This window comes from Candidatus Poriferisodalis sp. (assembly GCF_965203655.1).
Classification (GTDB): Bacteria; Actinomycetota; Acidimicrobiia; order Acidimicrobiales; family Poriferisodalaceae; genus Poriferisodalis.
This window is the reverse complement of the sequence record NZ_CBDBDD010000005.1, coordinates 287,182-344,852: the sequence shown is the minus strand read 5'-3', so window position 1 is coordinate 344,852 and position 57,671 is coordinate 287,182. Positions and strand designations below refer to the sequence as shown.

The following is a 57,671-nucleotide window of genomic DNA, read 5'->3' as shown; positions in this document are numbered from 1 at the left end:
CCTCGGCCACCTGCACGTAGCGGGCTACCGAGAAGATCAGCGTCACGTTGATGCTGTGACCCTCGGAGATCATCTGGCGGATGGCGGGCAGACCCTCGACCGTGCCGGGGATCTTCACCATCAGGTTCGGTCGTGCAATGCCTTGGTGCAACCCCCGGGCCTCGGTGATGGTGGCCTCGGTGTCATGCGCCAGCGACGGGTCGACTTCGACCGACACGAATCCGTCGGTGCCGCCGGAGGCCGCGTGCACCGGTTCGAGCGCGGCCAGCGCTCCGCAGATGTCGCTGGTGACGAGCTGCCAGTACGCGTCATCGACTGGGGAGCCGCCGCGCACCAGGTCGCCGAACTGCTCGTCGTAGTCGGCCGACGCCTCGATGGCCTTCTGGAAGATCGACGGGTTCGAGGTGAGGCCGCGGATGCCGCGCTCCACCCAGGTCTCCAGTTCTCCGCCGGTGATCCAGCCGCGGCGCAGGTTGTCGAGCCACGGACTCTGGCCGTACTCCGAGAACAGCGAGGTGAGCCTTCCGTTCGTCGTACTGCCAGCAACGCCGTCGCTCATGGCCGTCCTTTCAAGGTGACGATTCGCAATCTCTTTCTAGAGCAGCTTGCGAGCTGCATCGGCGATGCTGTGTGCCGTAAAGCCGAAGTGGGTCATCAGGTCGCTGCCGGGTGCGCTGGCGCCGAAGCGGCTCATCGAGACCGTGGCATCGGCGTAGCGGTCCCAGCCGAACGCAGCGGCGGCCTCGACGCCAAGCACCGGCACGTCCGCGGGAAAGACCGTCGTCCGGTACTGCTCGTCTTGGTGCTCGAAGAGGTCCCAGCTCGGCATGGAGACGACCGTGCTGGCGATGCCTTCGGCTGCGAGCAGGGCCGCCGCTTCGGTGCAGCACTGCACCTCGCTGCCCGTGCCGGCCAGGATCACCGCAGGCGCAGGAGTGTCGATGAGCACATAGGCGCCGCGTTCAACTTGTCCGGCGCGCTCGGTGCCGTCGAGCACCGGGACGTTCTGTCGGGTCAGCACGAGCGCCGTGGGACCTTCACGTTCGACCGCGATCTGCCATGCCTGTGCGGTCTCGTTGGCATCGGCAGGGCGGATCACGCCCAAACCCGGGATCGCACGCAGCGACGCGAGATGCTCGATCGGCTGGTGCGTGGGCCCGTCCTCGCCCACGCCGATGGAGTCGTGCGTCCACACGAACACGGTCTTGGCCCCGCTCAGCGCGGCCAGGCGCACCGCGGGCCGCATGTAGTCGCTGAACACCAAGAACGTGCCGACCACCGGAAGCGCCCCGCCGTGCAGGGCCATGCCGTTGGCCACCGCGCCCATCGCGTGCTCCCGCACGCCGTAGAAGAGCTTGCGGCCGCCCGGGTTGTCGGCAGACAGCACCTCGGCGGTGATGTTGGTGCCGGTGTTGCCGGTCAGGTCGGCACCGCCGCAGATGAGGGCAGGCACGTTGTCCAACGACGCGTCCAGGACGCGGTTCGCGGCAACCCTGGTCGCCATCTGGGTGCCGGCTTCGAAGATCGGACCGGCAGCCGGGTCGCCGTTGGTCGAGCGCGCTGACCACAGCGCATCCAGCCAGCCGGGATCGTGACCGCTCGCGGCGATGCGGGCTTCCCATTCGAGACGCTCGGCGCTGCCCCGGGCACCGGCGGCGGCATAGGCCTGCGCCACGTCATCGTCGACAACGAACTCGGCGCTGGGATCCATGTCCATGGCTCGCTTGGCCGCGGCGATCTCGTCGGCATCCGTGATGGCACCATGTGCCGCCGAGGTGTCGATGGCGGTGGGCATCGGATAGCCGATGTGGGTGCGGATGATGACCATCGACGGCCGGTCGTCGGTGAGCATCGCGGAACGCAGCGCCCGCTCGATCGCGTCGAGATCCTCCGCCGCTTCCCCGAGGTCGGCGACGTGCCAGCCGTACGCTTCGAAACGCCGGGCGGCGTCGTCGCTGAGCGCTAAGTCGGTGCTGCCGTCGATCGTGATGCGGTTGTCGTCGTAGACCGCAATGAGGCGTCCGAGCTGCTGATGGCCTGCCAGCGATGCCGCCTCGTGGCTGATGCCCTCCATCAGGTCGCCGTCGCTGACGATGACGAACGTGCGGTGGTCCACGAGGTCCGCGCCCAGCCGGGCACGCAGTCCGCGTTCGGCCAGCGCCATGCCGACAGCGTTGGCGAACCCCTGACCGAGCGGTCCGGTGGTGACTTCGACGCCGGGGGTGAGGCCTCGCTCGGGATGGCCGGGAGTGATCGAGCCGAGCTGGCGGAAGTCGCGGATGTCGTCGAGCGTGACGCCATAGCCCAGCAAGTGGGTCATGGCGTAGACGAGCATCGAGGCGTGGCCCGCGGACAGGATGAAGCGGTCGCGGTCGGGCCAATCGGGCGCACCTGCGTCGTAGCGCATGATGCGGCTGAACAGCACGTGTGCTGCTGGCGCCAGCGCCATCGCCGTGCCGGTGTGGCCGCTGTTGGCCCGCATCACGGCGTCCATCGCCAGCGCCCGGATGGTGTTGATCTGCCGTGCTTCGAGAGTGGTGTTCATGTCGCTTGGCTCATCATTGCCCATCGGCGTCAGAGAACAGCGCCATCGAGGCCGTGAAACCGTGCACGTACGAGCGCGCTCCAACCGGGCCGATTTCGCCGGCGCAGAACATGCCGCCCACTTGTGCCCCGAGGTGCTCGGCGAGGACCGAGGCGTCGTGATGGGGAGCGTCGAACAGGTGGGTGCCCCGGCCGTTGCACGTGAACAGCAGGGCGCCCTCGGTCTGTGGCGAGTGCGCGAGCGCGGCGCGCAGGTCTTCGTCGGCAGTTTCGGCGTCGCGCACGTGGAATTGCACGGTCGCGCCGATCGGTGCCTCGTCGCCGATGGCGATGGCGCCGCTCTCGCGGTCGGCGCCGAGCACGCCGCGGATCAGGAAGTCGCCTCGATCGAAGGAGACCTTGGCCTCATCGGTGACTCGGCCGACGTGCAGTCCCCGCTGAATCAGCCGCTGATCGGCCGGGTCAAGCTTGGCGAACATCTGCTGCAGGCGCTCGAACGGCGGGAGCCCGCCGAGCGAGCGCACGACGTTCCCTTCGGCCTCGGTGATGATGTAGGGCTGACCGATCGGTCGGCAGCCTTGGGACACCAGGTGCGTCACGGTCACGCTGCCGCCGACGATCAGCGCCGCGGCGCCTGAGCGATGCACGCCGCCGTCCACGACAATGCGATTGCCGCCCGGCATCGATGCCCCCGACGCCAGGCCGCCCAACACGCTGACCTGCGGCCACCGCTCAGCCCAATGCGACAGCGCCGCATCAACGGGATAGGAGTACGGGTCGGCCAGCAGGATCATCGAGGGATCACCAGAGGCGCCAACCTCGTCGATCGCTGCCGCAAGCACCCCGTCGTCGGCTGCCGGATCCGGCACGCCGGGGAGCTGGACTGCGCGCGCCCGCCTCGCGGTGCCCGAACCGAGGCTCCCTGCCCACAGCACCGCGGCGGTCTGTTCCTCGATCTCGCGTTCGCCGGCGGCCACCGAGACGGCCGTCGTGCCGACGAACGCGGCGGGAGCGAGCAGCTCGACGACCGTTGCTGCGATCTCCTCGGTGTGATTCATATGCTCACCCGACGTGAACAGCAGGGCCACGTCAGGCTGGGCGCCGAGTGACTCGAGCACGTGGCCCACGATCTCGCCGGTGGCCGCGCCGGGATCGGTGTGCTGGGACAGCCCGACGGTGAACGGCATCGCTGGTCGACTCGCCTAGCCGGATTGCTCGGCTGGTGTGCCGGTCCAGCCGCCCGTGGCTGGCTCTGCGGCCGGCGGCGGGCTGTCGTCCGCCGGCGGGGTCATCGTCAAGGGAATGACGATCGCCTCGCCTTGGTCGACGCGGCAATGGGCCTCGATCGTGGAAGGCTCCTCGAACGTCAGCTCAGCCTGGACCAGGTTGTAGCCGAACTTGCCGGGCTCCACGCTGAGGGGCTGCACGTTGCGCGCAATCTGCTCGTCGACTCGCATGAATCGCACTTCGAGCGCTGCCAGGCCAGTGTGGGATGCGGGGCAGCGCACGAGCACGATCATGTGCGGCGTGATGGTCACCGGGAACGGCCCGGGGGCTGCCATCGAGAAGTGCACACCGCCGAGATCGATGCGAGCTGCGCCGCCGGCAGCCTGGCGCATGTCGAAGTGCTCGATGAACAAGGCGGACATGATCTGCACGCTGTGGATCGTAGGCGTGCGAGATGACTGTCAGGCGAACGCTGCAGCCAGCAGAGCTTGCCATGCAATCTGAGTCGCATCGGTGTTGCCGGGTCTGCATCGAGCGCGCTGCCGTAGATTGCCTCCCATGACACAGAGCGAGAGATTCGACGGCGAATACGGACCCAGCACATGGGACTGGGTGCGGGAACAGGCCGACGCGTACGAGGCGTCGAACGGCAGCGAAGCCAACACGTTGCGCGACACCGGCTTGCCGATCATCGTGATGACGACGGTCGGGCACCGCACCGGCCTGGTGCGCAAGGTCCCGCTGATGCGTGTCGAGCACGACGGCGAGTACGCGATCGTCGGCTCCAAGGGCGGCGCCCCGGCGCACCCGGGCTGGTACCACAACCTGATGGCCGATCCGACCGTGCTCATCCAGGACGGGCCCGAGCCGTTCGAGACGACGGTTCGGCTCATCTCCGGTGCTGAGCGTGACGAATGGTGGGAGCGGTGCGTCGCCGCCTTCGCGCCCTACGCCGAGTACCAGGCAAAGACTGATCGCGAGATCCCCGTCTTCATCTCTGCCCGCCCAGGTTGATCCGGCGGTGCAAGCAGACGCTTAGCGGGCGAGCAGCTGGCGGTAGACATCGGCTGCTCGTTCGAGCTCTGCGATCTCGACCCATTCGATCGCTTGGTGCGCCTGATCGATGGAACCCGGGCCGAACACCACGATCTGGTCGGCCACCTCGCCGTAACGCAGCGCATTCGTACCGAAGTCGGCCACGGCGGGGCTGTGGCCTGACATCTCCGCCATGGCGGTGACCAAGTCGCTGCCGGGCGCCTGGAAGAACGCATTCTCGCCCAAGCCGTTCGCCAGTTGCACCTTGACTCGCGCGGGCAGCGCCGCGGCGCGCACCAAGTCGGTGAGGCGAGCGAACTCCTCTTGGTAGTCCTCGCCGTCGGCGATGCGCCTGCCGATGTACATCTCGCAATGGTCGGGAATGATGTTGCGGGCCCGCCCGCCGCCCATCTCGTTGACCGACACCGTGCCGGCCCCGAGCACGCCGACGTCGCGCTGGCTAGCCAAGCGCTCTTGCTCGGCGTCGATGGCCGCGATGATGCGGGCGCCTGCAGACAGCGCATTGATGCCCAGGTGGGGTTTGGAGGAGTGTGCTGCACGCCCCTCCACCTCGACTTCGAGCCCGAGCCCGCCCTTGTGGCCGTACACCGGGACGCACATCGTGGGCTCGGCCACCACGATCTGCTCGCGACTCTCGCCGCGTTCGAGCAGCCGGTCCCGGTAGCCGCCCGCACCGGCCAGGCCACCGCCTTCCTCGGAGATCGTGCCGACCAGCTCGACGGTGCACATCGGCTGCTGGCCGGCGGCAGTCATCTCGGCCAGCACGGCCAGCACGACGGCCATGGTCGCCTTGGTGTCGACCGAGCCGCGCCCCCAGACCCGTCCTTCGCTGATGCGGCCCTCGAAGGGATCGCCCTCCATGTGCTCGACGCCGACGGTGTCGAGGTGCACGTCGATGGCCAGCATGCGCTCGGTGCGGCCGGTGAAGCGGGCATACACGTTGGGACGCCCGGGCTCGATCTCGTCGAGCTCGACCTCGGCGCCCAGCGCTGCTGCCCGTTCGGCCACCCAGTTGGCCATGTCGGCCTCGGCGACAGTGCCTGAGCGCGGCCCGTGGTGCAGCGGGTTGACGCTGGGGATGCGCACCATCTCGCTCAGCAGCTCGGCAATGGAATGGCCGGTGGCGGTGCCGTTGATCGTGCCTATCGCCTCGCCGTCGCTCATGAGTCACCCCTTCGTGGCGGAGCGTACGCGCAGCGCGATCGCCACGCAGTGAACGACGGCGTGCCGATCGCCGAAAATCACAGCCGGTCCGGGAGCCCGAAGCCGTACCGTTGTGGCTTATGTCGACTGGTCCTGCGTCTGCTGGCGGTTCGCGCGTGCTGGCCGAGCTTCCGGTGGGGGAGCGAGTGGGCATCGCGTTCTCCGGCGGGCTCGACACTTCTGCGGCTGTGGCGTGGATGAACGAGCGCGGCGCGCTCGTGTGTGCCTACACGGCCGACCTGGGCCAGTACGACGAGCCGGACCTGTCGGGGGTGCCGCAGCGGGCGCTCGACTACGGCGCTGCTGCCGCACGCCTGGTGGACTGTCGAGCCGAGCTCGTGCGAGAGGGCTTGATGGCGCTGCAATGCGGAGCGTTCCACATCTCGACGGCCGGCCGCACGTACTTCAACACCACGCCGCTGGGCCGAGCGGTGACCGGCACGATGCTGGTGGCGGCCATGGCCGAGGACGGCGTGGACATCTGGGGCGACGGCTCGACGTACAAGGGCAACGACATTGAGCGCTTCTACCGCTACGGCCTGCTGGTCAACGCCGGGCTGCGCATCTACAAGCCTTGGCTGGACTCGGCGTTCGTGGACGAGCTGGGCGGGCGGGCCGGCATGAGCGAGTTCTTGGTCTCGCGCGGGTTGCCGTACCGGGACTCCACCGAGAAGGCCTATTCCACCGACGCCAACATCTGGGGCGCCACCCACGAGGCGAAGCGTCTGGAGGACTTGGGCACGTCGATGGAGATCGTGGAGCCGATCATGGGCGTCGCCCACTGGGACCCGGCGGTCGGAATCGACACTGAGGACGTCACGATCCGCTTCGAGGCCGGTTGGCCGGTCGCCATCGGCGGGCGGGAGTTCTCGGCATCAGTCGCAGAGGGCAGCGATCACGTTGCGCTGGTGCTGGAAGCGAATGCCGTCGGCGGGCGCCATGGCCTCGGTATGAGCGACCAGATCGAGAACCGCGTCATCGAGGCCAAATCACGTGGCATCTACGAAGCGCCAGGGATGGCGCTGCTGCACATCGCGTACGAGCGGCTGCTGTCGGCGATCCACAACGAGGCGACGCTCGACAACTACCGCACGATGGGCCGCCGTCTGGGCCGATTGCTGTACGAGGGCCGCTGGTTCGACCCCCAGGCGCTGATGCTGCGCGACTCGCTGCTGCGTTGGCTGGGCTCGTCGGTGTCGGGCGAAGTCACGCTGCGGCTGCGCCGTGGCGACGACTACTCGGTGCTCGACACAACTGGCCCAGCGCTCACCTACGCATCCGATCGGCTGTCGATGGAACGAGTCGAAGACGCAGCGTTCGGGCCAGGCGACCGCATCGGGCAGCTCACCATGGCGAATCTGGACATCGCCGACAGCAGGGACAAGCTCGCGGCCTATCGCGACGCTGGCCGGCTCGGTCCCGGCGGGCTGGCCGAGCTCGATACCTGATTCGAGCCTCGGCGCTTGCGGGCACCGCCGTACTCGGCGCTGCTCGGCGTCAGCCGCCGCTGCGGAAGCCGTCGAGGATGTCGTTGAAGGTTTGGCTTGGCCGCATGGCGGCTTCGGCGAGCGCGGGGTCGGGCAGGTAGTAGCCGCCGAGGTCCACCGGCACTCCTTGGCACTCCACCAGCTCGTCAACGATCTGGCCCTCGTTGGCGGCCAGTGCCGCCGCCAGCGGGGCGAATCGGTCGGCGAGGTCGGCGTCGGTGCCCTGGCGGGCCATCTCGTCGGCCCAGTGCTTGGCGAGATGGAAGTGGCTGGCGCGGTTGTCGGGCTCGTTGACGCGGCGGCTGGGAGCGCGGCCTTCCGCGAGCCACGTGCCGATCGCAGCGTCGAGGGTGTCAGCGAGCAGCTGCGCGACGGGGTTGCCGGCCACACGGGCCAGATGTTCGAGCGACACCGCCAGGGCCAGGAATTCGCCCAGGCTGTCCCAGCGGAGGTGGTTCTCGGCCACCATCTGCTGCACATGCTTGGGCGCTGAGCCGCCGGCGCCGGTCTCGAAGAGGCCACCACCAGCCATGAGCGGCACGACCGAGAGCATCTTGGCCGACGTGCCCAGCTCGAGGATCGGGAACAGGTCGGTGTTGTAGTCGCGCAACACGTTGCCTGTGACCGAGATGGTGTCTTCCCCGCGCCGGATGCGCTCCAGCGAGAAGCGGCAGGCATCGGCCGGGGCCAAGGTCGTGATGTCGAGCTCGCCGATCGAGGCGTCGTCGGCCTGCCATTCCGCCAGCCGCGCATCGACCTTGGCGATGAGCTGCGCATCGTGGGGCCGTTCGGCATCGAGCCAGAACACGACCGCAGCCCCGGTGAGCTGACCGCGCTCGATGGCCAAATCGACCCAGTTGGCGATGGCTGCGTCGTTCGTAGTGCACATGCGCCAGATGTCGCCCTCGGCGACCTGGTGGCTCATCAGCACCTCGCCGGACTCGGTGGTGACCCGCATGGTCCCGGCAGCGTCCACCTCGTAGGTCTTGTCGTGACTGCCGTACTCCTCGGCCTTCTGGGCCATGAGGCCCACGTTGGGCACCGAGCCCATGGTCGTCGGGTCGTACGCGCCGTTGGCGCGGCAGTCGTCGATCACCGCTTGATAGATGCCCGCGTAGCTGGAGTCGGGGATGACGGCCTTGGTGTCGTGCTGGTTGCCCTCGGCGTTCCACATCTGGCCCGACGACCGGATCATGGCCGGCATGGACGCATCCACGATGACATCGCTCGGCACGTGCAGGTTGGTGATGCCGCGGTCGGAGTCGACCATGGCCATGCCCGGGCGCTCGGCCAGCGTGGCGGCGATGTCGGCCTCGATGGCCTCGCGCTGCGCTGCAGGCAGCGACTCGATGGCGGCCAGCACGTTGGCCCAGCCGTCATTGGGGTCTGCACCGGCGGCCGCGAGCGCTTCGGTGTGCCGGTCGAACACCGGTGCGAAGAACGCTCGCACTGCATGTCCGAAGACAATCGGATCAGCGACCTTCATCATGGTGGCTTTGAGGTGCAGCGAGAACAGCACACCTGCGGAGCGGGCGCCAGCAATCTGGTCATCGAGGAACTCACGCAGCGCGGCGACCGACATGAACGTGGAGTCGACGACGTCGTCGGCACCGACGGGGACCTTGCGCATCAGGCGCACGTTCCCCTCGTCATCCACATGCTCGATGCTCAGTGAGCCTGCACCGACTGTCGTGACCGACTGCTCATTCGAGCGGAAGTCGCCGCCGGACATCGTCGACACGTGACTCTGGCTCTGCTGGGACCAAGCGCCCATCGAGTGGGGGTATTGGCGCGCGTATTCCTTGACGGCGCGGGGTGCGCGGCGGTCGGAATTGCCCTCGCGCAGCACCGGATTCACCGCCGAACCCTTCACCCGATCGAAGCGCTCGCGGATCTCGCGCTCGGAGGCATCTGCGGGGTCGTCGGGATAGTCGGGAACTGCGTAGCCCTTCGATTGCAGCTCGGCGACGGCGTCCTTGAGCTGGGGGACCGAGGCGGAGATGTTCGGCAGCTTGATGATGTTGGCGCCGCGGTACTGGGTCCACTCGCCGAGTTCGCTCAGCGCATCGCCGATTCGCTGGTGGGGCTCGAGCATGTCGCCGAAGGCTGCGATGATCCGTCCGGCGAGCGAGATGTCACGTGTCTCGACGTTGACACCGGCGGCATCGGTGAACGCGGTGATGATCGGCAGCAGCGAATACGTGGCTAGTGCAGGCGCCTCGTCAGTGTGGGTGTAGACGATCTTCGAACCGGTGTTGTTGGGCGAGGAGGACATAGCGATTGGACGCTACCGCCCGCTGGGGAGTCGTCGCCCGTTCGGCAGAGACGGCTCAGCCGGTGGCGTGCGCTGCGGCGGAGCTGCCTGCCAGGCGGCCGAACACGGCACCCGCCGAGAGGCCCGAGCCGCCGGGGTAGTTGCCGTAGAACAGGCCGCCCACCAGCTCGCCTGCGGCATACAGGCCACTGATCGGCCGTAGGTCGGTGTCGATCACGCAGCCGGTCTCGTCGATGCGCAGGCCGCCGAACGTGAAGGTCAGGCCGCACGTCACGTGGAATGCGGAGAACGGCGGCGTTTCGATCGGCATCGCCCAGTTCGTCTTGTCGGGGCTGAGGCCCTGGGTGCGGCGGCCGTCGAGCACGTTGGGGTCGAACGGGACGCTGCGGTCGACCGCTGCGTTGAAATCGCTGATGGTCGCCAGCGCCCGCTCGGTGTGCACGTCCTCCATGCGCGCGCAGAGTTCTTCGATGCTGTCGGCGGTCACCTTGGTGACCTGGCGGATGCGGTACTCGTCGCGCAGCAGGTGCTCGGTGTTGGCGTCGAAGACCTGCCAAGCCGAGTGCCCTGGTTGGGCCAGGATCTCGCGTCCGTAGCGGGCGTAGGTGTAGTTGCGGAAATCGGCGCCCTCGTCCACGAAGCGCCGGCCGTCCTGGTTCAGCACGATCGAGAACGGGTAGCTGTGTTTCTGGAAGCCGTCGCCAACCGCAAGGTCGCCGAACTCCGGGGCGTTGTAGTCCCACGCCACGGCATGCGCGCCGCTCCAATTGCCATACGGCATCGCGCCGATGTCGAGCGCCATGGCGAGGCCGTCGCCGGTGTTGAAGCGGGTGCCGCGCACCTTGGCCAGATCCCACCCGGGACCGAGGTAGCGGGTGCGCCATTCGGCGTTGGCTTGGAACCCGCCCGCTGCCAGCACGACTGCGCTGCATTCGACGTCGATCACACGGCCGCTGCACCGCACGCGAACGCCCCGTACCGCACCGCCGTCGTCGGTCAGCAGCGAGCGTCCAGCGGCTTCGTGCCACAGGTCGATCTGGTTGCGAGCGAGCGCCGCCCGCAGCGACTCCACGAGCCCCTCGCCGCCGCCGACCGACTCCACCGTGAGGCCGCCCCAGAAGGTGAAGCGCCCGTCCACCTTGAACGCTTGGCGTCCCCAGATCGGCGCGAACCGCACACCGTGGCTCGCCATCCACATCAGCGTGCCCTTGCTGCGGGTGACGAGCGTGTCGGCCAGTTCGGGATCGCACCGGTAGTCGCTGATGCGGCCCAGATCGGCGTAGAACTGTTCTTCGGTGTAGGTGCCGAAGTCGGTCATCTCCACTTCGGCGTCGGTGAGATCGGGCATCAGCGCCCGCAGGTCGTCGACGCCGTCGTAGGCGAAGCGGATCGCACCAGCGGTGAAGCGGCTGTTGCCGCCGGCCTCGGCCTCGGGCGCCCGTTCCAGCACCAGCACCCGGGCACCGCCCTCGTGAGCCGCGAGCGCCGCGCACATCGCCGCATTGCCAGCGCCGACTACCACCACGTCGTAGTGCTCCGTGGAGCCTGCCGCCGCCGATCGATCAGGCGCATTCACGCCGAGCGAGCCTATGTGGAGCGTCCCGACGATGCGGGAGCGAGGCCGGCCGGCCGAGTCACGGTGCTCTGGTGCGGAAACGAACCGGGGGAGCCGCGTACGCTGCGGCGATGAGCGAATCCAGCACAAACAATGACGCCGCGAACCGCGACGTGGTGATCGACCATGAACGCCTTGCGGAGTTCATCGCTGAGATCTTCCGGCATACGGCGTGTTCCGATGCCGAAGCGGCGCGTATCGGCCGCAGCCTCGTCGGGGCCAACCTGGCGGGCCATGACAGCCACGGTGTGATTCGCTCGGCGCTGTATGTGGATCTGCTGGCGAATGGCATTCAGCTCGCCGACCAGGAGCTCAAGGTGCTCATCGACTCGGGCGCGCTGTTGCTGGTGGACGGCCAGTACGGCATGGGCCAGACGGTCGGTCCTGCAGCAGTGGAACTGGGCATCGAGCGATGCAAGGAACTTGGCGTTGCGGTGGCGGGGCTGCGCAACGCGGGCCACCTCGGCCGCATCGGCGAGTACGCCGAGATGGCCGCAGCCGAAGGCCTGGTCTCGGTGCACTTCGTCAACGTCGCCAACAGCCGGCTGGTGGCCCCGTTCGGCGCCAAGGCCCGCCGGATGGGCACCAACCCGTGCGCCTATGGCGCGCCCGTGGCCGGTCGCCGCGCCGTCATCCACGACTTCGCCACGTCGGTGGTGGCCGAGGGCAAGGCCATGGTGGCGCTGCATGGCGGCCCAGCCGTCCCCAGCAACGCCCTCGTGTCCGGCGACGGTGAGATCACCGGCGACCCGCGGGTGCTGTACACGTTCGAGGAGGGTCAGCGCCCCAACTCCATGGACGGGCCGGGCGCATTGCGGGCGATGGGGGAGCACAAGGGCTCGGGCATCTCGGTGATGTGCGAGCTGCTGGCCGGCGCGCTCACCGGCACTGGCACTGCAGGACCGCGCCGGGTTCGCTTCGCCAACGGCATGCTCTCGGTCTACGTTGACCCGGCCCAGGTGGACGCCGCTGTCGGCGAGACTGACGACGGCTACAACGGCATTGCGGCCGACTATCTCGATTGGTTCTACGAGGCGGCGGCGATCGATCCGGGCGAGCCCGTCAAGCTGCCCGGCGACGTCGAGCACGAGCGGCGCCAGCACCGCGTGGCCAACGGCATCACGCTGCCCGCCGAGACGTGGGAGAGCATCTGCGGCGGCGCCCGAGCCGCCGGCGTCCCCGAAGCAACGATCGAGGCCGCCGCCGGCAACTGACCCGACGTACGCGAGCCATCCCGGCTGGTGACACGGAGCTTGACCGAGAACTCCTTAAACGTGTTACGTTTAAGGAGTGTGGATCCATGAGTCGGCCTACCGCCATGGCCTGACTGACGACGAGATCCGTCACGCTTGGGACAACGCTATGGGCTTCTTTGACATCGACATCGAACATGAGCCGATCAAGAGTCTCTGCATCGGACCCGACCGGGCGGAAACCTGCTCGAAGTTCTGTACCTGCAAGCCGAAGACGCCGACCTCATCATCCACGCCATGCCGCTACGACCGACATTCCGTGCCTATCTCACCAAAGAACATCTATGAGCGACGAAACCGACACCAGCAAGGTGCGCAGCAGCTTGACCGACGACGAGATCGACGCGATTGCCACCGACTTTGAGAACCGGGAGTTTGAGTCGGCCGAGCTGACCGCAATCCGCAAGACCCGCCGACGCTCCCCGCGTCTCGGCGAGGCGAGGGCCGAGGTGTACACGTTCCGAGCACCGCCGAGCTACAAGCGCCGCATCCAAGAGCAAGCCGCAGCTCAGGACGTCACAGAGAGCCAAGTCATCCGGGACGCGCTCGACGCATACCTCTCTGCGTCGTAACCCAGCTCGGAACCTCGACCCCTTGCAGTGCGCGCAGCTTCATGAGCTGCCCGTGTCTAGTCCTGCTGGGCGCTACTCGTCGAGGGTGGGGCCGGCGCCTTGCACGCGGGTCTGGCGCATGTAGCGGCGCCAGCGGTCGGCGTCGTAGCCGGCGCCGCGGTGCAGCAGGCAGCGATTGTCGTAGATGACCGTGTCGCCCGGGCTCCAGCGATGCGCGTACTCGTCTTCGGGACGGGTGGCGGCCTCGTTCAGCTCGTCGATGAGCCGGCGGCTGTCGATGCCGTGCCAGCCGACGATCGACCGGGCGTGCGAGCCGGCGTAGTAGTTCTTCAAGCCGTTGCCGGGGTTGGTGCGCACCAGCCGCTGGGGGATCGGCGGGAGTGATGCGGCGTGGTTCGGATCGACCGGGGCGACCTTGGTCCGGCTGAACACGTAATCGTGCAACACCACCAGATCGTCGATCTCGGCTTGGCGCTCGGGGCCGAGCCTGGCGTACGCGGCGCGCTGGCTGGCGTACAGCGTCTCGCCGCCGTCGCCGGGCACTTCGTAGGCGCACAGGATCGACACGTACGACGGCACGAGCCGGAATGACGAATCCGAGTGCCAGAGGTTGTTGCCCTTCTGGTTGTGGGTCAGCGGGTGTGATTCGTCCCGCTTGGTGTTGGCGTCGATGACGTTGCCGATCGTGCCGAAGTACTCGACCCTTCCCGTCTTGCCGAAGACCACATGGTTCGGCTCGGGCTCGCCGAGGCTGCGGGTGAGCGCCAGCTGCGCCTCGTCGGACATCTGCTGGTCCGCGAAATGCAGCAACGAATAGGTGTCGACGGCCTCATGCAGCGCTGCAACGGCTGCGCCATCGAGCGGCTTCGACAGATCGATGCCACTGACCTTGGCGCCGAAGTCGGGATGAATGGGCTCGAACGTCAGCACTGGATGTCTCCCTCGGTCAGCCCCGCCATTGATTCTGGTCGCAGGCAATTCTGGCCGCCACTGCCGGCCGCCGGGCTCTGCCGTCAGCTCTGGTGGCGGGCCAGCGAGCCGCCCTCGGCCGCCAGCCGCTCCAGCAGCGGGCTCGGCGTCCAGTGGTCGCCGCCCAGCGTCTCGTCGTAGTGTCGGATGCGGCCCAGCACCTCGCCGAGCCCGATCTCGTCGGCCCAGTACATCGGGCCGCCGGTGTACATCGGCCAGCCGTAGCCGTTGATCCAGGTGACGTCGACGTCGCTGCCCCGCAGAGCGATGCCCTCGTCGAGGATCTTGGCGCCCTCGTTGACCATCGGGTACAGGCAGCGTTCGAGGATCTCCTGATCGGTGACATCCCGCAGCACCGCTCCCCGCTCGGCGGCGAAGTCGCGGATCATCTGCTCGACCTCGGGGTCGGGTGTCGATGCCCGGGTGTCGGGGTCGTAGATGTAGTAGCCGCGGCCGTTCTTCTGGCCCCGGCGGCCCGACTCGCACAGCACCTCGCGCACCGTCGAGCTCGACGACGTGTCCTCGTTCCAGCCGACGTCGAGCCCGGCGAGGTCGCTCATGGCAAACGGACCCATCGGGAAGCCGAAGCCGTACACGACCTTGTCGATCTGGGCCGGCGTGGCGCCCTCCAGCAGCATCTTCTCGGCCTCGATGCCCCGCATGAACAGCATCCGGTTGCCGATGAAGCCGTAGCAGACGCCGCACAGCACCGGTGTCTTGCCGATGCGCTTGCCGATCGACATGGCAGTGGTGATGGCCGTGTGCGAAGTGGCATCGCCGCGCACCACTTCGAGCATCCGCATGACGTTGGCGGGGGAGAAGAAGTGCATGCCGATGACGGCTTCGGGCCGTGATGTGGCCGAGGCAATCTCGTTCACATCCAAAGCGGAGGTGTTGGTGGCGAGCACCGCACCCGGCTTGCAGATGCCGTCGAGCTGGGAGAACACGTCCTTCTTGAGCGCCATGTTCTCGAAGACGGCCTCGATCATCAGGTCGCAGTCGGCGAAGTCGCCCATGTCGGTGGAGCCCTGGAGCAGGTCCATACGGGTCTGCACGTCGTCGGAGGAGATGCCGCCCCGCGCGGCGGTGCGCTCGTAGTTGCGCCGCACCACACCGAGACCCCGTTCGAGGCTTGCCTCGTCGCGCTCGACGAGGGTGACGGGAATGCCGATGTTGGCGAAGTTCATCGCGATGCCTCCGCCCATCGTGCCCGCGCCCAGGATGCCGACCCGCGCAATGTCGACGGGCGGCGTGTCGCGGGGCACGTCGGGTACCTTCTGGGCCGCTCGCTCGGCGAAGAAGTAATACTGCTGAGCGTTGGCCTGCGAGCCGCCCATCAGCTCGCCGATCTGGCGCTGCTCGAATGCCATGCCTTCGTCAAAGTTGCCGCTGGCGCCTGAGGCAACAGCGGCCTCGATGCACTGCACATTGCGCTCGGGTGCGTCGAATCCGCGGGTGCGTCGGGCGATGGAGGCTCGGAATGCGGCGAACTGGTCGGGGCCGAACCCCTCGAGCCGTTCGTTGCGGTCGCGGACCTTGGCCAGCGGCAGCCCTTCGGCCACGGCCCGGCGGGCGAATGCCAGAGCGCCCGCTTCGAGTTCGGCCACGGTGTCGCCGACGATCTCGTCGATGAGCCCGCACTCGAGCGCTTCGGCCGAGCCGATGGGATCGCCGCTCGTCACCATCTCCAATGCACGCTGCGGACCGGTGATGCGCGGCAGGCGCTGCGTGCCGCCCGCGCCGGGTACCAGCCCCAGCTTCACCTCGGGCAGCCCGAACTGTGCCGAGCTGACAGCCACCCGGTAGTGCGCGCACAGCGCTACTTCGAGTCCGCCGCCCAGCGCCGTGCCGTGGATGGCAGCCACGACGGGCTTTGTGCTGTTCTCCATGGCGGCCTGCGGCGGGCCGATGCCGGGCTTGCGCGGTGCCTGGGAGAACTCGGTGATGTCCGCGCCGGCAATGAACGTGCGCCCGTCGCAGATCAGCACGATCGCGGTGGCGTCGCCGGCCTCAGCGGCCGCCATGCCGTCGAGCAGCCCGAGCCGCACATGGTGGCTGAGAGCATTCACGGGCGGGTTGTTCACGATGAGCAGCGCCACGTCGTCGCGGCGCTCGAGTCGGACCGACTCGGTGATCTGGCTCTGTTCCTGGGTTGTCATGGGCCGCAGCGTACGCAACGACGGCGCGGGATGATCGAGTGACCCGAGCCAATCCCAGAAAAGTCTCCCCAATGAGGAGAGGGCCCGGCGATACGCTGCGCATGTCTTGGACGAATGCAACGCCCAAGCCATCCCCATGGAGCGCCGGTGACTGACAAGCCCGACCCGTTTACGGTCCCGTTCGGGACCATCTTCTGTGACTGGATGACCACAGCCCGCGCCGACCACGGCCCGTACGTCTACGGCGGGGGAGCTGAGCCATTCGGCGATTTCACCATCAGCCCAGCGGCACACGTACTGCACTACGGCAGCGCCATCTTCGAAGGGCTGAAGGCGCACCGGCAGGTGGACGGGTCGCTGGCGATCTTCCGGCTGGACCGTCATGTGGAGCGCATGGTGTCCAGCGCGCTGCGGCTGCGGCTGCCAGCCATCGACGGCGACGTCTTGCACCAGATGTGCGTGGACGCCGTCGAGGCCAACGCAGGCGAGGTGCCCGACCCGCCCGGCTCGCTGTACATCCGCCCGACGCTGATCGGCACCGAGCCAGACATCGGCGCTGCGGCCCGGCCGACCAGCAGCGCGTTGCTCTACGTCGTCAACTGCCCGGTGGGCGACTACTTCAAGGGCGGAGTCCGGCCCCTGACCCTGCTGGTGGAGACCGAGATTCCCCGCACCGTCCCGCAGTTCGGCATGGTGAAGTGCGGCGGCAACTACGCCATGGCGCTGGCGCCCACGCTCGATGCCATGGCCGGCAACGAGGCCATCGACCAGATGCTGTTCGCCACCGGTGGGGACATCACCGAGACCGGGGCATCCAACTTCTTCCTGGCCGACGACGAGCGGGTCGTGACCCGCCATCTCGACGAGTCGTTCCTGCACGGCGTCACCCGGTCATCGGTGATCGAGCTGGCTGCGTCCCTGGGCTACGAGGTCGAGGAACGCTCGATCGACCCCGAGGAGTTGATCGAGTGGGCTGAGCGAGGCGAAGCGTTCCTGTCCGGAACCGCCGCGGTGCTCGCACCCGTCGGCACGATCCTGTACGAGGGCAAGACGCTCACCGTGGGCGACGGGCAGCCCGGCCGCAACACGATGCGTCTGCGCCAGGCGCTCGTCGACATCCAAGTCGGCGCAGCGCCGGATCCCTTCGGCTGGCGTACGCCGGTGAAGGGCTGACGGACTGGGGACGCCATGAGCAGCCAGGACGCCGGCCGCATCGTGCCGTGGACTGCAATGGAACACGGCACGGCCGACGACTACGAGCTCTTGATGCCGTGGCACTACGCGCATACCCGATCCCGGCTGGTCGACAACCTGCTCAACATCCTGCAGTACCTGCGTGGCCCCACGCTGGGGTACCAGATCGACCGCTACGACCATTCCCTGCAGTGCGCCACCCGTGCGCTGCGCGGCGGCGAGTCGACAGACATGGTGGTGGCGGCACTGTTGCACGACATCGGTGATTCGTTTGCGCCGGAGAACCACAGTGCTGCCGCGGCAGCCGTCCTGCAGCCCTACGTGGACGAGCGAACCCATTGGATCGTGGCCCATCACGGGCTCTTTCAGGGCTACTACTACTTCCACCACCTCGGCGGGGACCGCGGCGCCCGCGAGCGGTGCAAAGAGTCGCCGCACTATGACGCCTGCCTGGACTTCTGCGAGAACTACGACCAGAACTGCTTCGATCCGAACTACCCCAACTTGGCCGCCGAGGACTTCCGCCCCCTGCTCGACGAAGTCTTCAGCCGCCCCTCAGGAGTCCCCGCCACCGCCCCGCTCGCCTGATTCGCCACGCCGCCGGGACGCTGCTCTCCGCCTCACCAGAGCGTGGCGACGGGAAACTCCTCAAATGCGGGGTCCCTCGTGACAAGCGTCAAGGACCCGATCTCGGCCTGCGCCGCCAGCATCCGGTCGAACGGATCCTTGTGCGCGGCCTCGTAGCTGCCTGCCCTGAGTGCCTGCTCGTGTATGACGGGAAGGTGCAGAAATCCGTCTGCGGTTACTGATGCGCCGAAATGGGGAACGAGCTCGCTGAATTCGCCGAGTCGGCCCATTCTTGACTTAGTCGCCATCTCCCATGCGCTCACCGCGCTAGCGAACACCAGGACATCTGAATCGGAGATCGCTTCGCGGGCGACTGGTGAGAGCGATGGATGATCGGCCCACCACCACAACAGCGCATGGGTGTCGAGCAAGAGGTCGTTCATTCACCCTCCCACGCAGCGAGTTCATCGTCGGGCAAGGGGTCGAAGAACTCTGGTGGCACCTCGATACCGCGGAATCTGCCTGGCATCCGTCGAGTCGCCGCCGGCACATACGGAACGAGACGGGCACACGGCTTGCCCGCCCGCGCAATCACGATCTCCTCGCCCGCCTCCACCCGGCTCAGCAGCTTCGACAGGTGTGTCTTCGCCTCGTGCACATTCACAACCGATGAAGATTTCATTTTGTTTCAGCCTTCGCAAGTTATTTTCATTGCTACAAGGAGAATAAACTTAGTCTAGTGACTAGACTAAATACAACACGCGGCGGCCCAAGGCGCAGGCAAGGATGATCACGCAGGGATGCGGAGACGGGTCAGAGGCGGGTGATGGGGTCGCCGGCGCGGACGGTGCCAGGCTCGATAACGCGGCAGTTGACGCCGCGCATGCGCAGGTCGCGGCCTTCGCCGGTGTTCACGAACCGCAGTGCGTCGCGGCCGAAGCGGGCTGCGAACTTGGCGCAGCCCCGGTGCGGCTTGGCCGTGACCTCCACGACGGCATCGCCGAGACTCAATTGGGCGCCGGCGGGCAGTGTCTCGTGGCTGATGTCGAGGTCCGCATAGAACTGGTCGCCCGCCAGCGGCCAGCGCTCGACCGGACCGATCACGGCGGCCGCCGCACGAGCGCTCATGATGGTGATCTGGGCATCCGGATGCGGTCCACCATCGGCTGATGACGGTGAGCCTCGCTGGTTCCACGTGTCGCCCTCGATGCCCTCGTCGGCGCTGATGCGGGCCTCGCTCAACACCTCCCGGGCGTCCACGGCGGGCCGACGGACGATGAGCTCGATGGTGCCGCCGTCCGCGGGCGCCTCGCGGATGTGCGGCAGTGCGGCCTCCAGCTCGCTGGTGCTGCGGTGGAGCGTCTCGTTGACGTCCTCGTGCTTGGTGGCGGTGCCGGTTTCCGCTGATGCGTTCATGGGTGCGTGCCTTCGTTTGCGTTCGGACTGGCAGGGGCCTCGCGCTTCTCTGCCACGGGAGGATTATTGCGCCGGCGACGGCACCTGCGAAGTGAACTCAAGCTCCCGATCGCGCGCCACGGCTGCCGGGCTGCGATCGGCCGGGTCGCCGTAGCCGCCGCCACCCGGGAATTCCACGATCAGGCGGCGATTGCCGGGAATCACCGAGCGGCCTTTGGCACGCACCTCGGTGCCGTCGTCGAGCGACAGGCGCCCGAGCGCACCAGGGCCGCCGCCATGGCGACCTCTCGCAGGGAACACGGTTCGCTCATAGGTCGCGCTGATGGAGAAGTCACGTCCTTGGCGGTTCTCCAGCTCGATGACCTGCCCGAGCCCGCCGCGGTACTTGCCCTGCCCACCGGAGTCGGCGCGGAACTCCTTGCGCCAGAACACGAGCGGAGTCCCGATCTCGTTGACCTCCACCGGCATGTTGCGCACGCCGCTGGGGAACGCCGTCGCCGAGAGTCCATCCGCCTGCGGGCGCGCACCCGCGCCGCCCGAATGGAAGCTCATCAGGATGTACCGCTCCGGCTTGCGCCGGTCGGCATCGGCGCCGGAGTGCCCGACAGGCGTGCGCGAGCGATTGGTCGCCCCGACACCGGTGTCGGGCTCCCACATGCCTGTGCCGAGCAAGTTCCACAGCGACGATGTGCCCTCGGCCGGCACCCGCTCGGGTACGACCTGGCTCAGACAGCCGAACACAGCGTCGGGCAGCAGCTGGCCCATCACATGGCGCACGTTCACCGCTGCGGGGTGGGGCGCGTTGAGAATGCAGCCCTCGGGCGCGCTGACCCGCACGGCATCGAGCGAGCCCGTGTTGTTGGGAATGTCGGGGCCGATGATGCAGCGCACGCCGAATGACGTGTACGCGTCGGTGTAGGCCATCGGCACGTTGATGCCCCAGCTCGACTGCGGCCCGGTGCCGTCGAAGTCCACGTCGATGCCCTCATCGCCGACGGTGAGCGAGCACACGATGTCGATGGGCTGCTCCATGCCGTCGACTCGCATCGTCGAGTTCCACGTGCCTCCCGGCAACTCGCCGATCGCATCGAGCATCGCTCGGTGCGACGACGTGATGATGTGTTCGGCCAACTCGTCCAAGTCGGCCATGCCGTACTCGTCCATCATCGAGATGAGGCGCGCAGCACCGGTCTCGTTGCAGGCAGCCAGCGAGTGAATGTCGCCGATGACCTGCACCGGGTCGCGCACGTTCGCCTCGATGATCGCCACCACCGTCGGGTCGAACACGCCGTCGCTGGCGAACTTCAGGATCGGCAGGTACAGGCCCTCGTGATACACCTCTTTCGAGTCGGTCGTGAAGCCCGCCCCGCCGATGTCGACGACGTGGCTGGTGCACGCGAACAGCGCCACCAGATCGCCTTCGCGGAATGCCGGCGTCACCACGACGATGTCGAAGAGGTGACCGGTGCCCTTCCACGGGTCGTTGGTGAGGAAGATGTCGCCGGGACGCATCTCCGATGCCGGGAAGCGCTCCAGGAAGTGCAGCACCGAGTACGCCATCGAGTTGACGTGACCCGGCGTGCCGGTGACCGACTGGGCGAGCATCCGCCCCTGGGGGTCGAAGATCCCGGCGGAGAGGTCGCCGGCCTCTCGGGTCGAGGTGCTGAATGCCGCACGGACCAGCGCCCGTGCTTGCTCCTCGGTCACCGAGATGAGCCGGTTCCACTGCACGCCGAGCCGGACGGCGTCCAGCTCGTCCGCATCGCTGGCGCTGGCGCGTTTCGCGGAGCCGGCCTGATGCGCACCGATCTGCGCGGAGATGTCCGTTGCCGGTGCAGTGGTGAGCCGCAGGTGCCTCCCGGCAGTGACCGTGGCCACCGATCCTGCGGGCACCACGGTGGTCGTCTGGTCTTCGATGATCAGGGCGGGGCCGACCAGCCAGTTGCCTTCTGCGAGCGCGCTTCGCTCGAACGTCGCGTGATCGACCGCGCGTCCAGAGGCGGTGTCGATGACCGGCGTCGTCACGGGCGATGTGACGGGCCCGGCGGAGATCTCCGTGTGCAGCGGCGCCGCCTCGGGCCCTGGGGTGCGTACCTCCAGCAGCCAGCTCAGGACCTCGATCTCGAGGTTGCCGATGTGACGGGTGTAGAGCTGCCGGTACGCCTTGGTGAACGCTGTCTGGAGCTGGCCGCGCAGTTCGGCATCGGTCGGGGCGGGCGCGCCGCCGCCGGTGTCTGCGCCCAGCAGCGCCGTCGCATCGATGTCGACATTGATCTCATGGCCCTGGCCGCGATAGCGCATGAGCGCCCTCACCCGGGTGCTGGTGGGTGCGCCCGGTGCAGCCGCATGCACGATCCCGAAGGCCTCGTCGGCCATCTCGCCCAGCAGTTCGGCCAGCGCCGTCACCGTCAGCTCGCTGACACGGGCATGGCGCGTGCGCACCGACTCGTGGGACACAGGTGCCCGCAGGAAACCGATCGCCGATCCGACACCTGCTCCGGCTGGCACCACGATGTCGCTGATGCCGAGCTTGGCGGCCACACCGGCAGCATGCAGCGGAGCGGCGCCGCCGAACGCGATGAGCGTGCCGCGGCTGATGTCGCAGCCCTGGTCGGCGGCATGGACGCGGCCGGCGTTGGACATGTTCTCGTCGACGACCTCGGAGATGCCGATGGCGGCGACCGTGGTGTTCAGTCCCGCGGGTTCGGCCACCGCTGAGGTGAGCGACTTCGCGGCAGCCTCGGCATCGAACGTCATCGTGCCGCCTGCGAAGCGCTCCGGTGCCAGCCTGCCGAGAACTGCGTCTGCGTCCGTCACGGTGGGATCTGCCCCGCCCCGCCCGTACGCGGCAGGTCCCGGCTCGGAGCCGGCGCTGGCCGGCCCGACCGTGATACGCCCGAGGGCGTCCACGCTCGCGATCGAGCCGCCGCCGGCACCGATCTCGACCATCTCGATCACCGGCAAGCGCAGCGGCAGTCCGCTGCCAGGCAGGAACCGGTACTCGCGCCCGACCTCGAATTCACGGCTCGTGCGCGGATGCCCGGACTCGACGATGCAGAGCTTGGCGGTGGTGCCGCCCATGTCGAAGCTGAGCGCCCGCTCGCAGTCCAAGCCTCGGGCGATCTCCGAGGCGAGCAGTGCGCCGCCGGCGGGGCCGCTCTCGATCAGCCGGACCGGGAAGCGCACGGCCTCCGCGAGCGTTCCCAAACCGCCGCCCGAGGTCATCAGAAACAGCCCGCAGCCCAGGCCCAGCGCTTCGAGGCGCGCATCGAGGTCGGTCAGGTAGCGGCGCATGAGCGGAGCGATGTACGCGTTGGCGCACGCTGTCGAAAAGCGTTCGTACTCGCGGATCTCCGGGCACACCTCCGACGACAGCGTGACGGTCGCCTCGGGCCAGCACTCGGCCAAGATCTCGGCGGTGCGCTGCTCGTGCCGCGGGTCGAGGTACGAGTGCAGGTAACCCACCGCCACCGAAGTCACCCCGTCGTCGGCAAGCTGGGCAGCAGCGGCACGCACGGCGTCCTCGTCGAGCGGCAGCAGCACGCTTCCGTCAGCGCTCAGCCGCTCAGGTATGCCGATGCGACGGTCCCGTGGCACGAGCGGCTCAGGCCGCCGCATGTAGAGGTCGTACTGCTCGAACCGGTTCTCGTGGGCCATCTCGACCGAGTCGCGGATGCCGTGCGTGGTGAGCAGCGCCGTGCGGGCGCCGCGGCGCTCGATCAGGGCGTTGGTGGCCAGCGTTGTGCCGTGGATGAACACCTCCACCCCCGCTGGCTCGACGCCCGCAGCGGACAGGACGTCCCCGACGCCCTCGAGCACACCATCGGCTGGCGCGTCCTGGGTGGTCAGCACCTTCGCCGTGTGGAGTTCGCCGGACCCGCCGTCACCGCCCACCTCGAGCGCGATGTCGGTGAACGTGCCGCCGATGTCGGCCGCGAGCCGGGCGCGCACGCCTGCCATCCGCCCAGCGTAGGCGCGCCATCTTGGGTCGCCCCCTGCGATCAGGGGGGTACCGTGCAGGCGTGGCGAGCGGCGACCAACGGGCCGGCAGACCGCCGGCGGGGGCCGGTGCGGGGCTTCGCATCGGCGTCGTGCGAGCGACCTGGAATCCCGAGATCGTGGACCGTCTGGCAGCGGGGGTCGAACGGGGCCTCGACGAGCTTGGTGCAATTCACGCGACCGAGGTGACCGTGCCGGGGTGCTTCGAGATCCCGCTGGCGGCGAGGCTGCTCGCCGGATCCGGACAGGTCGATGCCCTCGTGGTCATCGGGGCGGTGATCCGTGGCGAGACCACGCACTACGAGCTCGTCAGCGGGGGTGCAGCCCAGGGTGTGATGGCGGTGCAGCTCGAAACTGGCGTCCCGGTCGGCTTCGGCTTGGTCACCGTCGAGAACGAAGAACAGGCGTTGCTGCGCAGCGAGGGTCCAGGCGGTCACAACGTGGGCGAGGACGCCGCCTGCGTGGCCGTCGCCATGGCGCTGCTGGCCCGCGACTTCCTCGCGCGCTAACTGGGATCTGGACGCATTCGCACCAGCACTTTGCCGACTGCTTCGCGCTCGTCCAGCAGCCGGTAGGCCTGTGCCGCGTCTTCGAACGGCAGCACCTGCCCGATGGGCGGCTTCACCGCACCCGATTCGATCATCCGAAGCAGTCGCTCGTGGATTCGGGAGGGAATCGTCGGGTCCGCCGCCACGGCTTCGCCCCAGGCCGCGCCGACGAGGCTGACGTTGCGCAGCAGCAGCCGATTCACCTTGACCGTCGGGATCTCGCCCGCCGCGAATCCCACGACGACGAGCCGTCCAAAGCGTGCCAACGCCCGGATGCCGTCGAGGAAGCGATCGCCGCCGACCGGGTCGTAGGTCATGTCGACGCCGCGCCCGCCGGTGAGCTCGCGCACCTCGTCCTTCCAGGTATCGCTGATCAGCACGATGTGATCGGCACCCGCAGCACGGGCGATGTCGCCCTTGGCCTCAGTCGACACCAGGCCGATGACCGGGCCGGCGCCGACACCTTTGGCCACCTGGATGCCCGAGGTGCCCACTCCGCCCGAGGCGCCCAGCACCAGCACCGACTCGCCCTCGCGCAGACCCGCCCGGTCGATCATGCAGAACACGGCCGTCTGGTAGTTCATGACCAGCGCCGCCCCCTCTTCGAAGGAGAGCTCGTCGGGCAAGGCGAACAGGTCCCGGGGCTTGGCGGCGACGACCTCTGCCAGGCATCCGTTCGACCACACGCACACCCGGTCGCCGGGCGCGTATCCCGAGTCTGCGGGTGCCGTGCGGATCACGCCTGCGGCCTCGATGCCCGGCCGGAACGGGGGATCGGGCCGGTACTGGTAGAGCCCTTGGCTCTGCAGCAAGTCGGGGAACGACACGCCGCCGCAGACGATGTCGACGATGACCGACGCACCGTCAGGATCGGCCACCGGCTCCGCAGCATCGACGACGGCGACGCCCGCCGGGCCGGTCAGGGATTGCACTTCCAAAGCACGCATGGCGTCACGATGGCACATCGCGCGCTGTCACCGCCCGAGCCCAGCCGTTGAGCCCAGCCGTTGAGCCCAGCCGGTTCACCCATGGGAGCCCGGCGGAGGCCGCTGGTACTGTTGGCCGCGCAGTGCGTCTGCACTGGGGCAACCAGGCGTACGGACGCTCAGACAGAAGCAGGGGAAAGCGATGCGGTACTACTCGTGTGACTCGCACGTGGTCGAGGCAGCCGAGATCTATGCGGGACTGACCGACAGGTTCGGCGATCGGGCACCGTTCATCAGCAAGGACTACAACGACAAGCCGGGCACCTGGCTGGTGCTGCCCGGCGGCATCCGTCCCGTGCCGGTCGGCCGGCTGGGCATCGCCGGTGCCAGCCTGTCCGACCCGGCCACCCACGCCCGCATCGAGCAGGGCTACGACGGCTTCAACCCCGGCGTGATGGATCCGACCGCTCGGCTGGACGAGCAGGCCCAGGACGGCATCGTCGGCGAGGTGATGTACCCGAGCCTGTCGATGTTCACGTTTGCCATTCCCGACGACGAGGTGCGCGACGCCGCCTTCCGCAACCACAACGACTGGGTGCTCGACTACTGCTCGGTGGATCGCAACCGGCTCATCGGCGTCGGCTGCCTGCCCCTGCCCGATGTGGAGCGGGCCATCGCCGAGATCGATCGCTCGGCGCAGCTCGGCGTGCGCGGCTTCGCCATCCCGGCACACGTCGATCCTGCCAAGCCGTACTGCCATCCCGACTTCGACCCGTTCTGGGCCCGGGCCCAGGAATTCGGCGTGCCGCTCACCATGCACATCTTCACCGGGTCCAGCCTCGAGGGCGGCATGCCCGAGCACTGGGGCACGCCCGGCGGCCACCTGAAGGGTTACACGCTGGCCCACACCACCATCGCCAACACGATCATCGATCTCATCTGCGGTGGGGTCGTGGAGCGCTTCCCGGATCTGCGCTTCGTCTGCGCCGAATACGAGACCGGCTGGGTCGGCCACTTCAAGCAGCGGCTCGACCACGCTGCGTACCGCACGCCGTGGGAGGTGTCCGACGAGCTCACGATGAAGCCGTCGGAGTACTTCGACCGGAACTTCTGGGTCACCTTCGAGGACGACGTGGAGGGCGTAGCGACACGGCACTCGATCGGCGTCAGCAACCTGCTGTGGGGCAATGACTACCCGCACCACGATTCGATCTGGCCGAACTCGCGGCCGATCCTGGATGAGATTCTCTCGGGCGTTCCTGACGACGAGAAGGAACAGATGGTCTGGAGCAACGTCCTCGAGCTCTATGACCTCGATCCGGACGATCTGCCTGCCGCTGCCTGAGCGACGCCCCGCGCGGCTACGCCGCGCTGTGTCTATTGCTCGCGGCTACGCCGCGCTGTGTTTGATGCTCGCGGCTACGCCGCGAGGGGCTCGAGATGCGCGCGGATGGACTTGGCGACCATCTCGCCGTTCTCCATCGGGCCGAAATGGCTGAGCTCGGCGAAGGTCTCGAGACGGCCGTTGCCGAGCGCCTCGGCGATGGGCTGAGCGACCCGAGGCGGGATCTCGTTCCACTGTGCGGGTGCGTCGCCGCGCGCGACCACGATGGGGCAGGTTACCGCGCCGAACTGGGCGAAGTCCATCGGCACGCCTGATTCGTAGATGCGTGCCTCGGTGTCTCCCGTGCACGACAGTCGCACCGCGTCGTCGCCTGAGGGGTACGTGCCGATCTCGACGTAGGCCCTGACCGCTTCGGGTTCGCAGCGCGAGAACGGCGGCTTGGACATGAAGCGGTCGTATGCCTCGTCGACGGTCGCGAACCGAATGCGGCGCCGCCTTGACGCCACGACGAGCTCATGATCGGAATCGGGCATGGGGAAGCCCTCGGGGACGAGGACCGGTTCGTACAGGTACATGCCCCGGTACGTTCCCGGCTGGCGCAGCTCGGCGTGCAGCAGGCTCGCCGCTCCCAGCGAATGGCCAGCCGCCAGCATGGGCTCGCCGCCGAGGGCATTCACTGCGGCCAGAACTTCGTCGGTGAACCGTGGCCGCTCGACCGACATGCCGTCATGCTGCGGGCGCGACGCACCATGGCCCCGGAAGTCCAGCCCCCAGCACCGGAAGCTGTCCTGCAGATGAGGCACGACGGTCGCCCACATGCCCGCGTTGAGTCCGTTCCCGTGCGTCAGCAGCAACGGCGTGCCGTGCCCGCCGAGATCATGGAGCACGGCGTGCTCGCCGTCGGAGGTGGTCAGCCGCATCATCGCAGCGGCACGTTAGTGGGCTGCCCTGGCGTTGTCGTGTTGTGGAGCGTGGCGGTTCGCCTTACAGGGCTGGCTCGCCGCGGGCAGACTGGCACCATGGCGAACTTCATGCATGGCACAGCCGACATTCACTACGACGACCACGGCTCGGGATACCCGTTGCTGCTGATCGCACCAGGAGGCATGCGATCCGCCGCCTCCTTCTGGCCCCAGATGCCGTGGAACCCGATCACACAACTGTCCGACCAGTACCGGGTCATCGCCATGGACCAGCGCAATGCCGGCCGCTCGAGCGCTCCCGTGTCTGCCGACGACGGCTGGGCCACCTACACCGCTGACCAGCTCGCGCTCATGGACTACCTCGGCTGCGAACGGTTTCACCTCGCCGGCATGTGCATCGGCGGCCCCTACATCATGGGACTGATCCAGGCAGCGCCCGAGCGGGTGGTCAGTGCCACGCTGTTCCAAACCATCGGGCTCGACGAGAACCGTCACGCGTTCTACGACATGTTCGACGACTGGGCGCAAGCGATCCGCGACGACCATCCCGAAGCCGACGAGGCTGCTTGGACACAGTTCCGCTCAAACATGTACGACGGCGAGAACTTCCTGTTCAACGTCGACCGTGACTTCGTGGCCACCGTACAGACGCCGCTGCTGGTGCTGCTCGGCAACGACCTGTACCACCCAGAATCCTCGTCGCGGATCGTTCACGAGGTCGCACCCAACTCCACGATGATCGAGGACTGGATGGAAGGCGATGCCCGGACCGCAGCAATGGAGCAGTTCGCGCAGTTCCTGGCCGAGCACACTCCCTGAGCGGGGCGGAGACCCCCGCTGCCTCGCCGGATCGCTTAGCTTGCGCGCATGATGAACGCAGCCACCACAGACAGTTCCCACGGCTCCAGCATCCGGCTGGACGGCAAGGTGGCTGTGGTCACCGGGGCAAGCCGGGGCATCGGCGAAGCCAGTGCGCGAGCACTGGACAGCGCGGGTGCTCGGATGGTGCTGACTGGTCGCACCACGGCAGATCTGGAACGCGTCGCCGCAGAACTGCTGCATGACCCGGTGGTGCTGACGGCCGACCTTGCGCCCGCAGGTGCCGGCACCGATCTGGCGCGGCGCATCCTGAACGAGGTCGGCGGCGTGGATGTTCTGGTCAACAACGCAGGCATTCCGATGCGCCGCACTCCGGCGCAGCTCAGCGAGGCCGATTTTGACCTGGTGTTCTCGATCAACGTGCGGTCGCTCGTGATGCTGAGCGTCGGCTTGGCCCCGTCGTTGATCGAGCGCGGCGGCGGTTCGATCATCAACATCAGTTCAGTGGCGGGTGTGCACGGTCCGCTCGGTCGCGTGGCGTATGCCGGCACCAAGGGCGCCGTCGATGCGATGACCCGAGCGTTGGCCGCAGATTGGGGTCCTGAGGGAATCCGGGTCAACTCGATAGCGCCCGGCCTCATTGCCACGGCCATCTGGGAAGAAGCTCGCAACAACGTGCCAGGTCTGATCGAGGACCTAGCCGGCCAGATCGCGCTCAAGCGTTGGGGATTCGGCGACGACATTGCCGAAGTGGTGCTGTTCTTCGCATCGGATGCATCCCGTTACGTCACCGGGGAGACGCTGGTCGTGGACGGCGGACTGGCTCGCGTCACGGCCTCCAACACGCCGGCGCGCCTGCCCGAGCTCGAGGACTGACCAGCAGCAGACGCGCAGAGGGTGCCGAGCCGCAGCCCGGCACCCCCTGCTGAGTGCTTGTTGCGCCGCTCGCCCGATCAGGCAGCGGCTATGTGCACCTGCTTACGCAGCAGCGCGAGCAGCGTCGAGCCAGGCGTCGACTGTGGCGCGGTTGTTCGCGATCCAGTCTGTGGCCAGGTCGCCTGGTGCAGCGCCTTCGCCCTGTTCGACGTTGGCCAGCGACACCTCGATCACTGACAGCTTCACCACCTCGAGCAGCTTCGCAGCGGCCGGATTGGCTGCCAGGAAGTCGTTGTTTCCGGTGACCAGGATGTCAGCTGCGATCCAGCCGATCGGGCACAGGCCGTCAGCATTGTCGGCAGCCGACGGGCACTGGTCCGGACCGATCGCCGCATAGCCGCCCGTGCCGTCGGCCCCACGCTGTGAGTGGGCCTCGCCGCCTTCGGTGCCTGACGGGTTGGAGTCATCGAGGATCTCGTCCACGCCCATCCAGTACACGTTGTCGCCCGGCCGCAGCTGGGTGATGTACGCCGAGGGCGTCCAGGTGTAGGCCACCATCGGGATGCCTTCGTTGGCGGAGTCGACGGCCTGGGCGAACATGGCGTCATAGCCGGCGATGGTCTGGTTGATGTTGTCCCAACCCGAGAACAGGATCTGATTGGTGATGATGTTGTCGCAGGTCCACGACTCGGGGCAGCCGAAGATGTCGGCGATGCCGTTGCCCGGCACCGGGTCAGTGGCATCGAAGGCCGCCAGAGCCTCGGCATTGCTGTTCAGCTGATCCATCGTGTAGACCCCGTACTCGTCAGCGAACGACTTGGTCACCAGGAAGCCTTGCAGGCCGCCGGCAATCATCTCCTCGCCGACAATCGAGACGTGGTCGCCGACGAGCGAACCGTCGGGCAGCTCTCCCGCCAGCCAGGCCAGGTGGCCCGGGTACCAGCTGTTGGCCCAGAAGTCCATCTGTCCCTCAGCCATGGCGATGTAGCCGTTGTTGGGACCGAGCTCGAGCTCAGCCGGATCGGTCACCGTGTAGCCCAGCTCCTCCAGCATCTGCCGGTACAGCTCTGCCTGGAAGTAGCCGGTGCTCCAGTTGGCACGGCCCATGGTGACGGTGACGCCCTCGCCGGGGGTCATCGACATCTCTTCGGCCATGTCCTCTTCTTCGGCCATGTCCTCGTCGGCGGCCATGTCCTCTTCTTCGGCCATGTCCTCGTCGGCGGCCATGTCCTCTTCTTCGGCCATGTCCTCGTCGGCGGCCATGTCCTCTTCTTCGGCCATGTCCTCGTCGGCCGCAGCCGGTGCCGACGTTTCTTGAGTGGCGGTGGCGTCGCCATCGCCGTCGTCGTCGCCGCCGCACGCTGCGGCGAACAATGCGAACGCTGCTAGCAACAGCAGCAGCTTGGTCATTCGTTTGGTGAACATTGCGGAGATCCTCCCTGATCTGCCTCAGATTGCGTCGCGCGGCGCTCCGTGTTGCGACCACGCAAGAGTGGCGCCGATCGCCCGGCTCGACGAGGGCTCCCTGCCGGGAGCGTAGTCGGGCCCATAGCTCGTCCTAAACCCTAGACCGCGCATGCGTGTTCGGAAACCGCCGCATGCCGCTGAGCGGTTCTCGGTCTACTGCGCGTTCGCCGGGATGTCGCCGTAGATCTTGTTCCTCTCGAACTCGGCAAGCGTTCCGCGTGAGGTAGCGAACATCGTGAAGCCCGCCGTCAGCACGAAGACCGAGCCGACCCCCGAGACGAAGTTCTCATCGGCGACACGGACGATGGTCAAGACCCACGAGAGCGCGAGGACGGAGATGCCGATGCCCGCGCCGCCCACGAGCGCGCTCCAGCGATAGCGCAGCGACTCGTCGATGCCGGTCAGTCCGATCGCGGGCACCACCATCACCAATGCAGCGATCCCGGCGATCAGGACCCAGATGCCCAACCCGGCGCCCTCAGACTCGAATCCGTCGTGGATGACGTCACCGGTTCGCTTCGCCTGGGCGATCTTCGCGGCGATGTCTGCTGCCTTGACTCCCTCGATCCCGAGTTGCCGGTTCTTCTCGCGCCGATGGTCCTCCGCCAGTTGCTCGTCTCCATCGGCCTCTGCCTGAACGGCGGCTGCTTCGGCTGCCCGGGCCGCCGAAGCAGCCTCCTCGCCCTCCGCTGCGATCTGATCGAGCTCAGCCCTCAGTTCGTCGTCGATGACTGACTCGGCCCGCGTGTCGAAGCTCCATCCTGCGTATCCGCCCATCACCAGCAGCACCACGCAGAACGAGACGCCCAGCAGCCGTCCCCAGCCGATATTGGCGGGCAACGGGCGACGCGCCGTCATGGGAGCACGCCAGATCCAGAGGGCTGCACCAGCCGATGCGATGAGGGCGCCGACGACGGCGAGGTAGACGCCCGCTCCTTTGCTGTAGATGCCGAGCTCCTCGACGATGTCGGGCGGTCGAGCGAGCAGGTACGCGACTGCCACGACGAGTGTCCCGATGGAGAACACAGCGGCACCGTGTGCGGACATCCAACGCGAACCCTGACCCGGCCGGAACAGGGTGTTGAGGCCCGCCAGCAATGCGACTGCCGCCATGACGCCGATGAAGATGCCTATCCACGACCCGCCGGATGCGGACACGCCGTTGTAGCTCTGGGAGATATACGTGAGGTCACCAGCGCACACCAGCTCTGTGCTGCCTTCAGCGAGCGGGTTGAGCGATTGCTCCTCGAACCACTCGCCCGAGCACTCCACAAGCCGCAAATCGACGTCGGTGCTCCGAGCGAAGGCTGAGACGAGTCCGGAATTGACGTTCCAGGGCAGCAGCAATGCCACAAGCGTCACGGCTGCGCCGATGGTGGTCGCGATGACCGCACCGCGCTCCGGCCCGCTGACGGTCTCGAATGCCTCATCGGGCACCGGCGGCTCGGGATCCTTCGATGCTGCTTCGGCGGACTCGGCTTCGACGAGCAGCCTCTCGGGGGTGCGCCGGTTCCGCCACGCGTTGGTGATCCGGCTGAGGAGATTGCCCGAATCGCTGGCCTCGGGCTGGCTGAGCCGGTCCAGCACGACCGCCACCAGGAAGAACGCCAAGCCGCCAGAACCCGCTTGTGCGATGTCGAGGTTGGAGATCGCTTGGAAGAGCAGCCGGCCCAGACCGCCTGCGCCCATGATCGCGGCGATGCCCAGCATCGAGATGGCCAGCAGCAGCGTCTGGTTGAGGCCGGTCATGATCGCCGGCCGTGCCAGCGGGAGCTGCACGTCGGTGAGCACGCGCCATTCGGGCGCGCCGTAGGCGCGCGACGCCTCGACGACATCCTCCGGCACCTGGCGGATGCCGAGATTGGTGAGCCGGATCAACGGCGGCAAGGCGAACGTCATCGTGACCATCGTCGCCGAGACGAAACCGACGCCGAAGAAGAAGATGAACGGCAGCATGTACACGAACGAGTGGACGACTTGCATGGCGTCGAGGACTGGGCGGACGACTTTCCACGCGCCGTCGACGCGGCCGCACAACACGCCGAGGGGTATCCCCACCATGACGCAGAGCAGCACGGCGACGCCGATGAAGCCGATCGTCAGTGCGGTCTCACGCCAGTAGGCCTCTCCCAGCACACCGCAGATCAGCAGGCCGATGAAAGCCAGGAAGCCGACCTGGAAGTTGCGGATCAGCCACCCCAGCAGGAACACGCCCAAACAGACGGTCAGCCAGGACATCTGCAGCAGCCACTCGTCGACGATGACGTTGAGCAGCGTCCGGAACGGCCACTCGATCACCTCGAGCGTGGCCTTCATGTTGTTGTCGACCCAGAAGACGGTCTGTTCCACCCAGTCGCCGACCGGGATCTGCCAGTTGTCGAGCACGGTGTTCTGCCGTGCTTGTGCGACGACGCCCGACGTGCATTCCAAGAACTCGCCTTCGGCATCGACGAGTGCGTCCCGGCATTCCGTTCGTTCGCCGTCGATCAGGTAGGGGTGGGTTCCCGAGTCGACGATCTGCTCGGGTCTGAATCGGTACCACCACATGACGACGATCCCGACCAAGCCGCCCGCTGCGAGGCCGTAGCGACGCCCCATGACGCCGCCGAACAGGATCAGTGCGGGGACGAGGAAGATGGCGATCAGGAATGCCCACTCGATTCCGGTGGTCAACCAGTCGACGACTCGATCGCCCGCCTCGGGGGCGGTGACGTTGTCGAGCCACCTGTCGAGAAAATGACCGGTGTCCTCTTCTGCGGCCTCTTCGCCGTTGGCTTGCGCAAGCAGCGCGATGGCGCTCACATGAACACCTCCCGCTCGAAGCCCTCTATGAGCCGCTCGACTCGACCCATCTCCTCCATGATCAGGCGCGGGTCAAGATTGCCGACGAGTTTGCCGCCGTCGTCGACGACGGCGATGGACAGTCCTCGTCCCGCCGCGGCATAGAGCTCGTTGAGCGTGGCGTCGGGACTGCACTTGTCGAAGTCGGATCGCAGCGCTTTGGCGAGGTCGTTGCTGCCCATGCTGCGGGCGCGCAAGCCATCGGCAGCCGTCAGCAGCGAGACCGGTCGGCCATCGGTGTCGCAGCAGAATCGGCCGGCGATGTCGTCGCAGAGGGTCAGAGCGTCGCTGAGCGACATGTCCGTCGGGATCGGCTGCGGCTCGGACATGACCTCGTGGACTTGAATGACGCGTCCTTGGTCGACGTCCTGGACGAACTCGGCCACGTAGCCGGTCGCGGGCTCGGTGAGGATCTCCTCGGGTGTACCGATCTGCACGACGGCACCGTCTTTCATGATGCAGACCCGGTCGCCGATGCGCAGCGCCTCGTTGAGGTCGTGGGTGATGAACAGGATGGTCTTGTGGACTTCGTCCTGGATCTCCATCATCTCGTCCTGCATCTGTCGACGGATGAGCGGATCGAGGGCGCTGAAGGCCTCGTCCATGAGCAGGATGTCAGGGTCGGAAGCGAGCGCTCTGGCGAGGCCGACGCGCTGCTGCATGCCGCCGGAGAGCTGAGCGGGACGGTGCTCTGCGAAGGCTGCGAGGCCGACGAGCGAGAGCGCCCGCATCGCTGCCTCGTTGCGATCGGAGCGGTCGACCTTCTGCACCTTGAGGCCATAGCCGACGTTGTCCAGCACGCTGCGGTGGGGAAACAGGGCGAAGTGCTGGAAGACCATGCCCATCTTCTCCCGCCGGAACTGCTGCAGGTCAGTTCCTTGGAGCTTCTGGACGTCGGTTCCGTCGACCAGCACTTCGCCGTGCGTGACGTCGTGGAGCTTGTTGACCATCCGGATGGCGGTGGACTTGCCCGAGCCCGAGAGGCCCATCACGACGAAGATCTCTCCGCGCCTGACCGAGAAATTCACATCCGTCAGCCCGACGACATGTCCCGACAGCCGTTGCACGTCGTTCTTGGGCACGCCGGAGCGGGCCAGTTCGAACGCGCGGCCCCGCGGCTGGGGTCCGAAGATCTTGTACACATCACTCAGGCGAATGATCTCGTCGCCCTCCGCACTGCCGTTCGCGGCATCGTCGCTCATGAGTGCCCCCTGACTCGTCCCGTGCCACGTTAGGCGCGCTGACTCGGGCGGTCGGTAACCCGCGCGATCGGGACTGCTGTGCGCGGCGGCTGACTGTTCGGCTAGTGGCGGTGCGTTGCAGCGGCCGTTCGCTGTGCGATCCTGTGTGCGTGACGCGCCTCGGGTTCTTGCTGGACAGCGGCGCGTGCATTGGCTGCCACGCGTGCACGGTGGCGTGCAAGAGCGAGCACGACGTGCCCTTGGGCGTCAACCGCACGTGGGTGAACTACGTCGAGACGGGCGAGTTCCCCGACACGCAACGGCACTTCGCGGTGATGCGGTGCAATCACTGCGACGACGCGCCGTGCATCTCGATCTGCCCGACGGGGGCGCTGTTCCGTGCGAGCAACGGCGTGGTCGATTTCGACGACTCTCGCTGCATCGGCTGCAAAGGCTGCATGAATGCCTGCCCCTATGACGCGCTCTACATCTCGCCGCGCACCAACACAGCGCACAAGTGCAACTTCTGCCAGCACAAGCTGGAGGTCGGGCTGGAGCCTTCGTGCGTGTCGGTCTGCCCGACCCGCGCCATCACCGTCGTCGACCATGACGATCCGAACGACCCCGTTGCTCAGCGGATCCAAAGCGAGAGCCTGCCCGTGCGGGCGCCCGAGCGGCGCACGCTGCCGAAGGTGCACTACGCGGGCACAGTCCCCGAGGCACTCGATCCGCTGGCTCGGCCAGTCGCACCCGACGGGTTGATCTGGTCGGACTGGACCGGCAGCGCGACGTGGTCGCCGGATGTCCCCGCAGAGTCGCGCACTGCATACACCGTGGCTCACGCAGAGCCGTGGGGCGCCAAGGTCTCCGCATACTTCGTCACCAAGGGTGTGGCTGCCGGCGTGATGCTGTGGGCGATGGCTGCGGCGCTGCTGGGCTGGGACGACCGCGCCGCGTTGGCCACGGGCCCCGCAGTCATCGCGCTGGTCGCGCTCGCCGTGACCGGTGTGCTGCTGATCGCCGACCTGAAGAGGCCCGAGCGCTTCTGGTACCTGTTCACGAAGGGCCGGCTCCGCAGTTGGATCACGGCAGGCGCGTGGGTGATCATGGCCGACGGCGTGCTCGTGACGCTGTGGGGCATCGGCGGTCTGTGGGGCGGTTCGACCTGGTTTGCCGTGCTGATCGGGCCGACGGCGCTCTTCTCGGTGGCGACCGCCGGGTATACCGCCTTGCTGCTGCGCCAGTGCCGCGGCCGCGTGCAGTGGGCGGATCGCCCCGCGCTCGCGCTCATCGGGAGGCTGGTGGGCGAGGCTGTCCTGGGCGGCGGCGCGGTCTGGGGAGCGCTGGTGGCGATGCGTGCTGATGCTGCCGTCTTCTCGTGGACGCCCGTGGCAGCGTTGGCGGTCTTGGTCTGGCTGTGGCGTCACGATCGAGCATTCCTGCGTGAGGCGCAGGCGGTGCCCCTCTCATGAACGAACTGTCATGACCGATCAGGATCAATCCGCGGGCGCCGCGATGCGCCTCGGCTCAGCCGTCCCGCATAGCGAATGGCACAACTGGACCGAGCTGGATGCGGCGTCGTGGCCCGAACGCGTCGAGCGCAACTACTCCTTGGTGCCCACGACCTGCTTCAACTGCGAGGCAGCCTGCGGGCTGGTCGCGTACATCGACCGGGACACCGACGAGGTGGTGCGCTTCGAGGGGAATCCGGCCCATCCTGCTTCGCGAGGCCGCAACTGCGCCAAGGGACCCGCCACGATCAACCAGGTGCACGACCCCGAGCGGATCCTGCACCCGCTTCGCCGCACCGGCGAGCGCGGCAGCGGCGGCTGGGAACGGATCAGCTGGGACACCGCATTGGGCGAGATCGCCGAGCGCATCCGCACCGCGATCATCGAGGGCCGCCGCGACGAGATCATGTACCACGTCGGCCGGCCGGGCGAGGACGGCTACACCGAGCGCGTCTTGACGGCGTGGGGCATCGACGGGCACAACAGTCACACCAACGTCTGCTCCTCGAACGCACGCGTCGGGTACGCCAGTTGGATGGGCCATGATCGGCCCTCATCCGACTTCGCCAATGCCGAAGTGATCTTTCTCATCTCGAGCCATCTCGAAGCCGGGCACTACTTCAACCCGCACGCGCAGCGCATCATCGAAGGGCAGCAGCGCGGTGCCAAGGTCATCTGCGTGGATCCCCGGCTGTCCAACACGGGAGCCAAGGCGGACCATTGGCTGCCCGCGTGGCCGGGGACCGAGCCCGTCCTGCTGCTGTGCCTGGCGCGCCTGCTGATCGAAGCCGGAACCTGGGACCGCGCCTTCGTGCACCGATGGACGAATTGGCAGACCTACCTGTCGCAGACTCGCCCCGATCTGCCGCCCGTCTTCGAGTCAGTCGAGCGGGCGCTGCTCGAGGCCTACGCCGACTACACGCCCGAGCGGGCTGCGGAATTGTGCGGACTGGATGCGGATGAGCTGCGCGACATCGCTGTATTGATCGGCAACGCGCAGAGTCGCTTCGCATCCCACAACTGGCGGGCGGCCGGGGCGGGCAACCTGGGCGGCTGGCAAACGGCCCGCTGCCTGTTCTTCCTCAACGTGCTCACCGGCTCGGTGGGCACGCCCGGCGGCACGACAGGTGCCGGCTGGCACAAGATGAAGCCGGCACCTCCGCTGCGGCCGCCGGCGTCCGATCACTGGAATGAGCTCTCCTGGCCGCCCGAGTACCCGCTCTGCCACCACGAGATGTCGATCCTGCTGCCGCACTTCCTGCGCGAGGGGCGGGGGCGTCTGGATACCTACTTCACCCGCGTCTACAACCCTGTGTGGACGAATCCCGACGGTTTCAGCTGGCTGGAGGCGCTGTCCGATCCTGAACGCGTCGGCTGCCACGTCGCGCTGACGCCCACCTGGTCCGAGACGGCGTGGTTCGCCGACTACGTGCTGCCGATGGGCGTCGGCTCCGAACGCCACGACCTGGCGTCCTTCGAGACCCACGCCGGCCAATGGCTGGGATTCCGCCAGCCGGTCATGCGCCGCTACGCAGAGTTGGCCGGGCGAGACGTAGGACCGCACAGCCGCACCCACGAGTTCAACCCAGGGGAGGTGTGGGAGGAGAACGAGTTCTGGATCGACCTGTCGTGGCGGATCGACCCCGACGGTTCGCTCGGCATCCGCAAGTGGTTCGAGAGCCCTGCCAGGCCCGGCGAACCCATCAGCGTCGATGAGTACTACGGGGCGATCTTCGCCGATGAGGTCCCCGGGCTGGCAGACGATGCCGCTGCGGCTGGCCAGTCGCCGCTGGAGTTCATGCGAGACCGCGGCGCCTATGCCATCGAGGGCGACCCCTACGGCCACCACGAGCGCGTCGTTGCGCAGTCGCAGCTGCTGGGAGCGGTGCTCGGCAACGATGGGGTGTACCGGCCGCAACGTGACACGGTCGGCGCGGCGTCAGCGCCGCTGCCGCCGCTGGGCGACGGTGCGCTCGGAGTGCACGTGGCAGGCGCGGCTCGGCAGGGCTTCCCGACGCCGTCCCGCAAGCTTGAGCTCTACTCGACGACGCTGGCCGATTGGGGCTGGCCCGAGCACGCCACGCCCGGCTGGATTCCCAGCCACGTGCATTGGCAGGATCTGGACCTCGCCGGAGACGAGCGGATCCTGGTGCCGACCTTCCGAATCCCGACGCTGATCCACACCAGATCCGCGAACTCGAAGTGGCTGGCGGAGATCAGCCATCGCCACCCGCTGTGGATCCATCCCTCCGATGCCGAGGCGCTCGGCATCGATGTCGGCGGGTTGGTGCGGATCTCTACCCGGATCGGTCACTTTGTCATCTCGGCATGGCGCACCGAGGGCATCCGCCCAGGTGTGGTGGCCGCCTCGCACCACATGGGTCGCTGGCGGCTCGACCCTGCCGCGCAATCCGACGCGCAACCCGGCGGGGACGGTGACGGGCCCAAGTCGTGGGCCGGCGGTCCCGCAGAAATCGATCGGGACGGCACTACCTGGCGGCTGCGGCGCACGGGGTCGATGGCGCCGTTCGCATCAGACGATCCCGACTCCGAGCGGGTGTGGTGGAACGACACCGGCGTGCATCAGAACCTGACCTTCTCCGTGCAGCCCGATCCCGTATCGGGCATGCAGTGCTGGCACCAGCGCGTGCGCGTGACGCCGGCTGAGGCCGGTGATCGCTACGGCGACGTGGTGGTGGACACAGCACGTGCGGCGGAGGCGTACAGCGAGTGGCTGGAGATGACCCGGCCTGCGCCTGGTCCCGGCGGTCTGCGGCGCCCGCTGTGGCTGTCGCGCCCGCTCAAGCCCCAGGCCGAGGCGTACCGATTCGAGCCGAGCTAGCTGGGCTAGCTGGGCTTGTGGGCCTTGCGGGAGCCGGCTTCCCAGTCCTCCATCTCGGGGTTGTCAGACATGGTGCCCAGCACGCGCAGCTGCGGGGCCTCGCGCAGCGACCGCTTTAGCTCGGCGAAACCGGGAAAGCGTGCGAGCTCGATGACGGCATTCCACAGCGGGACCGCCTGTTCGTCGGTGGGCACGCGGGAGATGACCGGTCCGAAGAACGACAGCCCGTCCGGCGGTTCGACCGTGATGATCGGTGTGCCGACATCGCGCCCGGTGCGGCTGAGCGCCAGCTCGGTCTCGGCCTCGATTTCCGCATCCCAGCTCTCGTCGTCGACGGCTGATGCGAAGTCGGTGGGCAGCCCGGCGGACGCCAGTGCTTCTGCGGTGTGGGATTCGGTGCCGATGCGGTCGCGCAATCCCGAGCCTTTGGGCATCTCCCAGTAGTGCTGGCCCATCGCGTCGTACAGCGGACCCATGACGTCGCGGCCGAGCTCTGCCCGCACCGCAGCGGCGGTGCGCAGCATCCGCAGCCCCGCCGTGTGCCCCTGCTCGTATCCCGCAGGGAATTCGGTGGCGTAATCGCGGTGTTTGTTGAGGATGCGCAGCGAGATGAATCGCCAGTCCACCGAGTAGCCGGTCTGGGCGACGACCTTTTCCACCCAGCGCGAGGTGATCCACGCGAACGGGCAGACCGGATCCCAGAAGAACTCGAGATCGGGGGGTGCCTCAGCGCCCGCGGCGGCGTCTGTAGTACTCATGCGCGCATGGCTAGCACATGTGCTGTCCCCACACGCCGGGACCCGGCATGACCACTGTCGGCAGCGACATGGCAGCGCCGGAGATGGTCGAGGTCGCCGACGGGGTCGAGCTCGCGCTGCATTGCTTGGGGGGCGATGGCCCGCCGCTGCTGTTCGTGCACGCGACCGGCTTCAACGGTCGGGTTTACGGCCCGCTCGCGAGCCGCCTCGTCGAACACTTCACCGTGTGGGCGCCCGACCTGCGGGCACATGGCTGGAGCCCGCCGCCCGCGGACCGCGACTACCTGTGGACGACGCTGGCAGATGACCTGCTGGCGATCGTCGATCACTTGGGCATCGCCGCTGGAGAGCTGGATTGCGTCGGCCACTCGATAGGTGCGGCCACGCTGCTGCTGGCCGATGCACGGCGACCCAGCACGATCCGGCGGATGTACGGCTACGAGCCCGTCGTGTGGCGCGTCGAAGACAAATTCGGTCCTGGGGAGAACCCGCTGGCAGAGTTCACCCACAAGCGGCGCGAGACCTTCGCGTCCCGCGGCGAGGCCTTCGAGCGGTACGCGCCTCGCCCGCCGTTCGGCACCATGAGGGCCGATGCCCTGGCGAGCTATGTCGCGAACGGGTTCGAGGACCTGCCCGACGGCACCATCCGGCTGAGGTGCCGCGCGGCAGACGAAGCGGCGACCTACGACGGCGAGTGGGTTTCGACGACTGCCTTGCTTGACGGCAGCCAGACACGCGTGGCCATCGGCAGGGGACTGCAGCTACCGCCACGCGAAGACGCGGACATCGGAGTGCCCGCACACGAGGCGCTCGCCAACTCATGGCTCATTGAGTATCCGCAGTTGAGTCACTTCGGACCGTTTGAAGACCCCGATCTCATTGCAGCCGACGCGCTCGAAGCGCTGTCGGGCAGGCTCGGCGCCGGCGCGCAGGCTGAGACGAACTCGGCGAGATAGCCCGCCACCAGTTCGGGCTGATCGCAGTGAGCGACGTGGCCGCAGTCGGCCAGGAGATGACCTTCGGCCCCTCTTACCCGCTCAGTGATCGTCCACACCTGCGCGTCGGTGGCGTACTGGTCGCCGTCACCCTGCAGCACCAGCACCGCGCAGTCGATGCGTTCGAGCAAGGGCCGCATGTCCCACAGGCTGAACCGAGGTGTCAGCCAGGCATCCCGCCAGCGCTCGAACGCGAGGCGGGGATGGTCGTGGTGGCGGGCCAGTCCCGAGATGACCCGCTCGCGCTGACCGTCGATGGCGCGGATGCCCTCGATACAGACGTCCTCGATGAAGGTGTGGGGCGCGATGACCGCGACGCCGAGCGGGCTCACGGAGCCTGTGGCGGCGGCGATGAGGGCGATGGACGCTCCGTCGCTGTGCCCGATCAGGATGGGTCGACCCACGTCGAGCTGTTCGAGCACCGCGGGCAGCACGTCGGCGGCCTCGCGTTCCATGAAGCCGTCGGCATAGGTCTGCGGGAGGGGATCGGAGCGCCCGTAGCCGCTGCGGTCATAAGCCACCACGTCGAGCCCGCACCGGTGCGCCAGCACCTCGGGCAGGTAGCGCCACTGGGTGATGCTGCCCAAGCCCTCGTGCAGCATCACGACGGTGGGACGCTCGCCGGCCGGGCCGTGTTCGAAGGCGTGCTCGGGCGGCATGAAGCGTCGCCAGGCGATGCCGACGCCGTCGACGGCGATGCGCCCGTCTTGGGTGCTCACGCCAGCGTGGAGGGGATCGGGGGTTCGTCCGCCGCTGCGGTCACGGGATCGCCGCTCAGCCCCAGGCGCGTGCAACAGCGCGGGGCAACTCCTCGATCCACTGGATGAGGTCGTGCCCGCAGACACGCTCGGTCCATTCGTGGGGCGACTTGGCGAAGTGCAGCCAGGCCGCCCATGCCTCGGTGGCCTGGTGGAAGCCGCCTTCGAGCGTGCCGGCGCACAGGTGCACGAATGGCGCCTCGGCCGCGTTCCAGTTCATCTGCTCGTTCGGCGGCATGCCGGTGGAATAGGCCATGGCGTGGCCGAACTTGTCGCGGTGCATGTGGCCGACGGCGAGCGCATGGCCGCCGCCGTCTGATGCGCCGAACACGCCGCGCTCGCTGCGATTCTCCGAGACGCCGAAGGTCTGGGCGGCCCAGGCCGTCAGCTCCTCGACGAAGAACCGCTGGTGGCGGTCGAAGCGGTCGTTGTCGAAGCCCGGCAGGTACTCCATGGCACGCTCGTTGCCGTAGCCGCCCATGGGCGCTGAGTGTGCTGCCACGAGCACGAAGCGGGGCACGGTCTCGTTGGTGATGCCGGCATCGAGACGCCTGATGTACGGGCCGATCATGCCGCCGTCGGTGGCGTAGAGGACCGGCAATCGCGCGGCGGCCGAGTGACCCGGCGGCAGGTACACCGTCACCGTGCGCTTGGAGCGCAGCGCCGTGCTGTCAATGGTGTGCACCTGCGAGGTGCCGCGCAGCTCATCATCAGGGTGTGAGGGCATTTCCGCCGGCGCGTCGGGACCGCGGAAGCGATGGGGTACCGGCCCGCGCTGGCCGCCCAGCAGGCTGCCCGCGTCGTCGAGCGGCCAGAAGCCATAGCCGATCACGGCTTCTGGCAGCCGTTCGATGCGCACGCTGAGCGCCCACAGGTCGCCGCCGTCGCCATTGGCGCCGTTCTCGTCGATGCGCCACATCGGCAGCTCGATGACCGGCCCCGGCAGCACACCGGCGGCATCGCTGCGGCAGACGAAGGTGAGCTCGTCGCCGTCGGCCCAGCAGCCGGCCGGATCGGCGTCGAGCTGCGAGGCGAGAAACCCCGGCGACGGATCCCTCCAGACCCGGCACATGCGCTGGCCGGGCGGCAGGCCCGGGGTGTCGGCTCGTTCGCGGCTGAGCTCACGGTTGCGGCGATCGATCTCAGCGCGCCGTTGAGCCAGCGTCGGCAGGCCGATGCGATTGCGGGACTCGTCATCGACCGAGCCATCGACGGGTGCCAGCACGAGGTCGCCCAGGTGCTGTGTGACCACGGTGCCGAATTGCTGGGGCCGCCCGCTGAGCAGGCTCATCTTGTCGGCGCATTCGGCGAACACGACCCCGGCACCTGCCTGCCCTGAGCGGTGTGCGCGAGCGGCCAGCTCGCCTGCGATCGACAGCATCTGGGGACCGCCGTGGACGCTGAGTGCCCGGGCAGCGCGTAGGGCCACTGGGCCATCGGCCTGCTGCAGGTTGGGCGACCGAGCCAGCAGCTGGACCAGCAGCGGGGCCTCGGACGGCTCAGCCATTTCGATCCGCGCCAGCAGGTCGCCCACCTCGTCGCCGCTGCCGTTCATTACGCGCTCCGAGTTCCGTATGGTGCCTGGTCGCATCGCGAGGCTACTGTCGGCGCCTGAAATGGAGGAATTTCCGTGAGCGAAGAACCCCTCGTCCTCGTCGAGCAGCGTGGCTACGTGCAGATCCTGACGCTGAACCGACCCGATGCGATGAATGCATTCAACATGGACTTGTCGGTAGCGTTGGGAGAGGCGCTCGATGAGCTCGACGCCGATCCTGATGTGCGCGTCGGTGTGATCACCGGTGCCGGACGGGGCTTCAGCGCCGGCATGGACCTCAAGGCGTTCGTCAGCGGCGGCGGGATCGATGCGATGCCGAACCCGGCTGGCCGCGGCTTCGGGGGCATCGCCGAGCGCAGCGCGGCCAAGCCGCTCATCGCCGCGGTGGAGCGCTTCGCCCTGGCGGGAGGGCTGGAAGTGGCGCTGTCGTGCGACCTGATCGTGGCATCGGAAGGCACCATGCTCGGCATTCCCGAGGTAGGCGTCGGGCTGTTCGCAGGTGCCGGCGCGCTGCTGCGCTTGCCGCGCCAGCTCCCCTACAGCCTGGCCATGGAGATGGCGCTGACCGCCGAGCCGATCACGGCCGAAGTCGCGCACCAGCACGGCATGGTGAACCGGGTCTGCCCGAAGGGCGAGGCAGTGAACGTGGCCGTCGAACTCGGCGAGCGCATCGCCCGCAATGCGCCGAAAGGCGTGCGTGCCTCCAAGGCGCTGATCCGCAACGTGCTCGGCGTGTCCGAAGACGACTTCTGGGCATTCCAGCAGCCGGCGCTTGAGGATGTCTTTGCGTCGTCCGATGCCATCGAGGGCGCGACCGCCTTTGCCGAGCGGCGTGACCCGAACTGGGAGGACCGCTGAGCCGCTGGGCTGAACGAGGCGACATACCCCGCGGCGCCGAGTACGACGACCGCTGGGCCCGCAAGGCGGCGCGCGGCGAGTCGATTCATGGCGAAGCCGATTTGGTTGATTCGCTGCTGCCGCGAGGCGGCAGCGTGCTCGACGCAGGGTGCGGCACCGGCCGGGTCGCCATCGAGCTGGCCCGGCGCGGCCACCACGTCGTGGGCGTCGACTTGGACCCCGCCATGCTCGACCTCGCACGCGACAAGGCGCCCGAGCTGGTGTGGATCCAGGGCGACCTGGCCAGCACTGTCATTTCGAGAGATTCCGGCATTTCGAGCGACCCGGGCATACCGAGCGACATCGGCACTTCGAGCGACTCCGGCGAGCGGCGGCTGTTCGACGCTGCGGTGGCCGCGGGCAACGTGATGATCTTCCTCGAACGCGGCACCGAAGCCGCGGTGATGGCCAACATCGCCGCGCATCTGCGCCCTGGTGGCGTGCTGGTGGCGGGCTTCCAGCTCAGCGACGGCTACCTGGCGCTGCATGTGTACGACGCACTCGCCGAACGCAACGGGCTCGAGCTCGACGCCCGTTACTCAACGTGGGAAGGCGCCCCGTTCGACGGCGGCGACTACGCGGTGTCGGTCCACCGCCTCACAGGCTGACGCTCAGTCGGTAGGCAGGCGGGCGAGGAGCTCGATCTTGCGCTCCTCGTACTCGTCGAAGCTGATTTCGTCGTTGTCAAATTGGGTCTGCACCTCTTCGACAAGGCGGATCAGATCTGCCGCAGACAGTTCCTCATCGAGGTTGCCGTCGAGCACAGCGCCCGTGCCCTCGGGCTCAGGTGTCTCGTTGACCAGCGGACCGCTCTGGGGAATCTTGCCCATGCGCTTGGCGCGCTTGGCCTCGGCCTTCGCCTTCTTGGCCCGGTCTCTCTGCAGTTTCTCGAACGTTGTGCGACCGGCAGCCATGTCAATACCTCGCGTCTGTCCAGCGGACCATGCTACTGGCGACCTGCCCCAATCCGAATGCAGGCGAGAGGTCAGCCGGAGGGCCAGGCGTGGTCGGCATAGTGGGTGCGCAGGAGTTTCTTGTCGATCTTTCCTGTGCCCGTCAGCGGGATCTCGTCTGCGACGACGATGTCGTCGGGAAGCCACCACGACGCCACCCGGGGCCTGATCGCGTCGAGCACGGCGCCGGCATCGAGGGTGGCACCGGCGGCGAGCTCGACGATGAGCAGCGGCCGTTCGCCCCAGCGCTCGTGCGGCAGGCCGATGACCGCAGCGGCCGCCACACCGGGCGCAATGAGCGCAGCGTTCTCCAGCTCGATCGAGCTGATCCACTCGCCGCCGCTCTTGATGACATCCTTCGATCGGTCGGTCAGGGTCAGGTAGCCCTCGGCGTCGAGAGCACCCACGTCGCCCGTGCGCAGCCACCCGCCCTCGGCGGGCGACAGGTGCGAGTCGGCGAACGCGCCGGGGTCGGCGAGTTCGCCTAGGTAGTACGCGCCGCACATCCACGGACCCCGTGCCTGTATCTCGCCGACGCTGCGACCGTCATGGGGCAAGACGTTGCCTTGGGCGTCGACCACGCGCAGCTCGATGCCATACAGCTCGCGGCCGGCTTTGGCTTGGCGGTCGCGCTGGGCGTCACGATCGCTGCGCTCGACCCGGTGCGTGAACCGACCCGACGTGCCCTGGGTCATCTCGGTCATTCCCCAGACGTGGCTGACCGTGACGCCGTAATCGTCCTCGAGCGTGTCGATGAGCACCCGTGGCGCGGCTGAACCTCCGACAGCCACTTTCTGCAAGGAGGGCACGCTTCGACCCGTGTCCTGCAGGTACTGCACGACGCCGAGCCAGATCGTGGGCACTCCCGCCGAGAACGTGATGTCCTCGGCTTCGATGAGATTCACGAGGGCCTCGGGCTGAGGTCGGGGCCTGGCAGCACGAGCTTTGCGCCGCTCATCGCGGTGGCGAACGGCAGTGCCCAGCCGTTGACGTGGAACATCGGCACGGTGCCGAGCACGGCGTGGCCCGAGTGGACGTCGTGGCCGTCACCGGTGCAGGTGGCCCAGGTCTGCAGCACGATCGACCGGTGGCTCTGCAGCACGCCCTTGGGGTTGCCGGTGGTGCCCGACGTGTAGCAGAGCGTTGCGGCCGCACGCTCGTCGAAGTCGGGCCACGCCGCAGGGCCCGGTGCGGCTGCGATCCAGTCCTCGTACGCGATCTCGCCGGGAAGGCCCGCAGGCGCATCGAGCCGGCCGAGCACCACCCAGCGGCGAACCGTCGGCGTGCGCGGGGCGAGGCGCACAGCGATCTCGACAAACGACTGGTCGACCAGCACCACGCTGTCGGCGGCGTCATTGAGGATGAAGGCGAGCTGGTCGTCATGCAGCCGGGGGTTGACGGTGTGCAGCACGGCGCCGATGCCGGTGATGCCGTAGTAGGCCTCCAGGTGGCGGTGGTCGTTGCACGCAATGGTCGCGACGCGTTCGCCTGGCCCGATGCCGTCGGCGACCAGCGCTCCGGACACCAGCCGGGCCCGCTCGGCCACCTCCCGCCAAGTACTGCGCGTGGTGACCCCCGCCGAGTCCACAGACACCACATCGGTGCCGGCATGGCTGCGGGCCGCATAGGAAATGAGGCTCGAGACCAGCAGCGGCCGATCCATGGTGTCGCCGAGCAGCAGGGGCTCGGCGGGCCCTGTCGTCATCGGCGACGACTCGATGCCAGCCGCCGTGGGCCTCCGCTCATCGGAGCAGGCTGAAGAAGGCGCGCACGTCGTCGACGAACAGCTCGGGCTGCTCGAAGGCTGCGAAGTGGCCGCCCGCGGGCATGTCGGTCCAGTGACGGATGTCGGAGTAGATCGGCTCAGACCATGAGCGCACCGGGGGGATGATCTCGGCCGGGAACTTGGCAACGCCGGTCGGAACGTCCACTGTCATGCGGGGGAGCTGCCGGAAGCTCTCCCAGTACAGGCGGCCCGACGAGGCTGCGTTGGCGTTCAGCCAGTACAGCATGACGTTGTCGAGCATCTCGTCGCGGCCCAGCGTGTTCTCCGGGTGCCCGTCGCAGTCGGTCCAGGCCCAGAACTTCTCCAGGATCCACGCCGCCTGACCGGCGGGCGAATCGGTGAGGCCGTAACCCAGAGTCTGGGGGCGGGTGGACTGCTGTTTCGAATAGCCGGAGTCCCAATCGTTGTAGTGCTTGGCCTTGGTGAGGGCCGCGATCTCCTCGTCGTTGGGCTCGCGATCCTTGGGGCGGCTGCCGCGCATCACCATGTTCAGGTGGATGCCGATGCAGCGGTCGGGGTGACGGCTGCCGAGCGCGCTGGTGACGGCTGATCCCCAGTCGCCGCCTTGCGCTCCGAAGCGGTCGTAGCCCAAACCAGTCATGAGCTCAGCCCAGCAGTCGGCGATCTTCTCGATTCCCCAGCCGGGCTCGGTCGGTTTGGCGCTGAAGCCGTACCCGGGCAGCGATGGGCAGATCACGTGGAAGGCATCGGACGCATTGCCGCCGTTTGCGACCGGATCGGCCAGGGGTTCGATGACCTTGTGGAACTCGACGACTGAGCCGGGCCAGCCGTGGGTGATGACGATCGGCATCGCGTCGGGCTCGGGGGAGCGGACGTGGATGAAGTGCACGTTCATGCCGTCGACGTCGGCCATGTACTGGTCGAACCGGTTGAGCGCGGCTTCGCGGGCTCGCCAGTCGTAGGTGTTGGCCCAGTAGTCGCAGACTTCCTGCACGTAGGCGAGGGGGATGCCTTGGGACCAGTCGTCGACCGGTTCGGTGTCTGGCCAGCGGGTTCTTGCCAGGCGGTCCCGCAGGTCCGCCAGCTGCTCGTCCGGGACGTTGATCTGGAACTGTTCGATCTGCATCCGAGCACGGTAGTCGGCTGGGTGCGTTTGCTCCCGGGGTGTGCGAGGGCAGGCGCGCCTGTCAGTCGTAGATGAAGCCGAGTTCGGCCGGGGGCGGCAGTTCGCCTCCTATGTGGCCGTTGGCGCGGAGGTTGGCGATCTCGTCTGGGCTGAGGCCGGCTACTTCGGTCATGACCTCGTTGGTGTGTTGGTCGAAGCGGGGGGAGGGACCGGCTTGGTTCGGGCGGACTCCATCCAAGGTGAATGGTGACGCGATGTGGCGCATGGGACCCGTGATTGGGTGATCGACGATCTCGATGCGTTCGGCGACGCGCTGGTAGTTGGGGGCCGTCCATGGGTCCCAACAGAACTCGGTGCGGGCGCCGGCCAGCCGCAGTACGGCCTGCAGGTCTGCCCGGGTTCGAACGGGCTCGCCGCGGTTGGTCTCAATCTCTTCGAGCAAGCCGAGGATCACGCCGACCGCGTTGTGGCCCGCGGCGGGAGGGGCTGGGTCGGTGTCGGCGATGACGGCTAGGTATCCGTCGGTGCCTTGGATGAAGCCGCTCCAAGGGATGCCGGGTTCCCGGTTGCCCATGCGGCCTATGTCCCGGCCTGCAGTCGAGGCCAGCACGAGTGCTTCGCCGCTGTGCTGCCAGGTTCCTTCCTGCTGGGAGATGTCGATCTCGATGCCTTGGCCGGTGCGCTCGACGTGGTGCAGGCCGCTCAGCAGGGCGAATCCGGCGGTGATGCCGGCGATGGGGTCGGGGAAGTAGATGTTGGAGATGCGGGCGCCCTCGTGCTCGTAGCCCTGCCGGTGACCCATCCCGCCCATGGCCTCGATGATCGAGCCGAAGCCCACCGCGCCCGCATAAGGGCCGTCGACGCCGAAGGCGGGCATGCGCACCAGCACAATGCGGGGGTTGACCTCGGCCAGCGCCTCGAAGTCGAGCCCGAGCTGGGGCAGCACATGAGCCGAGAAGTTGGCGACCAGGGCGTCGCAGTTGCGCACCAGCTCCATGAAGGCGGCGCGGCCCTCGGGCGTGGCGAGCGTGACGACGCAGTCGCGCTTGCCCTTGTTGACGGCGTTGAAATGCCCGCCTGCCTCGTAGAAGCGATTGTCGTGGACGAGGTGTTCGAGGCCGGGCGCCATGCCATGGTCGTAGGGCCGCTGGGTGCGGAAGCCGTCGAAGGGGTTCTGCGCTTCGATCTTGATGACGTCGATGCCGAGCGGCGTGAGCAGGTTGCCGATGTACGGCCCGGCCCAGGCAATGGTCATCTCGATCACCCGCAGCTCGCGCGCCGGTCGCAGCGCCACCGTGGGGGCATCGGCTGGCGGGCATGTGTCAGCGCCCTGACCGCCGACTCGTTGACCCGGCACGGGCAGGCCTGGCGCGGCGAAGGGCTGGATGGGCGCCAAGGCGGTTGCCGCCGGTGTCTCGACCTCGCCGAGGAAGCCCCGTTCGGTGAGATGTTCGTCCGCCAGCGCGTCGAGCGGCGTCATCACCATGCCGACGGCCCAGGGCGTTTCGAGCGCGAACTGGAACAGCTCCCGCTTGGTCCGAGCGGCATACCAGGGCTCGATGACCTCACGGATCTTGTCGATGTGGCGGGCCCGGCGGTGGCGATGGCTCAGCTCGGGGTCGTCGATCCACTCCGGCATGCCGAGGTGCAGGCACTGCATCTCCCAGTCGTCCCGACGGATCGAGCCCGGGCACACGAAGCCGTCGGCGCAGCGGATCGCACCCGACGGGTATGCCGTGGGCGGGTGCGGCCCCACCATCGGGCGGCGCCGTTGGCAGTGCAGCGAATCGCAGTAGCAGAGCTCGACGGCGGTCAGCAGCGCTCCCAGCCACGACACATCAATATGCGTCTCGGGCCGCCTGCGGATGAGGTGTGCAGCCCACGCGGCGAGACCGCCTGCGCAGTACTGGGCCTGCCAGCCCGGCAGGCGCAGCGGCTCGGCGCCCTCGTCGCCGTTGAAGCCCAGGAAGCCGGTGGCGGTCTGCACCAGCAGCTCGTCGGCGATGACGCCGGGGTCGCGGGCATCGGCGCCCCAGGCCGTCACCGTCACGAGCTTGGGCACTCGTTGGCCCTCTGCCGCACGGGCGGCCATCCGCTGGGGATCCCACGGTCCGTCGGCAAGCCCGGCCAGCGTGTCGCTGGCGATCACCACGTCGGGCCACGAGGGGTCCACGCCGTCGGCAGCGCAGTTCAGCTTCCCTGCGTTCAGATGCACATACAGCGGGCTGAGCTCGTCGGATCCCAGCGGGATGTCGTCAACAGGTTGACGCCGGGCAGGGTCGCCGACGGACGGCTCCACCTTCACCACGGTTGCCCCCGCACCCGCCAGCAGCCGTCCGGCGTACGGGCCGGCGATGCCGGTGGCCACTTCCAATACCCGCATCCCCGCCAGCGGCGGTGCGTCAGCTTCAGTGGCGCGATCGGCCGAGGTGGGCATCGGATCACCGTACCGTCGGCGGCCCCGGCACAGCGGGTCGGCGGCGGGTCGAGCGTTTCGCTGGTGTGTGGGGCTGCGGGCGTGGGGGCTGGGGTGCTTGTGGTTGTCGTGGTGTGTGCTGCGGCGCGGCCGGTCGGCTAATGTGCGGCGCGACTCTCGCTCAGGAGGTGCACATGCCCGCCAGGACCGTACACAACGCTTCGGGGTTCGCAGCGGCGCCCTTGGCGCGCGGGCGCGCCGATTCTGCGGGGGGGGGGGTAGAGCACTAGCTCGCCGTGGCGTCCGCCTGCGCCTGGTCGCGCTGCTGCTGGCCGCGCTGGTTGCCGCGGTCTTGGCTGCATCGAGCCCGGCCGTCGCCCAGACCGCCCCCGATGGCGGGGAGGAAGCTTGGTCCGCCACGCTGACGGTCCAAGATGTGGGGTCGGGGGTCATATTTGGCTGCGATGCAAACAGCGCAACCAACTGCAATACGCACCTGTCGGACTCCAATATCAGGATCGGAGGCACGACCTACAGGGTGAGGGCCATAGCAGCCGGTAACGGCGCGATAGTCATTCAGACGACCCCCAGCATGCCGAATGGCCGGGTCGAAGGCTGGCAATTGGCAATAAACAGAGGTCCATCGCGCGGGCTGACTAGGTACACGCTCAGCGCCGCTAATGAAATATTCGTGGCTGTGTCGGGTTCCCCCATCACGGCGGGCGAAACGGTGAAGATCACGCTGTACAGGCCCTATGAGGACATAGCGGCCGAGGACGCGCGGAAACCGGCCGGCCGCTCCGGCGCATGCGGCTCACCAAACCTGGAAGGCCTATCGGCTGCCAAGCAAGCCGTTCAGGCAGAAAGCGCCGAGAAGGGCTTGTGGCATTGCCACGGCGACGGCGTGTATCACCGGCACCCGGATTGGCGCTACCGTCACCCGGCCCCGGGCCAAGCGGTGCGCGCGACCCCGGACCCGAACCCGGTCGCCCCTGCTCCGGCGACTGCCCCGTCAAGCGCGGCCGATAAGGCGAAAGGCTTCGGCGATTGGCACTCGCACCCTGACGGCAGGTTCCACCGCCACGCGGGCAGGCATTAGCCATAAGCGACCCGCCCCCGCCCTGTCCCTTGCGAGTGCGACTCGGGCGGGTTCTGCGGAGGCTGCGGCCACGCGGGATGCCGGGGGCCGGAGGTGGCCGGCGAGTAGATCGGGGCCACTCCGTCGTGATGCGGCGTCCGATGAGTGAGCGGCCCCGTGCCGTCGCGGCTGCCGTCAGCGCATCATCCGCTGCGCCCCGCTGCCCAATGGCGTCGAGGAGTCCCCGCACAACCCCTTGGAACTACTCGTCCAGGGTTCGGCACCATCCCGTATGACCCCCTTGAGTAGGGTCCGAAGATGAGCTTGTCAAACGGCGCTGCTGCATCCGACGAGACCTCCAACGGCGCTCATGGTCCGATCACCGTGTGTCTGAGCTTCGACTTCGATGCGGTCTCGATCTGGACCGGCCCTCGAGGGTCACGATCGCCCAACCTGACCGCCCGCGGCGAGTTCGCCGCCATCGGCGCGCACCGCCTGCTCGACCTGCTCGGCGAGCGCAGCCTCCCGTCCACTTGGTTCATCCCCGGCCACACCATCGACACCTTCGGCGACGTGTGCGCCCGGGTGGCCTCCGACGGGCACGAGGTGGGCTACCACGGCTACTGCCACGAAGCCCCGTCATCGAAGCGGGACGAAGCCGACGAGCGGGCCATCCTGACCCGATCGATGGACTGCCTCGAACGACTCTCGGGCGGCCTGCCGGTCGGGCATCGGGTGCCGGGCGGCAACTGCGGCGACCGCTGGATCAGCCTGCTCATCGAGCACGGCTTCTCCTACGACTCCTCCATGGCCCGCAACGACTACGCGCCAACGTGGTGCCGACTGGGCGACGTGCCCACCACCGACGGCCCGCACCAGTTCGGCGACGAGGTCGACCTTGTGCAACTGCCGTTCGACTGGATCCTCGACGACTGGCCCTACTTCAGCTACGACGGGCCCACCGTGCAAGGGCTGCGCACACCCGATCACGTCTATGACGTGTGGTCGGCCGAGTTCGACTACCTGAACAACCGCGTCGGCAGCGGGGTGTTCGTGCTCACCATGCATCCCCAGTGCATCGGGCGGGGCAGCCGGATGCTGATGCTCGAGCGGCTCATCGATCACATGGCAGCCCAGCCAAGCGTGACGTTCGCCACCATGGCCCAGGTGGCCGACGACTTCCGGGCCGCCGCCACGCCGGGGGACCGCGCGAACCGTCGCCTGTAGCCGGCAGTTTGCCGGAAATATGTAATCTGTAAATAGCATTATCAAAATGCATAACCGCCTGCTACCCTCGTGGTCATGATCGAGCGGGAGATCACACCGCTGCTCCAGCGGCTCGCACGCCAGTTCCCGGTGGTCGCCGTCACTGGTCCTCGTCAATCGGGCAAGACAACGCTGTGCAGGACGACCTTCGATGGGCTGCGCTACCTGAACCTCGAGGATCCCGATACGCGCGCCTTCGCCGAGACCGACCCGCGCGGGTTCATGGCTCAAGCACAGGGCGGGGCAGTCATCGACGAGGTCCAGCGTGTGCCCGATCTGCTGTCGTACATCCAGGTCGAAGTCGATGAGACCAAGCGCAACGGCCAGTTCATCCTGACTGGCAGCGAGCAGTTCCGGCTCTCCGACGCAATAGGGCAATCGCTTGCAGGCAGGACGGCGCTGCTGCGACTCATGCCGTTCTCGCTCGCCGAGCGGGCGCTCACCGGTGCCAGCGGACACGTCGACGAGATCATCGCGTCCGGCTTCTATCCGCGCATCTACGACCAGCATCTCGATGCCGCCCGTGCGCTCGCCGACTACTTCGAGACGTACGTCGAACGTGATGTCCGGCGCTCGAACGAGATCCGCAACCTGACCAACTTCAGGCGGTTCGTGCGCCTCTGTGCGGGGAGAGTGGGCCAGTTGCTGAATCTCAGCTCACTCGGTGCAGATGTCGGCATCTCGCACGGGACGGCTCGCGAGTGGCTGACGATTCTCGAAGCGAGCTACATCGTCTTCCTGTTGCCGCCGTATCACGCGAATATCGGCAAGCGACTGGTGAAGTCGCCCAAGATCTATTTCTGCGATGTCGGCTTGGCCAGCTACCTGATCGGCATCGAGAACGCCTCCCAAGTCGAGACGCACCCCCTGCGTGGCCATCTCTTCGAGAACACGGTGGTCGCCGAGGCGCTCAAGCAGCGACTCAACCGGGGCCGCGAGCCGCGGCTGTGGTTCTTCCGCGACTCGAACGGACTCGAGTGCGATCTCCTGTGCGAGACCGGCCAAGGCATCGCGGCTGTCGAGATCAAGTCCGGGGCGACGGTGGCGAGTTCGTTCTTCAAGGGTCTTCACACAGTCGCTGACTTGGTGCCCGGCGTGGTGTCGCGCACAGTCGTATATGGCGGCATCGAGCGCCTGGAACGCAGTGGCGCCGAGGCTGTCCCGTTGAGCGGCATAGCCGGTGTGCTCGACCGGCTGCACGTCGACCATGAAGTCGCCGAGTTCATCGAGCGCCGACGAGGGCCTGGACCTCGTCAACAGGATGTCGGGGTGGTCGACGCGGTCTACCGCGGGCATGTGCTGCCGCTGATCGATGGTGTCAGCGCCGCTTGCGAGCGGCTTGGCGCCGAGCTGTTCGGCAGGCACTGGGCATCGGGCAAGTTCGGCTGCGGCCAGACCAATCTCACGACGACGGAGTGGTTCTCCGAAGCCGGTTGGCACGAGTTGCGGGCCAAGTTCATCTCCGTGCCGGGATTTCGGCTGCGCGACGACGAACTGGTCAGATTTGACTTCCGCTATCACTTCGTCGACTACCGGGGCGTCGGCGGGCCGAGCGTCGGCACGAACCTGCATCTGCGCTGGTGGCTGCGTTCGTCGGCAACCGAGTTCACGGTCGAGATCGGCGAGTCGGAAGTGAGGCGCCTCGACCGCGAGATTGCACATGACGAGATCGTGGGGGCGAGACCGGAGACGGACGGTCTCGTGTCACAAATAGTGGCGAGCTTGTTGGAGCGGCTGGCGTGATCGGACGTGGCGTGCTCGGCAGGAGAGTCTGGTTCGACTTCGGAATCTGCCGCACCGACGGCGACCTCGATAGGTTGCCGCCGGACCACATCGCTGTGCCTCGGCGCAGAGCGACACGCGGAAAGGCGATGGCATGATCGGACGACCGAGAGCGGCGGTGGAGGGACTTCCCCAGTACAAGCCCGGCCGCTCCGCAGCGCAGGCCGAGGCCGAGCACAACCTGGCCGAGGCCATCAAGCTGGCATCCAACGAGAACGCCAATGACCCGCTCCCGTCGGTGGCCGAAGCGGTGTCCGAGGCCGCCTTGAGCATGAATCGCTATCCCGACCATCGCTGCATGGAGGTGCGCGAGGCGCTGGCCGACCGCCATGGCGTCGGGCTCGACGAGGTCACGGTGGGCTCGGGCTCAGTGGGCGTGCTGCAGCAGCTCTTTGCCTCCTATGTCGATCCCGGCGACGAGGTGGTGTACCCCTGGCGCTCCTTCGAGGTGCACCCGGTGTTCTGCGCCATCTCGGGCGCCCAGGCTGTGACGGTGCCGCTGGTCGATCACGCTTTCGACCTCGACGGCGTGGCTGCTGCGGTGACCGACCGCACCAAGATCGTCGTGCTCTCCACGCCGAACAACCCCACCGGCACGGTCTGCACCACGACGGAGCTGCAGCGCCTGCTGGCAGCGGTGCCGCCCGACGTCATCGTGGTGATCGACGAGGCCTACCGGGAATTCGTCACCGATCCGGCCGTGGCCGACCCGATCGCGACGGTGCTGCCCGAGCATCCCAACGCCTTGGTGCTGCGCACGTTCTCCAAGGCGTACGGCTTGGCCAACCTGCGTGTCGGCTACGGCGTCGGGCACCCCGACGTCATCGGGGCGCTCGACAAGGTGGCGCTCCCATTCATCGTGAGCGGGATCGCCCAGGTGGCGGCGCTGGCTTCGCTGGAGCCGCGGGCCGGCACGGAACTGGCAGAACGTGTCGCCGGCATCTTGGCCGAGCGCGACCGGGTCAGCGCTGCCATGTCCGATCTGGGCTGGCCGGTGGTGCCCAGCCAGGCCAACTTCGTGTACCTGCCCGTCGGCGACGGGGCGATGGATCTGTTCGTCCGTCTGGAGAAGCAGGGCTTGGTGACCCGCCCGTTCGAGGGCGAGGGCGTGCGCATCAGCCTGGGCACCGCGGCCCAGAACGACCGGCTGCTCGCTGCTCTGGGGCCGTTCGACCGGACCAGCTGAGGCGCGCCGGTCGAGTCAGGCCGCGGCTAGACGGCAGCCTCGCTGATCAACTTCCAGAGCATGTCCATCTGCGCTCGGTCCGTGCGCGACTGGCCCACGGCGACCCGGATGATGCTGCGCCCGTCCAGCTTGGAGGGAGTCAGGTAGGCCACGCCGCTGTCGTTCACGGCTGCTGCGACCGCGTCGGTGGCGCGGTCGGCGGCCTCGGCCGCCGCGTCGCTGCCGTCCGCAGCTCGACAGCGGAAGCACACCAGCGAGAACGGGTGCGGGGCGACGATCTCGAATCGATCATCGGTGCTGAGCCGCTGTGCGAACTCCTGGGCCATGGCCACGTGATGGCGCACCATCTGGCGGATCCCCGATGCGCCGTAGCTGCGCAGCACCCACCACAGCTTGAGGGCCCGGAAGCGGCGGCCCAGCGGCACCTGCCAGTTGCGGTAGTCGATCACGTTGCCGGCATCGCTCTGGGTGTTGCGCAGGTAGGGCGGGTCGATCGACAGGGCATCAGTCAGCGCCGCCTTGTCGCTGACGTAGAGCGCTGAGCAGTCGAAGTTCACCATCATCCACTTGTGCGGGTTGAACACGTAGCTGTCCACCAGCTCCATTCCGTCGTTGTGATGGCGGAATTCAGGACAGATCATCGCCGTGCCCGCGTATGCCGCATCGACGTGGTGCCACAGGCTGTGCCCGATAGCGACGTCAGCGATGGCTCGCACGGGGTCGACCGCGGTGGTGCCGGTGGTGCCGACGGTCGAACCGACAAAGGCAGGCACCAGACCGGCTGCCAGATCTGCCCCGACGGACACAGCCAGGGCGTGAGGCCGCATCGCCTGGTGCTCGTCGACCTCGATGAGCCGAACGTGACCGAACCCGGCCACGTTGGCGCTCTTCTCCACCGAGCTGTGCGCCTGAGCGGAGGTGTAGGCGACCATCTGCGTCGCCGGCTGCCCGCTGCGTTCGGCGGCACGGTGGCGGGCCGCCACCAGCGCAACGTGGGTCGCGTCCGATGCACTGCCCTGCAGGACGCCACCGCCCGCGGCTGTGGTCTTCCAGCCCTCCGGCAAACCCGTCAAGTCCACCAGCCAATCGAGGACGTGGCTCTCGATCTCGGTCAGCGCGGGTGAGGCCGACCACAGCAGGCCGATCAGCCCCAGACCCGCCGACACCGTGTCTGCCAGCACCGAGGGCGGCGAGTTGTTGGCGGGGAAGTAGGCGAACCAGCCCGGGTGCTGCCAGTGCGTGACGCCGGGCAGCACCACCCGGTCCAGATCGGCGAGCAGGTGCTCGAAGGGCTCGGGTTCATCCGGGGCTGCGTCGGGCAGCATTGCCCGGATGTCACCCGGCTGCACGGTCGAGGCCACCGGCAGCGACTCGATGCGCTCCCAGTAGTCGGCGATCCAGTCGATGACCGCCCGTCCGTGCTGTCGGAACTCGTCGGGTGTCATGTGCGAGGGCGGCGAGGTCGACGCCAAGGGCATGTCCGGATCGGGCTCGTCCATGGCGCCGACGCTACTTGTGGCCCAACACAGGCAGCTCAGTTCTGAGTCGCCTGCGGTGCTTGCAGAAGACGCCGCGCGCACTGGCGTCACCTCTCGTCGCGTCACCTGTCATTTCCCGCTCTTGTTCGCTGCGGTCGCAGGACACCGGTCGACGCCGTGCGCAGCCCGCTGCCGCGTGAGGCAGTTGCCGTAGTGTGTGCGGATCGCGCTGGCACGCAGCGAGTGTTGCGACGCAGAGGGGGACAGGCGAGATGACGGACGGTGCGAACGACGGCGCTGCGGCTGCGGGAATCCTCGGTTATGACGTTCCCGCGGTGGAGGCGTGGATCGACGCCAACGTGGACGGCATCGAGCCGCCGTTCGAGTGGAGCCAGCTCGAGGGAGGGCACAGCAACCTCACCTACAAGCTCACCGCTGCAGACGGCACCACCGCCGTCGTTCGCCGCCCGCCGATGGGGGAGCTGCTGCCCAAGGCGCACGACATGGGGCGCGAGTTCACGATCATCAGCGGCTTGGGGCCCACCGATGTGCCGGTCGCCATCGCGTACGGGTACTGCGAGAGCCCCGACGTGACCGGGGCGCACTTCTACGTCATGAGCTACGTCGAGGGCAAGCCGCTCTTCGAGTCTGCCGACGCCCGCGAACACCTGACCGCCGAGGGCCGAGCGCATGTCGGCATGTCGTTCATGGACGTGCTGGCGGCGCTGCACTCGGTAGACCCCGACGATGTCGGGCTGGGCGAACTGGGCAAGAAGGAGGACTACGTCGGGCGGCAGATCCGCACGTGGTACCGCTCGTGGACCGCCTCGGCCGAGTCGGCCCAGTACGACACACCGGTCA

45 protein-coding genes and 1 pseudogene (2 of these 46 only partly in view) are annotated in these 57,671 nt (G+C 67.8%); 19 read left to right on the top strand and 27 right to left on the bottom strand.

What is annotated here, in order from left to right; translation table 11 throughout:
* The 4 genes in view from tal to ACOGW9_RS05875 are tightly spaced (at most 36 nt apart) and all read right to left on the bottom strand, a layout consistent with a single transcriptional unit that may run on beyond the window.
* Positions 1–559, bottom strand: the 5' portion of a protein-coding gene (tal, locus tag ACOGW9_RS05890; RefSeq protein WP_419909289.1) for a transaldolase. It extends 575 nt beyond the left edge of the window; the window shows 559 of its 1,134 coding nt (coding positions 1–559); its start codon is at positions 557–559; its stop codon lies beyond the left edge, outside the window.
* 36 nt (positions 560–595) lie between these two features.
* Complete coding sequence (gene tkt, locus ACOGW9_RS05885) at positions 596–2,545, bottom strand: transketolase (protein ID WP_419909287.1); 1,950 nt, start codon at positions 2,543–2,545, stop codon at positions 596–598.
* Between the two features lie 13 nt (positions 2,546–2,558).
* Entirely contained in the window at positions 2,559–3,731 is a 1,173-nt protein-coding gene (locus tag ACOGW9_RS05880) for an FIST signal transduction protein (protein WP_419909285.1), read from the bottom strand.
* Positions 3,732–3,746: 15 nt separating this feature from the next.
* Positions 3,747–4,202: a hypothetical protein gene (locus ACOGW9_RS05875; RefSeq protein WP_419909283.1), complete on the bottom strand. Its 456-nt coding sequence runs from the start codon at positions 4,200–4,202 to the stop codon at positions 3,747–3,749.
* Positions 4,203–4,329: 127 nt separating this feature from the next.
* Here ACOGW9_RS05875 and ACOGW9_RS05870 point away from each other — a divergent pair, with 127 nt between their 5' ends.
* Entirely contained in the window at positions 4,330–4,785 is a 456-nt protein-coding gene (locus tag ACOGW9_RS05870; RefSeq protein WP_419909281.1) for a nitroreductase family deazaflavin-dependent oxidoreductase, read from the top strand.
* Between the two features lie 21 nt (positions 4,786–4,806).
* Here ACOGW9_RS05870 and ACOGW9_RS05865 read toward each other — a convergent pair whose 3' ends face one another.
* The gene (locus tag ACOGW9_RS05865) at positions 4,807–5,991 is read right to left on the bottom strand and encodes a M20 family metallopeptidase (RefSeq protein WP_419909279.1); all 1,185 of its coding nucleotides are present in this window, start codon (positions 5,989–5,991) and stop codon (positions 4,807–4,809) included.
* Between the two features lie 119 nt (positions 5,992–6,110).
* On the opposite strand from ACOGW9_RS05865, the gene argG reads away from it, so the two are divergent.
* Positions 6,111–7,478 (top strand): argininosuccinate synthase, encoded by a 1,368-nt coding sequence (argG, locus tag ACOGW9_RS05860; protein WP_419909277.1) that lies wholly within the window; start codon positions 6,111–6,113, stop codon positions 7,476–7,478.
* 49 nt (positions 7,479–7,527) lie between these two features.
* Here argG and ACOGW9_RS05855 read toward each other — a convergent pair whose 3' ends face one another.
* Positions 7,528–9,792 carry an NADP-dependent isocitrate dehydrogenase gene (locus ACOGW9_RS05855; protein ID WP_419909275.1) on the bottom strand — a complete coding sequence of 755 codons (2,265 nt, stop codon included), beginning with the start codon at positions 9,790–9,792 and terminating at the stop codon, positions 7,528–7,530.
* Between the two features lie 55 nt (positions 9,793–9,847).
* Entirely contained in the window at positions 9,848–11,368 is a 1,521-nt protein-coding gene (gene tcuA, locus ACOGW9_RS05850; RefSeq protein ID WP_419909273.1) for an FAD-dependent tricarballylate dehydrogenase TcuA, read from the bottom strand.
* A 110-nt stretch (positions 11,369–11,478) separates the two neighbouring features.
* Between tcuA and ACOGW9_RS05845 the strand changes: the two genes are divergently transcribed.
* Positions 11,479–12,621 carry an Ldh family oxidoreductase gene (locus ACOGW9_RS05845; protein WP_419909272.1) on the top strand — a complete coding sequence of 381 codons (1,143 nt, stop codon included), beginning with the start codon at positions 11,479–11,481 and terminating at the stop codon, positions 12,619–12,621.
* Between the two features lie 323 nt (positions 12,622–12,944).
* Positions 12,945–13,232: a ribbon-helix-helix protein, CopG family gene (locus tag ACOGW9_RS05840; protein WP_419909270.1), complete on the top strand. Its 288-nt coding sequence runs from the start codon at positions 12,945–12,947 to the stop codon at positions 13,230–13,232.
* Between the two features lie 72 nt (positions 13,233–13,304).
* On the opposite strand, the gene ACOGW9_RS05835 is transcribed toward ACOGW9_RS05840, so the two are convergent.
* Both ACOGW9_RS05835 and ACOGW9_RS05830 read right to left on the bottom strand, forming a co-directional pair.
* The gene (locus ACOGW9_RS05835; protein ID WP_419909268.1) at positions 13,305–14,162 is read right to left on the bottom strand and encodes a TauD/TfdA dioxygenase family protein; all 858 of its coding nucleotides are present in this window, start codon (positions 14,160–14,162) and stop codon (positions 13,305–13,307) included.
* 83 nt (positions 14,163–14,245) lie between these two features.
* On the bottom strand, positions 14,246–16,360 hold the full coding sequence (locus ACOGW9_RS05830; RefSeq protein WP_419909266.1) for a 3-hydroxyacyl-CoA dehydrogenase NAD-binding domain-containing protein: 2,115 nt from the start codon (positions 16,358–16,360) through the stop codon (positions 14,246–14,248).
* 147 nt (positions 16,361–16,507) lie between these two features.
* Between ACOGW9_RS05830 and ACOGW9_RS05825 the strand changes: the two genes are divergently transcribed.
* Positions 16,508–17,533, top strand: a complete 1,026-nt coding sequence (locus ACOGW9_RS05825) for a branched-chain amino acid aminotransferase (RefSeq protein WP_419909264.1) — start codon at positions 16,508–16,510, stop codon at positions 17,531–17,533.
* Positions 17,534–17,548: 15 nt separating this feature from the next.
* Positions 17,549–18,142, top strand: a complete 594-nt coding sequence (locus ACOGW9_RS05820; RefSeq protein ID WP_419909262.1) for an HD domain-containing protein — start codon at positions 17,549–17,551, stop codon at positions 18,140–18,142.
* Between the two features lie 32 nt (positions 18,143–18,174).
* On the opposite strand, the gene ACOGW9_RS05815 is transcribed toward ACOGW9_RS05820, so the two are convergent.
* The 4 genes from ACOGW9_RS05815 to ACOGW9_RS05800 form a co-directional block, all read right to left on the bottom strand.
* Positions 18,175–18,564: a type II toxin-antitoxin system VapC family toxin gene (locus ACOGW9_RS05815; protein WP_419909260.1), complete on the bottom strand. Its 390-nt coding sequence runs from the start codon at positions 18,562–18,564 to the stop codon at positions 18,175–18,177.
* Entirely contained in the window at positions 18,561–18,803 is a 243-nt protein-coding gene (locus tag ACOGW9_RS05810; protein ID WP_419909258.1) for a type II toxin-antitoxin system Phd/YefM family antitoxin, read from the bottom strand. The genes ACOGW9_RS05815 and ACOGW9_RS05810 overlap by 4 nt, the downstream gene beginning before the upstream one ends.
* Before the next feature lie 131 nt (positions 18,804–18,934).
* Complete coding sequence (locus ACOGW9_RS05805; protein ID WP_419909256.1) at positions 18,935–19,537, bottom strand: MOSC domain-containing protein; 603 nt, start codon at positions 19,535–19,537, stop codon at positions 18,935–18,937.
* Between the two features lie 63 nt (positions 19,538–19,600).
* The gene (locus ACOGW9_RS05800; protein ID WP_419909254.1) at positions 19,601–23,497 is read right to left on the bottom strand and encodes a hydantoinase B/oxoprolinase family protein; all 3,897 of its coding nucleotides are present in this window, start codon (positions 23,495–23,497) and stop codon (positions 19,601–19,603) included.
* Positions 23,498–23,559: 62 nt separating this feature from the next.
* Here ACOGW9_RS05800 and ribH point away from each other — a divergent pair, with 62 nt between their 5' ends.
* Positions 23,560–24,045: a 6,7-dimethyl-8-ribityllumazine synthase gene (gene ribH / locus ACOGW9_RS05795; RefSeq protein ID WP_419909252.1), complete on the top strand. Its 486-nt coding sequence runs from the start codon at positions 23,560–23,562 to the stop codon at positions 24,043–24,045.
* On the opposite strand, the gene ACOGW9_RS05790 is transcribed toward ribH, so the two are convergent.
* Positions 24,042–25,031: an NADPH:quinone oxidoreductase family protein gene (locus ACOGW9_RS05790; RefSeq protein WP_419909249.1), complete on the bottom strand. Its 990-nt coding sequence runs from the start codon at positions 25,029–25,031 to the stop codon at positions 24,042–24,044. The two genes, ribH and ACOGW9_RS05790, sit on opposite strands and share 4 nt — an antisense overlap.
* Before the next feature lie 181 nt (positions 25,032–25,212).
* Here ACOGW9_RS05790 and ACOGW9_RS05785 point away from each other — a divergent pair, with 181 nt between their 5' ends.
* Positions 25,213–26,355, top strand: coding sequence for an amidohydrolase family protein (locus ACOGW9_RS05785; protein WP_419909247.1), 1,143 nt, complete (start codon positions 25,213–25,215; stop codon positions 26,353–26,355).
* 74 nt (positions 26,356–26,429) lie between these two features.
* On the opposite strand, the gene ACOGW9_RS05780 is transcribed toward ACOGW9_RS05785, so the two are convergent.
* A complete protein-coding gene (locus ACOGW9_RS05780) occupies positions 26,430–27,278 on the bottom strand; it encodes an alpha/beta fold hydrolase (protein ID WP_419909245.1) in 849 nt (282 codons plus the stop codon).
* Between the two features lie 96 nt (positions 27,279–27,374).
* Here ACOGW9_RS05780 and ACOGW9_RS05775 point away from each other — a divergent pair, with 96 nt between their 5' ends.
* Entirely contained in the window at positions 27,375–28,097 is a 723-nt protein-coding gene (locus ACOGW9_RS05775) for an alpha/beta fold hydrolase (protein ID WP_419909243.1), read from the top strand.
* 48 nt (positions 28,098–28,145) lie between these two features.
* Positions 28,146–28,973, top strand: a complete 828-nt coding sequence (locus ACOGW9_RS05770) for an SDR family NAD(P)-dependent oxidoreductase (protein WP_419909241.1) — start codon at positions 28,146–28,148, stop codon at positions 28,971–28,973.
* Positions 28,974–29,075: 102 nt separating this feature from the next.
* Here the strand turns inward: ACOGW9_RS05770 and ACOGW9_RS05765 are convergent, their stop codons facing one another.
* From ACOGW9_RS05765 to ACOGW9_RS05755, 3 genes are all read right to left on the bottom strand, one after another.
* Complete coding sequence (locus ACOGW9_RS05765; RefSeq protein WP_419909239.1) at positions 29,076–30,398, bottom strand: glycine betaine ABC transporter substrate-binding protein; 1,323 nt, start codon at positions 30,396–30,398, stop codon at positions 29,076–29,078.
* Positions 30,399–30,593: 195 nt separating this feature from the next.
* Entirely contained in the window at positions 30,594–33,242 is a 2,649-nt protein-coding gene (locus ACOGW9_RS05760) for an ABC transporter permease subunit (RefSeq protein WP_419909237.1), read from the bottom strand.
* On the bottom strand, positions 33,239–34,483 hold the full coding sequence (locus tag ACOGW9_RS05755) for a quaternary amine ABC transporter ATP-binding protein (RefSeq protein WP_419909235.1): 1,245 nt from the start codon (positions 34,481–34,483) through the stop codon (positions 33,239–33,241). The genes ACOGW9_RS05760 and ACOGW9_RS05755 overlap by 4 nt, the downstream gene beginning before the upstream one ends.
* 149 nt (positions 34,484–34,632) lie before the next feature.
* Between ACOGW9_RS05755 and ACOGW9_RS05750 the strand changes: the two genes are divergently transcribed.
* Both ACOGW9_RS05750 and ACOGW9_RS05745 read left to right on the top strand, forming a co-directional pair.
* Complete coding sequence (locus tag ACOGW9_RS05750) at positions 34,633–35,934, top strand: 4Fe-4S dicluster domain-containing protein (protein ID WP_419909234.1); 1,302 nt, start codon at positions 34,633–34,635, stop codon at positions 35,932–35,934.
* Between the two features lie 10 nt (positions 35,935–35,944).
* Positions 35,945–38,815, top strand: coding sequence for a molybdopterin dinucleotide binding domain-containing protein (locus ACOGW9_RS05745; protein WP_419909232.1), 2,871 nt, complete (start codon positions 35,945–35,947; stop codon positions 38,813–38,815).
* 5 nt (positions 38,816–38,820) lie between these two features.
* On the opposite strand, the gene ACOGW9_RS05740 is transcribed toward ACOGW9_RS05745, so the two are convergent.
* Positions 38,821–39,573: a hypothetical protein gene (locus ACOGW9_RS05740; RefSeq protein ID WP_419909230.1), complete on the bottom strand. Its 753-nt coding sequence runs from the start codon at positions 39,571–39,573 to the stop codon at positions 38,821–38,823.
* 47 nt (positions 39,574–39,620) lie between these two features.
* Between ACOGW9_RS05740 and ACOGW9_RS05735 the strand changes: the two genes are divergently transcribed.
* The gene (locus ACOGW9_RS05735; RefSeq protein ID WP_419909228.1) at positions 39,621–40,529 is read left to right on the top strand and encodes an alpha/beta fold hydrolase; all 909 of its coding nucleotides are present in this window, start codon (positions 39,621–39,623) and stop codon (positions 40,527–40,529) included.
* Here the strand turns inward: ACOGW9_RS05735 and ACOGW9_RS05730 are convergent.
* Together ACOGW9_RS05730 and ACOGW9_RS05725 are read right to left on the bottom strand one after the other, a co-directional pair.
* Positions 40,421–41,287: an alpha/beta fold hydrolase gene (locus tag ACOGW9_RS05730; protein ID WP_419909226.1), complete on the bottom strand. Its 867-nt coding sequence runs from the start codon at positions 41,285–41,287 to the stop codon at positions 40,421–40,423. The genes ACOGW9_RS05735 and ACOGW9_RS05730 overlap by 109 nt on opposite strands.
* A 55-nt stretch (positions 41,288–41,342) precedes the next feature.
* Positions 41,343–42,881 (bottom strand): alpha/beta hydrolase, encoded by a 1,539-nt coding sequence (locus tag ACOGW9_RS05725; RefSeq protein ID WP_419909224.1) that lies wholly within the window; start codon positions 42,879–42,881, stop codon positions 41,343–41,345.
* A 75-nt stretch (positions 42,882–42,956) separates the two neighbouring features.
* On the opposite strand from ACOGW9_RS05725, the gene ACOGW9_RS05720 reads away from it, so the two are divergent.
* Together ACOGW9_RS05720 and ACOGW9_RS05715 are read left to right on the top strand one after the other, a co-directional pair.
* Complete coding sequence (locus tag ACOGW9_RS05720) at positions 42,957–43,739, top strand: crotonase/enoyl-CoA hydratase family protein (protein WP_419909222.1); 783 nt, start codon at positions 42,957–42,959, stop codon at positions 43,737–43,739.
* Positions 43,736–44,386 carry a class I SAM-dependent methyltransferase gene (locus tag ACOGW9_RS05715; protein WP_419909331.1) on the top strand — a complete coding sequence of 217 codons (651 nt, stop codon included), beginning with the start codon at positions 43,736–43,738 and terminating at the stop codon, positions 44,384–44,386. The genes ACOGW9_RS05720 and ACOGW9_RS05715 overlap by 4 nt, the downstream gene beginning before the upstream one ends.
* Before the next feature lie 3 nt (positions 44,387–44,389).
* Here the strand turns inward: ACOGW9_RS05715 and ACOGW9_RS05710 are convergent, their stop codons facing one another.
* The 5 genes and pseudogenes from ACOGW9_RS05710 to ACOGW9_RS05690 all read right to left on the bottom strand — a co-directional run bounded on the left by ACOGW9_RS05710 (position 44,390) and on the right by ACOGW9_RS05690 (position 50,041).
* The gene (locus tag ACOGW9_RS05710) at positions 44,390–44,692 is read right to left on the bottom strand and encodes a hypothetical protein (protein ID WP_323672729.1); all 303 of its coding nucleotides are present in this window, start codon (positions 44,690–44,692) and stop codon (positions 44,390–44,392) included.
* 71 nt (positions 44,693–44,763) lie between these two features.
* Complete coding sequence (locus ACOGW9_RS05705; protein WP_419909329.1) at positions 44,764–45,237, bottom strand: AMP-binding enzyme; 474 nt, start codon at positions 45,235–45,237, stop codon at positions 44,764–44,766.
* 42 nt (positions 45,238–45,279) lie between these two features.
* Positions 45,280–46,394 (bottom strand): annotated as a pseudogene (locus ACOGW9_RS05700) (AMP-binding protein); the annotation flags it as partial.
* 79 nt (positions 46,395–46,473) lie between these two features.
* Positions 46,474–47,604: an epoxide hydrolase family protein gene (locus tag ACOGW9_RS05695; protein WP_419909219.1), complete on the bottom strand. Its 1,131-nt coding sequence runs from the start codon at positions 47,602–47,604 to the stop codon at positions 46,474–46,476.
* A 61-nt stretch (positions 47,605–47,665) separates the two neighbouring features.
* The gene (locus ACOGW9_RS05690; protein ID WP_419909217.1) at positions 47,666–50,041 is read right to left on the bottom strand and encodes a CoA transferase; all 2,376 of its coding nucleotides are present in this window, start codon (positions 50,039–50,041) and stop codon (positions 47,666–47,668) included.
* A 1,375-nt stretch (positions 50,042–51,416) separates the two neighbouring features.
* On the opposite strand from ACOGW9_RS05690, the gene ACOGW9_RS05685 reads away from it, so the two are divergent.
* From ACOGW9_RS05685 to hisC, 3 genes are all read left to right on the top strand, one after another.
* Positions 51,417–52,325: a polysaccharide deacetylase family protein gene (locus ACOGW9_RS05685; protein WP_419909215.1), complete on the top strand. Its 909-nt coding sequence runs from the start codon at positions 51,417–51,419 to the stop codon at positions 52,323–52,325.
* Positions 52,326–52,400: 75 nt separating this feature from the next.
* Complete coding sequence (locus ACOGW9_RS05680; RefSeq protein WP_419909213.1) at positions 52,401–54,107, top strand: ATP-binding protein; 1,707 nt, start codon at positions 52,401–52,403, stop codon at positions 54,105–54,107.
* 133 nt (positions 54,108–54,240) lie between these two features.
* On the top strand, positions 54,241–55,332 hold the full coding sequence (gene hisC / locus ACOGW9_RS05675) for a histidinol-phosphate transaminase (RefSeq protein ID WP_419909211.1): 1,092 nt from the start codon (positions 54,241–54,243) through the stop codon (positions 55,330–55,332).
* 26 nt (positions 55,333–55,358) lie between these two features.
* Here hisC and ACOGW9_RS05670 read toward each other — a convergent pair whose 3' ends face one another.
* Complete coding sequence (locus ACOGW9_RS05670; protein ID WP_419909209.1) at positions 55,359–56,831, bottom strand: pyridoxal-dependent decarboxylase; 1,473 nt, start codon at positions 56,829–56,831, stop codon at positions 55,359–55,361.
* 251 nt (positions 56,832–57,082) lie between these two features.
* Here ACOGW9_RS05670 and ACOGW9_RS05665 point away from each other — a divergent pair, with 251 nt between their 5' ends.
* Positions 57,083–57,671, top strand: partial view of a phosphotransferase family protein gene (locus ACOGW9_RS05665; RefSeq protein WP_419909207.1) — the 5' portion only. 482 nt of this gene lie beyond the right edge of the window; the window shows 589 of its 1,071 coding nt (coding positions 1–589); its start codon is at positions 57,083–57,085; its stop codon lies beyond the right edge, outside the window.

Coding starts and splice junctions, on each gene's coding strand:
- ACOGW9_RS05680 (WP_419909213.1), top strand. CDS start 52,401: ATGATCGAGCGGGAGATCACACCGCTGCTCCAGCGGCTCGCACGCCAG.
- ACOGW9_RS05790 (WP_419909249.1), bottom strand. CDS start 25,031: ATGCGTGCTTTGGAAGTGCAATCCCTGACCGGCCCGGCGGGCGTCGCC.
- hisC (WP_419909211.1), top strand. CDS start 54,241: ATGATCGGACGACCGAGAGCGGCGGTGGAGGGACTTCCCCAGTACAAG.
- ACOGW9_RS05840 (WP_419909270.1), top strand. CDS start 12,945: ATGAGCGACGAAACCGACACCAGCAAGGTGCGCAGCAGCTTGACCGAC.
- ACOGW9_RS05820 (WP_419909262.1), top strand. CDS start 17,549: ATGAGCAGCCAGGACGCCGGCCGCATCGTGCCGTGGACTGCAATGGAA.
- argG (WP_419909277.1), top strand. CDS start 6,111: ATGTCGACTGGTCCTGCGTCTGCTGGCGGTTCGCGCGTGCTGGCCGAG.
- ACOGW9_RS05865 (WP_419909279.1), bottom strand. CDS start 5,991: ATGAGCGACGGCGAGGCGATAGGCACGATCAACGGCACCGCCACCGGC.
- ACOGW9_RS05690 (WP_419909217.1), bottom strand. CDS start 50,041: ATGCCCACCTCGGCCGATCGCGCCACTGAAGCTGACGCACCGCCGCTG.
- ACOGW9_RS05775 (WP_419909243.1), top strand. CDS start 27,375: ATGGCGAACTTCATGCATGGCACAGCCGACATTCACTACGACGACCAC.
- ACOGW9_RS05800 (WP_419909254.1), bottom strand. CDS start 23,497: ATGGCAGGCGTGCGCGCCCGGCTCGCGGCCGACATCGGCGGCACGTTC.
- tkt (WP_419909287.1), bottom strand. CDS start 2,545: ATGAACACCACTCTCGAAGCACGGCAGATCAACACCATCCGGGCGCTG.
- ACOGW9_RS05880 (WP_419909285.1), bottom strand. CDS start 3,731: ATGCCGTTCACCGTCGGGCTGTCCCAGCACACCGATCCCGGCGCGGCC.
- ACOGW9_RS05685 (WP_419909215.1), top strand. CDS start 51,417: ATGAGCTTGTCAAACGGCGCTGCTGCATCCGACGAGACCTCCAACGGC.
- ACOGW9_RS05780 (WP_419909245.1), bottom strand. CDS start 27,278: ATGATGCGGCTGACCACCTCCGACGGCGAGCACGCCGTGCTCCATGAT.
- ACOGW9_RS05805 (WP_419909256.1), bottom strand. CDS start 19,537: ATGAACGCATCAGCGGAAACCGGCACCGCCACCAAGCACGAGGACGTC.
- ACOGW9_RS05710 (WP_323672729.1), bottom strand. CDS start 44,692: ATGGCTGCCGGTCGCACAACGTTCGAGAAACTGCAGAGAGACCGGGCC.
- ACOGW9_RS05785 (WP_419909247.1), top strand. CDS start 25,213: ATGCGGTACTACTCGTGTGACTCGCACGTGGTCGAGGCAGCCGAGATC.
- ACOGW9_RS05765 (WP_419909239.1), bottom strand. CDS start 30,398: ATGTTCACCAAACGAATGACCAAGCTGCTGCTGTTGCTAGCAGCGTTC.
- ACOGW9_RS05695 (WP_419909219.1), bottom strand. CDS start 47,604: ATGCAGATCGAACAGTTCCAGATCAACGTCCCGGACGAGCAGCTGGCG.
- ACOGW9_RS05670 (WP_419909209.1), bottom strand. CDS start 56,831: ATGGACGAGCCCGATCCGGACATGCCCTTGGCGTCGACCTCGCCGCCC.
- ACOGW9_RS05745 (WP_419909232.1), top strand. CDS start 35,945: ATGACCGATCAGGATCAATCCGCGGGCGCCGCGATGCGCCTCGGCTCA.
- ACOGW9_RS05740 (WP_419909230.1), bottom strand. CDS start 39,573: ATGAGTACTACAGACGCCGCCGCGGGCGCTGAGGCACCCCCCGATCTC.
- ACOGW9_RS05830 (WP_419909266.1), bottom strand. CDS start 16,360: ATGACAACCCAGGAACAGAGCCAGATCACCGAGTCGGTCCGACTCGAG.
- ACOGW9_RS05810 (WP_419909258.1), bottom strand. CDS start 18,803: ATGAAATCTTCATCGGTTGTGAATGTGCACGAGGCGAAGACACACCTG.
- ACOGW9_RS05855 (WP_419909275.1), bottom strand. CDS start 9,792: ATGTCCTCCTCGCCCAACAACACCGGTTCGAAGATCGTCTACACCCAC.
- ACOGW9_RS05705 (WP_419909329.1), bottom strand. CDS start 45,237: ATGTGCGGCGCGTACTACCTAGGCGAACTCGCCGACCCCGGCGCGTTC.
- ACOGW9_RS05870 (WP_419909281.1), top strand. CDS start 4,330: ATGACACAGAGCGAGAGATTCGACGGCGAATACGGACCCAGCACATGG.
- ACOGW9_RS05735 (WP_419909228.1), top strand. CDS start 39,621: ATGACCACTGTCGGCAGCGACATGGCAGCGCCGGAGATGGTCGAGGTC.
- ACOGW9_RS05815 (WP_419909260.1), bottom strand. CDS start 18,564: ATGAACGACCTCTTGCTCGACACCCATGCGCTGTTGTGGTGGTGGGCC.
- ACOGW9_RS05725 (WP_419909224.1), bottom strand. CDS start 42,881: ATGAACGGCAGCGGCGACGAGGTGGGCGACCTGCTGGCGCGGATCGAA.
- ACOGW9_RS05845 (WP_419909272.1), top strand. CDS start 11,479: ATGAGCGAATCCAGCACAAACAATGACGCCGCGAACCGCGACGTGGTG.
- ACOGW9_RS05770 (WP_419909241.1), top strand. CDS start 28,146: ATGATGAACGCAGCCACCACAGACAGTTCCCACGGCTCCAGCATCCGG.
- ACOGW9_RS05755 (WP_419909235.1), bottom strand. CDS start 34,483: ATGAGCGACGATGCCGCGAACGGCAGTGCGGAGGGCGACGAGATCATT.